At 43.1% G+C, this 41,172-nt stretch carries 41 protein-coding genes, 4 pseudogenes and 1 riboswitch (1 of these 46 cut by a window edge); of the genes and pseudogenes, 37 read left to right on the plus strand and 8 right to left on the minus strand.

Annotation, left to right across the window (positions count from 1 at the left end; translation table 11 throughout):
• From NE638_RS05730 to NE638_RS05745, 4 genes are all read left to right on the plus strand, one after another.
• Window positions 1-122, plus strand: the 3' portion of a protein-coding gene (locus NE638_RS05730; protein WP_243148535.1) for a TraX family protein. The gene continues 604 nt to the left of window position 1, outside the view; 122 of the gene's 726 nt are visible here — the last part of the coding sequence; its start codon lies beyond the left edge, outside the window; its stop codon occupies window positions 120-122.
• A gap of 233 nt (window positions 123-355) precedes the next feature.
• Entirely contained in the window at window positions 356-1,594 is a 1,239-nt protein-coding gene (locus NE638_RS05735; protein ID WP_092068756.1) for an ammonium transporter, read from the plus strand.
• Between the two features lie 54 nt (window positions 1,595-1,648).
• Window positions 1,649-2,008: a P-II family nitrogen regulator gene (locus NE638_RS05740; RefSeq protein WP_092068522.1), complete on the plus strand. Its 360-nt coding sequence runs from the start codon at window positions 1,649-1,651 to the stop codon at window positions 2,006-2,008.
• 205 nt (window positions 2,009-2,213) lie between these two features.
• Window positions 2,214-3,008 (plus strand): GTP pyrophosphokinase, encoded by a 795-nt coding sequence (locus tag NE638_RS05745; protein WP_243164966.1) that lies wholly within the window; start codon window positions 2,214-2,216, stop codon window positions 3,006-3,008.
• Window positions 3,009-3,296: 288 nt separating this feature from the next.
• Here the strand turns inward: NE638_RS05745 and sdaAA are convergent, their stop codons facing one another.
• From sdaAA to NE638_RS05760, 3 genes are read right to left on the minus strand one after another with little or no spacing between them, the layout of a single operon-like run.
• On the minus strand, window positions 3,297-4,166 hold the full coding sequence (gene sdaAA / locus NE638_RS05750) for an L-serine ammonia-lyase, iron-sulfur-dependent, subunit alpha (protein WP_015527274.1): 870 nt from the start codon (window positions 4,164-4,166) through the stop codon (window positions 3,297-3,299).
• A gap of 20 nt (window positions 4,167-4,186) precedes the next feature.
• A complete protein-coding gene (gene sdaAB, locus NE638_RS05755; protein WP_015527273.1) occupies window positions 4,187-4,855 on the minus strand; it encodes an L-serine ammonia-lyase, iron-sulfur-dependent subunit beta in 669 nt (222 codons plus the stop codon).
• Between the two features lie 5 nt (window positions 4,856-4,860).
• Window positions 4,861-6,081 carry a dicarboxylate/amino acid:cation symporter gene (locus tag NE638_RS05760; protein WP_173745902.1) on the minus strand — a complete coding sequence of 407 codons (1,221 nt, stop codon included), beginning with the start codon at window positions 6,079-6,081 and terminating at the stop codon, window positions 4,861-4,863.
• Window positions 6,082-6,236: 155 nt separating this feature from the next.
• On the opposite strand from NE638_RS05760, the gene NE638_RS05765 reads away from it, so the two are divergent.
• The 4 genes from NE638_RS05765 (at window position 6,237) to NE638_RS05780 (ending at window position 10,371) form a co-directional block, all read left to right on the plus strand.
• On the plus strand, window positions 6,237-7,109 hold the full coding sequence (locus NE638_RS05765) for a LysR family transcriptional regulator (RefSeq protein ID WP_118070935.1): 873 nt from the start codon (window positions 6,237-6,239) through the stop codon (window positions 7,107-7,109).
• 64 nt (window positions 7,110-7,173) lie between these two features.
• A complete protein-coding gene (locus NE638_RS05770) occupies window positions 7,174-7,641 on the plus strand; it encodes a DUF2284 domain-containing protein (protein ID WP_059086047.1) in 468 nt (155 codons plus the stop codon).
• 140 nt (window positions 7,642-7,781) lie between these two features.
• The gene (locus tag NE638_RS05775; protein WP_173745903.1) at window positions 7,782-8,906 is read left to right on the plus strand and encodes a DUF362 domain-containing protein; all 1,125 of its coding nucleotides are present in this window, start codon (window positions 7,782-7,784) and stop codon (window positions 8,904-8,906) included.
• A 202-nt stretch (window positions 8,907-9,108) separates the two neighbouring features.
• On the plus strand, window positions 9,109-10,371 hold the full coding sequence (locus tag NE638_RS05780) for an MFS transporter (protein WP_173745904.1): 1,263 nt from the start codon (window positions 9,109-9,111) through the stop codon (window positions 10,369-10,371).
• A gap of 17 nt (window positions 10,372-10,388) precedes the next feature.
• Here NE638_RS05780 and NE638_RS05785 read toward each other — a convergent pair whose 3' ends face one another.
• Complete coding sequence (locus NE638_RS05785) at window positions 10,389-11,555, minus strand: sensor histidine kinase (protein ID WP_173745905.1); 1,167 nt, start codon at window positions 11,553-11,555, stop codon at window positions 10,389-10,391.
• Window positions 11,552-12,229, minus strand: coding sequence for a response regulator transcription factor (locus NE638_RS05790; RefSeq protein WP_015527267.1), 678 nt, complete (start codon window positions 12,227-12,229; stop codon window positions 11,552-11,554). Before NE638_RS05790 ends, NE638_RS05785 begins: the two co-directional genes overlap by 4 nt.
• A 205-nt stretch (window positions 12,230-12,434) precedes the next feature.
• Here NE638_RS05790 and NE638_RS05795 point away from each other — a divergent pair, with 205 nt between their 5' ends.
• From NE638_RS05795 to NE638_RS05805, 3 genes are read left to right on the plus strand one after another with little or no spacing between them, the layout of a single operon-like run.
• Window positions 12,435-13,583 (plus strand): TlpA family protein disulfide reductase, encoded by a 1,149-nt coding sequence (locus NE638_RS05795; protein WP_015527266.1) that lies wholly within the window; start codon window positions 12,435-12,437, stop codon window positions 13,581-13,583.
• Window positions 13,584-13,610: 27 nt separating this feature from the next.
• The gene (locus NE638_RS05800) at window positions 13,611-13,763 is read left to right on the plus strand and encodes a CD1871A family CXXC motif-containing protein (protein ID WP_015527265.1); all 153 of its coding nucleotides are present in this window, start codon (window positions 13,611-13,613) and stop codon (window positions 13,761-13,763) included.
• A gap of 7 nt (window positions 13,764-13,770) precedes the next feature.
• On the plus strand, window positions 13,771-14,619 hold the full coding sequence (locus tag NE638_RS05805) for a 4Fe-4S binding protein (protein ID WP_118753032.1): 849 nt from the start codon (window positions 13,771-13,773) through the stop codon (window positions 14,617-14,619).
• 63 nt (window positions 14,620-14,682) lie between these two features.
• On the opposite strand, the gene NE638_RS05810 is transcribed toward NE638_RS05805, so the two are convergent.
• Window positions 14,683-15,411 carry a helix-turn-helix domain-containing protein gene (locus NE638_RS05810; RefSeq protein ID WP_021652982.1) on the minus strand — a complete coding sequence of 243 codons (729 nt, stop codon included), beginning with the start codon at window positions 15,409-15,411 and terminating at the stop codon, window positions 14,683-14,685.
• Between the two features lie 221 nt (window positions 15,412-15,632).
• Between NE638_RS05810 and NE638_RS05815 the strand changes: the two are divergent.
• The 8 genes and pseudogenes from NE638_RS05815 to NE638_RS05850 all read left to right on the plus strand — a co-directional run bounded on the left by NE638_RS05815 (window position 15,633) and on the right by NE638_RS05850 (window position 24,017).
• Window positions 15,633-17,032 (plus strand): annotated as a pseudogene (locus NE638_RS05815) (sodium-dependent transporter).
• A gap of 240 nt (window positions 17,033-17,272) precedes the next feature.
• Window positions 17,273-17,354: riboswitch (ZMP/ZTP riboswitch) on the plus strand.
• Between the two features lie 73 nt (window positions 17,355-17,427).
• Window positions 17,428-19,113: a formate--tetrahydrofolate ligase gene (locus NE638_RS05820; protein WP_092068491.1), complete on the plus strand. Its 1,686-nt coding sequence runs from the start codon at window positions 17,428-17,430 to the stop codon at window positions 19,111-19,113.
• A gap of 601 nt (window positions 19,114-19,714) precedes the next feature.
• Window positions 19,715-20,248 (plus strand): methylated-DNA--[protein]-cysteine S-methyltransferase, encoded by a 534-nt coding sequence (locus NE638_RS05825; RefSeq protein ID WP_173745906.1) that lies wholly within the window; start codon window positions 19,715-19,717, stop codon window positions 20,246-20,248.
• A gap of 107 nt (window positions 20,249-20,355) precedes the next feature.
• Window positions 20,356-20,664 carry an MGMT family protein gene (locus NE638_RS05830; RefSeq protein ID WP_173745907.1) on the plus strand — a complete coding sequence of 103 codons (309 nt, stop codon included), beginning with the start codon at window positions 20,356-20,358 and terminating at the stop codon, window positions 20,662-20,664.
• Between the two features lie 145 nt (window positions 20,665-20,809).
• Window positions 20,810-20,959 (plus strand): hypothetical protein, encoded by a 150-nt coding sequence (locus NE638_RS05835; protein ID WP_173745908.1) that lies wholly within the window; start codon window positions 20,810-20,812, stop codon window positions 20,957-20,959.
• Window positions 20,960-21,210: 251 nt separating this feature from the next.
• Entirely contained in the window at window positions 21,211-21,663 is a 453-nt protein-coding gene (locus NE638_RS05840) for a MarR family winged helix-turn-helix transcriptional regulator (RefSeq protein WP_092068482.1), read from the plus strand.
• Window positions 21,653-23,005 (plus strand): MATE family efflux transporter, encoded by a 1,353-nt coding sequence (locus NE638_RS05845; RefSeq protein WP_173745909.1) that lies wholly within the window; start codon window positions 21,653-21,655, stop codon window positions 23,003-23,005. Before NE638_RS05840 ends, NE638_RS05845 begins: the two co-directional genes overlap by 11 nt.
• 136 nt (window positions 23,006-23,141) lie before the next feature.
• The gene (locus NE638_RS05850) at window positions 23,142-24,017 is read left to right on the plus strand and encodes a putative ABC transporter permease (RefSeq protein WP_243239047.1); all 876 of its coding nucleotides are present in this window, start codon (window positions 23,142-23,144) and stop codon (window positions 24,015-24,017) included.
• 81 nt (window positions 24,018-24,098) lie between these two features.
• Here NE638_RS05850 and NE638_RS05855 read toward each other — a convergent pair whose 3' ends face one another.
• A complete protein-coding gene (locus NE638_RS05855) occupies window positions 24,099-24,644 on the minus strand; it encodes a biotin transporter BioY (protein WP_015527251.1) in 546 nt (181 codons plus the stop codon).
• Window positions 24,645-24,745: 101 nt separating this feature from the next.
• Window positions 24,746-25,717 (minus strand): biotin synthase BioB, encoded by a 972-nt coding sequence (bioB, locus tag NE638_RS05860; protein WP_110102912.1) that lies wholly within the window; start codon window positions 25,715-25,717, stop codon window positions 24,746-24,748.
• Between the two features lie 308 nt (window positions 25,718-26,025).
• Here bioB and NE638_RS05865 point away from each other — a divergent pair, with 308 nt between their 5' ends.
• The 18 genes and pseudogenes from NE638_RS05865 to NE638_RS05945 all read left to right on the plus strand — a co-directional run.
• Complete coding sequence (locus tag NE638_RS05865) at window positions 26,026-27,363, plus strand: TrkH family potassium uptake protein (RefSeq protein WP_173745910.1); 1,338 nt, start codon at window positions 26,026-26,028, stop codon at window positions 27,361-27,363.
• A 19-nt stretch (window positions 27,364-27,382) separates the two neighbouring features.
• Window positions 27,383-28,030: a potassium channel family protein gene (locus NE638_RS05870; protein ID WP_015527248.1), complete on the plus strand. Its 648-nt coding sequence runs from the start codon at window positions 27,383-27,385 to the stop codon at window positions 28,028-28,030.
• A gap of 85 nt (window positions 28,031-28,115) precedes the next feature.
• Entirely contained in the window at window positions 28,116-29,699 is a 1,584-nt protein-coding gene (locus tag NE638_RS05875; protein ID WP_059086038.1) for an ATP-binding protein, read from the plus strand.
• A complete protein-coding gene (locus NE638_RS05880; protein ID WP_059086037.1) occupies window positions 29,692-30,444 on the plus strand; it encodes a response regulator in 753 nt (250 codons plus the stop codon). Before NE638_RS05875 ends, NE638_RS05880 begins: the two co-directional genes overlap by 8 nt.
• Window positions 30,445-30,507: 63 nt before the next feature.
• A complete protein-coding gene (locus NE638_RS05885; protein ID WP_059086036.1) occupies window positions 30,508-31,821 on the plus strand; it encodes a sedoheptulokinase in 1,314 nt (437 codons plus the stop codon).
• Between the two features lie 210 nt (window positions 31,822-32,031).
• The gene (locus NE638_RS05890) at window positions 32,032-33,399 is read left to right on the plus strand and encodes an MATE family efflux transporter (protein ID WP_173745911.1); all 1,368 of its coding nucleotides are present in this window, start codon (window positions 32,032-32,034) and stop codon (window positions 33,397-33,399) included.
• A 13-nt stretch (window positions 33,400-33,412) separates the two neighbouring features.
• Window positions 33,413-34,000, plus strand: coding sequence for a cytidylate kinase-like family protein (locus NE638_RS05895; protein WP_015527242.1), 588 nt, complete (start codon window positions 33,413-33,415; stop codon window positions 33,998-34,000).
• A gap of 85 nt (window positions 34,001-34,085) precedes the next feature.
• Window positions 34,086-34,190, plus strand: a pseudogene (locus tag NE638_RS18395) (TnpV protein); the annotation flags it as partial.
• Window positions 34,169-34,294 (plus strand): annotated as a pseudogene (locus tag NE638_RS18400) (ORF6N domain-containing protein); the annotation flags it as partial. The pseudogenes NE638_RS18395 and NE638_RS18400, both read left to right, overlap by 22 nt.
• A gap of 349 nt (window positions 34,295-34,643) precedes the next feature.
• Window positions 34,644-34,811: pseudogene (locus tag NE638_RS05905) on the plus strand (ketopantoate reductase family protein); the annotation flags it as partial.
• A gap of 65 nt (window positions 34,812-34,876) precedes the next feature.
• Window positions 34,877-35,656 carry a hypothetical protein gene (locus tag NE638_RS05910; RefSeq protein ID WP_147602938.1) on the plus strand — a complete coding sequence of 260 codons (780 nt, stop codon included), beginning with the start codon at window positions 34,877-34,879 and terminating at the stop codon, window positions 35,654-35,656.
• The gene (locus NE638_RS05915) at window positions 35,656-36,462 is read left to right on the plus strand and encodes a class I SAM-dependent methyltransferase (protein WP_147602939.1); all 807 of its coding nucleotides are present in this window, start codon (window positions 35,656-35,658) and stop codon (window positions 36,460-36,462) included. Before NE638_RS05910 ends, NE638_RS05915 begins: the two co-directional genes overlap by 1 nt.
• Before the next feature lie 13 nt (window positions 36,463-36,475).
• Window positions 36,476-37,411, plus strand: a complete 936-nt coding sequence (locus NE638_RS05920) for an acyl-CoA thioester hydrolase/BAAT C-terminal domain-containing protein (RefSeq protein ID WP_161209044.1) — start codon at window positions 36,476-36,478, stop codon at window positions 37,409-37,411.
• Window positions 37,412-37,433: 22 nt separating this feature from the next.
• Window positions 37,434-37,814 (plus strand): hypothetical protein, encoded by a 381-nt coding sequence (locus NE638_RS05925; protein WP_227588603.1) that lies wholly within the window; start codon window positions 37,434-37,436, stop codon window positions 37,812-37,814.
• A 101-nt stretch (window positions 37,815-37,915) separates the two neighbouring features.
• On the plus strand, window positions 37,916-38,218 hold the full coding sequence (locus NE638_RS05930) for a hypothetical protein (RefSeq protein ID WP_227588604.1): 303 nt from the start codon (window positions 37,916-37,918) through the stop codon (window positions 38,216-38,218).
• A gap of 2 nt (window positions 38,219-38,220) precedes the next feature.
• The gene (locus NE638_RS05935; protein WP_059086030.1) at window positions 38,221-38,922 is read left to right on the plus strand and encodes a hypothetical protein; all 702 of its coding nucleotides are present in this window, start codon (window positions 38,221-38,223) and stop codon (window positions 38,920-38,922) included.
• 354 nt (window positions 38,923-39,276) lie between these two features.
• Complete coding sequence (locus tag NE638_RS05940; protein ID WP_021739680.1) at window positions 39,277-39,906, plus strand: TetR/AcrR family transcriptional regulator; 630 nt, start codon at window positions 39,277-39,279, stop codon at window positions 39,904-39,906.
• 176 nt (window positions 39,907-40,082) lie between these two features.
• On the plus strand, window positions 40,083-41,172 hold a 1,090-nt coding region (locus NE638_RS05945; RefSeq protein ID WP_173745912.1), incomplete at its 3' end, for an ABC transporter transmembrane domain-containing protein.

Raw genomic sequence — 41,172 nt, forward strand, 5'->3', positions numbered from 1 at the left:
TCCTGTGCTTCTATAATGGCAAAAAATCCGAAAAAGCACCGAAGTTTTCCAAGTGGTTTTTCTATATTTTTTATCCGGCACATCTGCTGATCCTGAGCATAATCCGTGTTATAGTACAGTAAGAGATAAAATAAAATCTCTCCAATATTTATAAACGGATAGATTGCCGAAAATAAATTTCATATCCACATAAAACATAGTAATTCTGTAAGAAAACAGAAAAATAGCGAAAAAACTCTTGAAAACCCACAAATTATCTGCTATGCTAACTGACATGACAAAGGCGTCTGGAAATTGAGTTTCCAGGCGCTTTTTGCGTTGCAGAAATAAATGAGGGAATCGAGGAGGAATGATTATGAATGCAGGAGATACCGGCTTTATGCTGATCTGTACAGCCTTTGTGTTCTTTATGACACCTGGGCTTGCGTTTTTCTACGGAGGACTGGTCCGCAGGAAAAATGTGGTAAATACCATGATGGCCTGTGGGGCGATCATGGGACTGTCCGTAGTTATGTGGACATTGTTTGGATATTCTCTGGCATTTGGAGGAAATCATGGCGGGATCATCGGAGATTTTCGCTGGTTTGCGCTGAATGGCGTAGGCTGGGAGCCGGGACCTTATGCGGATACGATCCCGCATCTGGTATTTGTGGCGTTCCAGATGATGTTTGCGATGATCACACCAGCACTGATCACTGGTGCCGTGGTTGGAAGAATGCGTTTTAAGGCGCTGTTTTTCTTTATTGCGATCTGGTCTTTGATCGTGTATTATCCAATGGCACATATGGTCTGGGGAGACGGTGGATTTCTGGCAGCCATTGGCTCTGTGGACTTTGCAGGAGGAAATGTGGTACATATCAGTTCCGGTGTCAGTGCACTGGTTCTTGCCATTTATCTTGGACAGAGACGAGGCTATGCAAAAGCAACCTATCGCACACACAATATCCCATTTGTATTTCTCGGAGCAGCTATGCTGTGGTTCGGATGGTTCGGTTTTAATGCAGGAAGTGCGCTGAAGGCAGACGGCCTTGCGGCACATGCCTTTATGACTAGCAGTATTTCTTCTGCCTGCGCACTGCTGACCTGGATGCTGATCGAGGTGATCCGCGAGGGAAAACCGACACTGGTTGGTGCATCCACAGGTCTTGTTATCGGACTGGTAGCCATTACACCGGGAGCTGGTTTCGTACCGGTATGGGCATCCTTTATCATTGGGATCCTGGTAAGCCCGATCTGTTACTTTACTGTGATCCTTCTGAAACAGAAGCTGAAGATCGACGATGCCCTGGATGCTTTTGGCTGCCATGGTATCGGTGGTATCTGGGGAGGAATCGCAACAGGTCTCTTCGGAAAAACTTCCATTAACTCGGTTGCAAAATGGGATGGCCTTGTGTTTGGAGATCACCGTCTGTTCCTGGCGCAGGTATTGAGTATTGTGATCACCATTGCGGTTGCTATTGTGGGAACGCTGATCTGTATCGGGATCGTGCGGATCTTTACACCGCTTCGTGTAGATCCGAAGGAAGAGATGGTTGGTCTGGATGCGTCCCAGCATGGAGAGAATGCATATCCGTCATTTAATGGATTTGACTGATAAGAGTCCATTTCCTGTTAATGTGAATGATGGTGTTAAAGAGGAGATTATAGTATGTTGATTAAAATAGAAGCAATCGTAAGAGAAGAAAAAATGGAAGATGTCAAAGCAGCGTTAAATGAGATCCAGGTTAACGGTTTTACAGTAACCCAGATCATGGGCTGCGGAACACAGCGCGGCTATACAGAATATGTCCGTGGTTCCAAGATCGATGTATTTCTGAAACCGAAGATCAAGTTTGAGATTGTAGTATCATCAGAAGACTGGGAGATTAAAGTTATTGATGCCATTCAGAAAGCAGCATTCACCGGTGATCCGGGCGATGGTAAGATATTCAGCTACGAGATCCGTAACGCTGTTCGTATCCGTACAGGTGAGACCGGATACGATGCGCTGCAGTCGGAATTTCTGTAAATTGTTTTATTAATATGTAAATTATGTGTGAAAGAGTCCTTCGGGAAGTCGCAGAGATATCAGGAGATATAATCTTGAGATTTTTCGGAGGACTTTTTTACCACAGATTTAACAATAGTCTTACGTTGATTTGATGAAAAACAGCATGTGGCCGGTATAATATATAAGATGTACACGAAAACTAAAAATAATAGATAAGGCAGACATGACAAAAAAGAAATCAAAGAAAAAAATAAGAAAAAAACAGAAATCTATTAAAGATGGATTCGAACAGGACCAAGAAGAGCAGGAGAAGGAGAATCCAAAAATGGATGCTCCGGCTCAGAAGTCAGAGCAGAGCAGAGTTCCGGATTCAATAGAACCAGAAAATCAGAAACTGACAGCAGAAAAAACAGCAGCCATCGCATGCTACATCAAGGATCCGGACTACCGCCTCCGCTGTAAGGCGGCCATCGATATCCTTATGGCAAAACTGAAGATGATCAATGCAGAGCTTTCCGGGCAGAAAAAACGTACTGTGATCAGTCAGACTACCAGTCGGATCAAAAGTGCGGAAAGTATTTACGCAAAACTTCTGAAAAAAGGCCTGGAACCGGATTTCGAGACAGCCAGAAAAAATCTGAAAGATCTCATCGGCATCCGTGTAGTCTGTCCGTTTGAGGATGAGCTTTACCAGGTTGCAGAATCCCTGGAAATGCAGAAGGATATCGAGATCGTCCGGATAAAGGATTACATTAAAAATCCAAAGAAAAACGGCTACAAAAGTCTTCATCTGATCGTGAAAGTACCTATCTACTCTGCGGAAGGTGAACAGAAAGAACTGGTGGAAATACAGCTTCGGACCATTGCGATGGATTACTGGTCTGTGTTAGAATATGAATTGTATTATAAAAAAAGAGACAATGCGGAAATTGAAACAGAATTAAAAAAATATGCAGAAGAAATTGCTAATCTGGATCACAGAATGCTGGGATTACGAAATAAAATCGAAAAAATCTGAGCAATCAGCGAATGCGAGATCAGAATGCCTGTTTTATGACAAACCTGTAAAATTACTGCATCAGAAAAGGAGAATATCCCGGTGCTGGAGAAATAAAAGATATTTACACATGAAATTATAAATTAGGATTTATAAAAAATAAAACGGAGAATTCCCGAAAGAAAAATTTAAGGAATTCTCCGTTTTATTATCTGACTGAGCAAACTATGAAGTTATTATTCAATATAGAGCTGTGCAACAAATGGGGCATAAGATATCCAACTGCTTTTTCTCTGCCATAGTTGCATTTCAACTGCAAAGATGACACTTTTCACAGGCGGACGGTGTGGCTGCACAACCGCCGAGAGCAGTTTCACGAAGCTCTGCAGGAAGCTTTTTGCCCACAGTATACATGGCATCGATCATCTCATCCAGCGGGATGAACTGGGGGATACCGGCCAGTGACATTTCGGCTGCGATTAGGGCATTGGAAACACCGGCTGCGTTACGGTTCTGGCAGGGATATTCTACCAGGCCGCCTACAGGGTCGCACACAAGTCCAAGCATGTTCATAAGAACCGTGGAAGCAGCATAAGTACACTGAAGAGGTGTACCGCCAAGAAGCTCCACAGCAGCGGAAGCAGCCATTGCAGAAGCGATTCCGACCTCAGCCTGACATCCGCCAACAGCACCGGCAACTGTTGCATTACGCATGGCAAGATAGCCGATCGCGCCTGCATTAAATAGTGCCTGGCGGATTTTTTTGTCGGAAAAGCCGTAGACCTCCTGAAGAGCAAGCATCATTCCAGGAACGATCCCGGCACTGCCGGCAGTAGGAGAGGCAACGATAAGTCCCATGGAAGCGTTGGTCTCAAGGGTTGCCATAGCGTAGGTGATCCCCTTTCCGAGAACATTTCCGCACAGGCTTTTTCCCAGGTCATGAAATTCGCAGAGCTTTCGGGCTTCACCGCCGATCAGTCCGCCCATAGATATCACCGGATCTTTGATGGGGGAAAAAGCAGCATCCTTCATGATCTCCAGAACACGGTCCATGCGCTGGTCCACGATTTCAGCAGTGGTTTCACCGAGAAGGATCTCACGCTGGCGCATTACTTCGGAAATCGGAAGCTTTTTTTCCTGGCAGAGAGCAAGAAGTTCCTTGGCATTTTTGAAATCCATAAAACACATCCTCCTTTTCCCTACATCTGAACAACCATGACATCATGGATGTTGGTGTTCCGGTGAATGCTTTCTACGATATCTTCCGGGAGATGACCGTCGGATTCCACGATCGTATAGGCTGTGGTTCCTTTGGATTCACGGAAGAGGCGCATGAAGGCAATGTTAATGTTACGTTCACTTAAGCATCTGGTGATGTAGGCCACAACACCGGGAGTATCCTGATGGATCACGATGATGGCACTGTATTCGCCGGTGAAATCCACTTTCACGTGGTTGATCTCCACAATGCGGACCTTGCCGCCGCCCAGCGATTCCCCCCGGACTGTCATTTCCTGTCCCTGTTCATTGACCATATGGATATCTACAGTGTTGGGATGGACATCGGTTTCCGCTTCATTTGGAGTAAAGGAAAAGTCGATCCCCTGTTCCCTGGCAATATCAAAAGAATTCCGTATACGCATGTCATCTGTGGAAAAGCCCATGATCCCGCCAAGGAGGGCACGGTCTGTACCGTGTCCCTTGTATGTTCTGGCGAAGGAACCATAAAGGATGAATTCCACTTTTTTCAGGGGCGGCGTGATCATCTTCTGGGCAAGGAAAGCAATGCGTGCAGCCCCTGCGGTATGCGAACTGGAAGGACCGATCATGTTGGGACCCATAACGTCAAATACACTGATAAAAGACATTTTACTTAAATCTCCTGTGGTGTTTTTGCAATAAATTTCTTATAAATAGTGTCAACGATCACGCCGATGGCGTTGTCACCGGATACATTGCAGGCTGTTCCAAAGGAATCCTGTGTGATATAAAGGGCAACCATGATCGCACAGATGGCACCGTCCGGATCACCGGCTTCCGCTCCGAATACCATGTAAAGGAATGGAAGGGCAGTCATGATGGAACCACCGGGAGCACCGGGAGATGCAACCATGGCAACACCGAGAGTCATGATGAACGGAACGATGATCCCAAGACTGATGGGCAGCTGGTTCATAAGGCAGACTGCAGTAGCACAGGCTGTGATGGTGATCATGGAACCGGCCATGTGGATGTTTGCACAGAGCGGTACTACGAAGTTGCGGATCTGCTCGCACACGCCGTCCTTTTTGGCACATTCCAGATTGACCGGGATGGTAGCTGCGGAAGACTGGGTTCCCAGAGCAGTTGTGTATCCCGGGATCTGATTTTTGATCAGAGTGAAAGGATTCTTTTTGCTGACAGTACCTGCGATCACAAACTGGATCGTAATGCAGATCAGGTGCATGATGATAACAACAAGGAATACCTTCCAGAGGATGCTTAAGATGGCAAAGGTTTTTCCGGAAATAGTCATATCTGTGAAGGTTCCGCAGATGTAAAGCGGAAGCAGCGGGATGATAATGGCATGAAGGACCTTGTCAATGATCTTGGAAAAGTCACTCATTCCGTTATAAAGGCTGTTTCCCATTTCTTTTCCACGCATGGAAGAGAGGCATAGTCCCATGACAAAGGCAAGGGCAACAGCAGAAAGAGTATCCATGACTGGCTCCAGTGTGATGGAGAAAAATGGTGTCAGGGATGCGTCTGCGGTAGCTGCGATCTGATCCAGTGCACCTTCACTCATAAAGTGCGGGAACAGGCTGGATGATACCAGATAGGATGCGGAACCTGCGATCAGAGTGGAGCCATAAGCCAGAGCCACTGTGATCAGGAGAAGCTTCCCTGCACCCTGTGAAAGATCCGCAATACCCATGGTCACATAGGCAAGGATCATCAGCGGGATGACGAATTTCAGAAAGGTACTGAAAAATCCGGAAAGGGTTACAACAAAGCGACAGAAGCCTTCCGGAAGGAACTGGCCGAACAGGATACCTACGATGATGGCAATGATCAGCTTCGGCACAAGTCCGATCTTGATTTTTTTCTTTTCCATTTGGATTCTTTCCTCCTAAGTATGAATTTATTCATTTTGCACAAAAATACGATTGACGTCCTCGTGATTGTATTGTAACATTGACATAAAAATAAGGCAAATTCACAGATTTCATCATCACGATGAAAAAATTTCATAGTAAAAGGGAGAAAATCATGGAAATCCGTCAGTTGGAGACGTTTGTACATGTAGCACAGCTTCAGAGCTTTTCCAGGGCAGCAGAGGTTCTGGGATACACCCAGTCAGCGATCACTGTCCAGATCCGTCTTCTGGAAAATGAGCTGGAAACAAGACTTTTTGACAGAACCGGAAAGCGTGTGGTGCTTACTCCGTCCGGAAAAGAGTTTATGGGGCATGCAAGCCGGATCTTATATGACGTAAATAAAGCAAAAAAGTCAATGAATGACGATGCGGAACTGAAAAATCCATTGCATATCGGGACTATTGAATCTCTCTGCACAGCAAAGCTTCCGGCTGTTCTAAGCAAATTTCGTGAGTTTCACCCGAAGGTAAATATGCAGGTGACTATTGATACACCGGAGCAGCTGATACGGATGATGGAGCATAACGGGCTGGATCTTATTTATATACTGGATACCCCAAGGTGGGACCAGAACTGGGTGAAGGTCATGGAGAAGGCGGAGCCGGTAGTATTTGTGGCCTCTGCAGATTCGGAGTTTGCGGGAAAGACGCTGAAGATGGAGGATATTCTGGAAGAGCCTTTTTTTCTCACGGAAAAGAATGCCAATTATCGGCAGGCCCTGGAGCAGCAGCTGGCGCTTAAGAAGCAGGCCCTGTCACCGGTACTGGAGATCAGCGATACCGCTTTTATCATCCGCATGCTGGAAAAGAACCACGGACTTTCCTTTCTTCCCTATCTGGCTGTGGAGCGGGATATCCGGAAAGGAAGAATTGCCCTTTTACATGTGGAAGATGTGGAGATATCCATGTACCGGCAGATCTTTTACCATAAAAATAAGTTTAAGACGAGAGAGATGGAGGAGTTTATCCGTCTGGCGGCAGAGTGAAAGTCAGAGCTTGTAAAAACAAATAAAATGTGGCACTATAAAAGAAAAACACAGGAGAGAAAAAATGAATCTTATTGAAGAAGCAAAAGCTCTTGGTTTTTCCGACGCAGCGGTCATAAGTACCGATCAGCTTGTATTTGTGCCGGAATACCGGGTTTTCTGCGAGGACAATCTTTGCGGGAATTATGATAAAAACCCGGCATGTCCACCACAGAGCGGCACTGTAGAGGAGATGAAAGAGCATGCGCTGAAATACGAAAAAACGCTGATACTCCAGACAATGCAGGATGGCCTTATGGACTACAAAAAGGCAAAACTTGCTCATAACAAACTGACAGAACAGCTGGCAGGGAAGATGAAAGAAGAGGGAATAACTGATCTTCTGATCATGAGTGCGGGGCCTTATAAACATAATTCCTGCATGTCCGCTTACTGTGTGGATGCACAGAAAATGGCAGACGCTGCAGGAATGCTATGCTGGACCAGCGACGGAATGATCCGTTATTTTTCCCAGGTTCTTTTCCGTGGGTAAGATGAAGGATTTTGTAAAGGAATATGGGAGAAATAGATGGAATTTTACGAATGCGAGTATCCGTTGACAGAAACAGAAAAAACGTGTAGAGTTTAAATAAATGTAATTACATAAAAAGAATCAGCAGGAGAAAAACCAGAATGGAAAAATCAACAGTTTATTTCACTGATTTTCGTTGTCCGGTGGGAACCAGCCAGCTGGACAAACTGAAAAAACTCTGCGTTGCCGCAGGAATCAAAGATATCGATATGGATGGAAAATTCGTAGCCATCAAGATGCATTTCGGAGAGCTTGGAAATATGGCATTCCTTCGTCCGAACTATGCAAAGGTAGTCGCAGATCTTTGTAAGGAGCAGGGCGGAATGCCGTTCCTGACAGATTGTAATACTCTTTATCCGGGAAGCAGAAAGAATGCACTGGAGCATCTGGACTGTGCAAATCTTAACGGATTTAACACGATCACAACCGGATGCCAGATCATCATCGGTGACGGAGTTCGAGGAACCGATGAAGTAGAAGTTCCGGTAGTAAACGGAGAATACTGCAAAACTGCCCTGATCGGACATGCTATCATGGACGCAGATATTTTTATCAGTCTCAGCCATTTCAAGGGACATGAGACAACCGGCTTTGGCGGTGCTCTGAAGAATATCGGTATGGGATGCGGAAGCCGTGCCGGAAAAATGCAGCAGCATGCCAGCGGAAAGCCGGCCATCCATGAAGATGTCTGTCGTGGCTGCCGCCGTTGTGCGAAAGAGTGCGGAAGTGATGCGATTACATATATAAACAAGAAAGCAGTTATCGATTACGGTAAATGCAAAGGCTGTGGCCGCTGTATCGGGGCCTGCAGCTATGATGCCGTATACAATCCGAATAGCAGTGCAAACGAGCTTCTTGACCGCAAGATGGCAGAGTATGCACAGGCTGTCTGTCACGGACGTCCCCATTTCCATATTGCGCTGGTACAGGATATCAGCCCTAACTGTGACTGCCATGGTGAAAATGATGCGCCGATCCTTCCGGATATCGGAATGTTCGCAAGCTTTGACCCGGTTGCACTGGATCAGGCCTGTGCAGATGCCTGCCTGAATGCAACACCGATCGCCAACAGCCAGCTTGGAGAGCATCTGGCAGAGCCGGGATGGCACTGTCACCATGACCACTTTAAGGATTCCAATCCGAATATTGAGTGGAAGGCAACTCTGGATCAGGCAGAAAAGATCGGCCTGGGAATCAGGGAATATGAGCTGAAGATAATCAAATAAGCAACAGAAATCATAGAAAATCACGAAAGCACGCCTGTTACATGGCGTGCTTTTTGCGTAAATAAAGAAATATAAAATGAAAAAACGTAATAAGCGGAGCTAATGTGCAGGAAAACGTGCAGATCGTGTGTACAGAAACAGGCTGCATTCTGTGAGCAGAGAATACAGAGCAGGCCTGAAATCTTTTTCAGAGGAGGAAATTATGAAAGGAATACAGAAAAAACAGCGTCTGCTGACTATGATATTCGGAGCTTTCGCGATCTTTTTTACCGGATATCCCCATGTATGGTCTATTTACCAGCCCTATGTGATGGAGCAGGCAGGCTGGAGTCAGGGACAGGCATCCATGTGCTTTTATCTGGCACTGAGCACCTTTGTATTCGGAAATATCGTAGGCGGAAGGATGCAGAACCGCTTTAAGGAAAAGACGATTGTATGGATCGGAGGCGGGACCTTTGCGGCAGGAATCCTGGCATCCGCATTTCTGATCGTTTCCACACCGCTTCCTATGTATCTCTCCTATGGAGTGATGCAGGGATTTGGTCAGGGAATGATCTATACGGTGATTCTGGCAACGGTACAGAGATGGTTCCCGGACCGTACCGGATTTGCTTCCGGCGTTGTGGTAACTGCCAACGGACTTTGCGGATTTTTCCTGGCGCCGCTGAGTCGAAAGCTGCTGGAGGCAGAGGGCGTGCAGAAAACCTTTCTGATCATTGGGGCAGCCATCGCAGTTTCCTGGATCCTGTGCGGCATCTTTTTTCAGGCACCCGATAAGAGTCTGGTGAACGCAGGTGGCTCTGCGGCAAAGTCCGGAACATCGGAGATGAAGCAGTATACATCCGGAGAGATGATGCGTACAATAAATTTTTATCTTCTTCTTGCGACCATGTTCTTTGGACTGATTTCTTATTTTATGGTTTCACCGGTATCCCAGACCTACCAGATCGACCTTGGGATTCCGTCTGCAGTGGCAGTCAGCGCCGTTATGCTTGGATCCATTGTCAATGCGGGAGCAAGACTGGTGCTTCCGACACTTGCAGATAAAGTGGGAAGGATCGTCTGCATCAAAGGAGTGCTGATCGTGGCAGTGATCGCTATGGGAGTTCTCGCTGTATCAAGATCCCTGGCAGTAACGGTTGCTGTTGTTCTGATGTACGGCTGCTACGGCGGCATCATGGGAAGCTTCCCGTCTCTGACAAGCTCTATTTTCGGAATGAAGCACACCGGGGAGAATTACGGATTTGTCATGTTCGGCATTGTATTTGCAACCTTTGGCGCACCGGCGATCTCCGGTCTGGTGAGCAGTAATGGCTATGAGCTGAACGCCCAGGTTGGAATCCCTGCGAAATTATCGGACACCGGGGTTACGGATGAGTATTTTGCGCAGATGACAGAGGATGCCATGAAAAGCGGAAACATTGCGGTAAATCCTCAGAAAACCGTTCATGAGCATATAAAGTAAATGTAATACAAACATGTTCAGACTGGCAGAATAATTGCAATCATGCTGCCTTTTTTGCTGCTTTCCAGTACTTTTACCTGTCCGTTATGCTGTCTGACAATTTCACTGACAAGTGCAAGCCCCAGGCCGGCACCTCCCATAGCACGGCTTCTTGATTTGTCTACACGGAAGAACGGGGTGAAGATTTTTTCCTGATATTCAGGAGGAATGCCGATTCCGGTGTCGGAGACTTCAAGAAAGACGTAATTGACAGAGGTGGATGTATCTGTTATTTCTTCGGAAGGATGGATATTTACGGTTACTTTTCCACCGGAGTGATTGTATTTGATCGCATTTTCCACAAGATTGTACACAGCGCGATACAGCAGCAGATAGCTTCCGGTAATAATGCAGTCCCCTTCCTGTTGGATCAGTTCAACATCCTTCTGTTCCGCTACAGAAGCCAGGTCGCAGAAAACCTCATCCGTCAGTGCTGCCAGAGAGATCCTTTCGGAACGTTCAACAGTCTGTACACCGGTCATATCCAGGAGGATTTCAGCCAGATGGGAAAGTCGCCCGGTCTGTTCCTGGAGCATGGCAAAAATCTCCTGATAATCCTTTAAAGCAGGTGCTTCCCTGCGGGCAAAAACCTCCAGATTTGTCTGGATAACGGCAAGAGGAGTCCTAAGCTCATGGGCTGCATTGGCAGAAAACTGCTTCTGGGCAGTAAATGCCTCATCCAGGCGTGCGAGCATTTTGTTAAATGAAATTGTCAGGCGGGAAATTTCGTCATTGGTAGCAGGAACTTCAAGAGCCTCTGAAAGGTTCTGGACCTCTATTTGGTTTACCTCCTGGCTGAGTCTGCGAAGTGGAAGTAATGCCTGACGGCTGATAAAATAAGTGCAGATGCTGCTGAGAAGGATGATGATCCCTGTTACCATGAGTCCTTTGGTGAGAAAAAGTTTTTTGGTCAGCTGCAGCTGATCGGAAAGCTCCGGAAATAAGACGGAGGGATTCATATTAAAGGTGATGGGAGTAGAATCTGTGTTATCGATCCGTATCATGTAATCTCCCAGATCCTCCATTCCGGCAACTGCAGACTGGCTGATAAAAAAATACATCAGAATGCAGGTGACTGTCATAAGCAGTGCGGTGATCAGTGTCAGACGCCATTGAAGAGAAAGCTTTCCGGTTATTTTTTTCATTGTATATCCTCCGTTAAAATGTAACCCTGGCCGATCTTATTCTGTATTGGATCAAAGCCGAGAGCCGTGCGCAGCTTTTTTCGAAGAGAAGAAATGTGGACACGAATGGAATTGCTGAGACTGTTGACGCTTCCGTCCCAGATATGCTCGATCATTTCTTCTGGGCTTATGATACGGTTCTGATGAAGAAGGAAATATTCCAGAAGAGAACTTTCCTTTCGGGTCAGAGAAAGAGGAAGTCCATCGATACTGGCCTTTCTTGTACGGGTATCAAAGCTGATACGTCCGCATTGCAGACATACATCCTGCTGGATAAATTTCCTTCGTGTCAGACTTCGGATCCGTGCCTCCAGCTCTTCAAAATGAAAAGGCTTTGTGAGATAGTCATTGGCACCGAGATCAAGCCCTTCAACCTTGTCCTGGATCTGTCCTCTGGCAGAGAGGATCAAAACGGGAGTGGAAGTATCGGATTCCCGAAACTGGCGCAGGATTTCCAGACCATCAACGCCTGGAAGGTTCAGATCAAGAAGGATGAGATCATAATTTTCCACCAGACATAATTCCAGTCCTTCATCCCCGTCAAAACATGTGTCCGCTTCATAGCCATCCATGCGAAGTCCCTCCGCAATAGACTGGCAGAGCTGCTTTTCATCTTCGATTATCAATATATGCATAATAAATTCTCCTAAAAAACAGTTGATTTTGCTTTGTTATCTATCATATCATGTATAGCATAAAATTCCTGTAAATTTTTTTATTTCTTAACAGAGATTTTATACAGGGGATGATATAGTAAGGCTACAGAGAGCAAGATTTACATATAAAATATACGTCGGTTCCGGATATGGGCCGGTGATATCAGAAGGGAGAATATAAACAATGAAATTAAGAACACAGAAAATAACAGCACTTATGGCAGCAGCGGTATTAGGAATATCTGCATTTGGAAGCGTACCGGTAACGGCGGCAGAAAGCACGGAAACAGCAGATATCGGAGAGGCAATGGCGGTGGATGGAGAGGCAGTTTCATCAGATCTGGTAGCAGGTACATTTAAGCCTTCCGACGTAACCTGCAAGGCACAGGATTCTTATGAATATCCGTTTCTGGGACTGAAGCTTTCACTTTCGAAGGAGCTGTTAAATCAGATCAAGGATCAGAGCATTGCAATGCTTACTACGGAAGATTTTGAGAATCAGACCAATGCAGTGACATATGCCTATGTAAGCTGGAGCAAAATGACAGAGGAACAGAAAAATGCCGAAATACAGAAGATGGGAACCGGATATGACGACTGGGTGGCAGGTCTGGACAGAATTGGTACAATTGGCGTTTATGACGAAGCTTCACAGAAAAAACTGGATGAGATCACAGGCTGTACAGAGCATAAAGAGCTTGGAAGCAGCAGTGACGGGAAATACAAATATTATCTGAGCACCAACAAAGATGCAGATGAAAAGCTGACAAAGGAGCTGGAAAAGATCAAAACCGACATTACGGAAATGACACCGTATCAGAATATTTCCGTGTTTGAACAGCCACAGGATACCAGCGTCAACCCGGAGGATGTAAAATCTGTAGGAAAATTTGAAACAACAGGAATAGATGGAAAAACATATACAGAAAAAGTATTCAGTGACTATGACCTGACGCTGGTAAATATTTTTACAACCTGGTGCTCACCATGTGTAAAAGAGATTCCGGAACTTCAGGAGCTTTATAAAGAAATGAAAGAGAAAGGCGTCGGAGTAGCAGGCGTGGTGCTTGATACTACAGATGAAAAGGGAAATCAGGACGAGGAGGCAGTAAAAAAAGCAGGCATTCTTCAGGAAAAAACAAAAGCAGAGTATCCGTTCCTGATACCGGATACTACTATGATGAATGGCCGTCTGCAGGGGATTTCCGCATTTCCTGAAACATTTTTTGTTGACAAAGATGGAAACATTGTAGGTGATACCTATACAGGAAGCCATACACTGGACGAATGGAAGGAAATCGTGGAAAAAGAGCTTAAAAACGTTTCAAAGTAAAAGATGATCATTACGGAGAGTGAAAAAATGATTCGGAAAATAACAGCATCCAGGTGGATCGGACCTGCTCTGGCGGTTTTGGGGATTTTACTGATGATACTGGGAATCTGCAGGGGCGAGGTGTCTGTAGTTTTTACAAAAGCGATCAACATCTGTATGGAGTGTATTGGCATTGGATAATAAGAAGATGAAAATAAATGAATGGCCGCGGCATGGGATCCAGGCATTGTGGGCGGCCCTTACAAACAGTCACATATCAGGGTTTGTGACTGGAAAGATCTATACCGGAAAACTGAAAAATGTCTGTGTTCCGGGGCTGAACTGTTATTCCTGCCCCGGGGCAAGAGGGGCCTGCCCTATTGGTTCCCTTCAGGCTGTGATCGGAAGCTGGAACTTCAAGATGGCATATTATGTAGCTGGATTTCTGATCTTTGTAGGAGCGTTGCTTGGAAGACTGGTGTGCGGATTTCTCTGCCCCTTTGGACTGATCCAGGATCTGTTGAACAAGATTCCTTTTCCAAAGAAGATCCGGACATTTCGGGGAGATAAGCTTCTGCGAAAACTGAAATATGTGATCTTTCTTGTATTTGTGATCATACTTCCCATGTTTGTAGTAGATATCATGGGCCAGGGAGCACCATATTTCTGCAAGCTGATCTGCCCGGCAGGAACACTGGAAGGAGGTATCCCTCTGGTGCTGCTGAACAAATCCATGCGAAGTGCAGTAGGCTGGCTGTACATGTGGAAAAATACAATCCTGGTGATCACTATTATCTTATCAATTATGATATACCGGCCATTCTGTAAGTATATCTGCCCGTTGGGAGCTTTTTATTCGGTATTTAATAAAGTTTCCGTTTTTCGTTACAGAGTAGATAAAGAAAAATGTGTTCACTGCGGAAAATGCAGAAATATATGCCAGATGGAGGTCGATCCGACGGAAAATCCCAACAGTGCAGAGTGCATCCGATGTGGAAGATGTAAAAAGATATGTCCGACACAGGCAATCCGGTGTGGGTTTGCAGGCAAACCCTGATACAGAAAAATACGAAAACGGTACAGCTTATAAAATATAAGGTGTACCGTTTTTTGCAGAAAACTACTTTTCCATATTATCTATCAGTAACATATTCAGCTGTTCCCAGCGCTTCAGATCTTTTTTTGTAAAAAGCAGCTGGTGGCGGAACGCTTCGGTAAGCTCCTGTGGTTTTAAAGTGATCACACATTTGAATGCGCAGGGCATCAGATCCGCACTGGAAATCCCACACAAAAGTCCTGTTGTAAAATCTCGAAGCTCCAGAGGATTAAAAATGTACAGGAGATCTTCTTCCAGTGGGTTATACTGATTTACAAAGGAAAAACGGATCAGCATATCACTGTAAAGAACTTTTCCGGTGTAAAAAATCTCACTGCTTCTTCCGTTGGCAGAAACAGAACAGATCGTTAAGGTTGCTTCGTATTTTCCAGATTCGCCTTTTTTTTCATAAATATCGATGACGCCATCCTTTGTACGCTGATAGCGTCCATCGTAAAAGTAAAAATATAGCCGCTGTGCCTGAAAAAATGGGCTTTTTTGTCCTTTTCCCGGTGCATTGGACGGTTTACTGGCTGTTTCAGGAAGACCAGTGGTAAGCTGGGACATAGATACCTGGAGAATCTGGCTGATCTCATATAAAGTTTCGATATCAACGGAGATATCTCCATTTTCATATTTGCATACGGTAGCTCGACTTTTATGGATGGCATCTGCCAAATCCTGCAGAGTCATCTTTCCGGCTTTTCGGTATTTTCTTATTTGTTCACCTACATAACAGGTAAAATTACTCATTTTGTTTCCTCATACTATCTATTTTTCTTATTAATTTTTATTGTATACGATTATATCGGAAAAACCGGTATTTTGTAAAGTAGTAAGAAACTTTTTTGAAATAAAATTTCGTAAAAAGAAACTTCTGCCATTTGCACTTATCTTTATTTAAGGTAAGATATGGCTGTTAGGCTGAAGGTTTCAGCCTATATCAAATATATATTTGAAGAGGGGAAATTGAAATGAAAGAAAAAGGAAGTAGCTTTTCCGGCTCAATAGGCTTTGTCCTGGCGGCAGCCGGAAGTGCAGTAGGAGTTGGAAATATCTGGAGATTTCCATATCTCTGTGCCAAAGATGGCGGAGGACTTTTCCTGCTGGTTTATCTGGTACTGGTACTGACTTTTGGATTTGTACTGTTGACAACGGATGTAGCACTTGGGAGAAAGACAAAGAAAAATGCATTGAGGGCTTTTGAATCTCTTGATCCAAAGTGGAAATTTTTAGGACATTTAACGTTTATGGTTCCGGCATTGATCATGACCTATTATTCTGTTATCGGTGGATGGATCGTAAAATATTTTTTTACTTATATTATTTCTGATGGGAAAGATGCGGCTTCAGATGTATACTTTACATCATTTATTACATCAGATATTGCACCCGTTGTATTTATGCTGATCTTTCTGGCACTGACTGCCTGGATCGTATTTCGTGGTGTGGAAAAGGGAATCGAAAAGTTTTCCAGGATCATTATGCCGGGGCTGATTCTTCTGATTGTGATCATTGCGATTTTTTCACTGACACTGTCCCATACTGATACGGATGGAACTGTCCGCACCGGTATGCAGGGGCTGGCTGTTTATCTCAAACCGGATTTTCATGGACTGACGGTAAAACGTTTCCTGGAGATCCTTCTGGATGCGATGAGCCAGTTATTCTTTTCCTTAAGTGTATCTATGGGAATCATGATCACTTATGGTTCTTATGTGAAAAATGAAGTTAATTTAAATAAAGCAACAAATCAGATTGAGATCTTTGATACCGGCGTTGCATTTCTTGCAGGAATGATGATCATACCGGCTGTTTTTGTATTTCTCGGAAAGGATGGAATGGCTTCCGGCCCAAGTCTGATATTTATCTCACTGCCAAAGGTTTTTGATGCCATGGGAGTATTTGGCCGTCCGGTGGCAATTGCATTTTTCCTGATGATGGGATTTGCGGCACTGACTTCCTGCGTGTCTGTCATGGAGACACTGGTTGCAAACTGCATGGAACTCTATCACAAACCCCGTAAAAAATGTGTGGTGCTGTCGGAATCTATTCTCTTGTTACAGCAGTGCTGATCTGCCTTGGTTATAACAAACTGTATTTTGAACTTAAACTGCCAAATGGTTCCGTTGGACAGCTGCTGGATGTGATGGATTATATCAGCAACAGTTTTCTGATGCCGTTTATCTCACTTTTGACAAGTATTCTGATCGGCTGGGTGATCGGCCCTGACTGGATCATAGGAGAAGTGGAACGAAATGGGGAACACTTCAAACGGGCAGGGTTATATCGCTTTATGATCCGTTATGTAGTGCCGGTTGTAATGCTGATATTATTCCTGGTATCTACAGGATTTGCAGATTTGATTTCATAAGTGTGGTAATATGTTTATGGCGTCTGGACAGTCGCATTAACGGATGACCAGTACAAGATACGATTAAATAACAGAGGATTTGATGAAAAAAGATATGTACGAATGTTGGAGAGAAAACTAATACATAGAACGGAAATGATTCAGAAAATTAGACTTAACTCACTTTAAAAGTGAAAAAATAATTTGATAATTTCTTGACAAGTACTAATAAATATGTTAGTATTCAATCATCAAATTAATAAAGTCTTCGGTGACTGACGGAGTTGTGGGATAACCACGAGGGAGCCGGAGATTCGATGAGTCGACCGTCTGGGCAGTATTTGAAAAACTTCAGATACTGCTCTTTTTTATGGGATAAAAGATGCAGACGGTTGCAGCGGAGAAAGGAGAACATTATGGGATTTAAAAGTGACATCGAGATTGCACAGGAGTGCACAATGGAGCCAATTACCAAGATTGCAGAGAAAGCAGGTATTGATGACAAATATCTGGAGCAGTATGGTAAATACAAAGCAAAGATCGACTATAATCTTCTGAAAGAAACAGACAAAAAAGACGGAAAGCTGATCCTGGTAACAGCCATCAACCCGACACCGGCAGGTGAGGGAAAAACTACGACAACCGTAGGTCTTGCAGATGGAATGCAGAGACTTGGAAAAAATGTTATGGTAGCTCTTCGTGAGCCATCCCTGGGACCGGTATTTGGTGTCAAAGGTGGTGCGGCAGGCGGCGGCTATGCACAGGTAGTTCCGATGGAGGATATCAACCTTCATTTTACCGGTGATTTCCATGCAATCGGTGCGGCAAACAACCTTCTTGCAGCAATGATCGACAACCATATTTTCCAGGGTAATGAACTGAACATCGACCCGAGAAAGATCACCTGGAGACGATGCGTGGACATGAACGACCGTCAGCTTCGTAATGTAGTAGACGGACTTGGCGGAAGAACAAACGGTATGCCGCGTGAAGACGGATATGACATCACTGTAGCATCTGAGATTATGGCAGTTCTCTGTCTGGCAAGTGATATCAAAGATCTGAAAGAGAGACTTTCCAGAATCATCATCGGATATACTTACGGTAAGGTTGCTGAGCAGAAACCGGTAACAGCAGGAGACCTCCACGCAGAGGGTGCTATGACAGCACTTCTGAAGGATGCCCTGAAACCAAACCTTGTTCAGACACTGGAGCATGTTCCGGCGATCGTTCATGGCGGACCATTCGCAAATATCGCTCACGGATGTAACTCCGTAACCGCTACAAAGATGGCTATGAAGCTTGCTGATTATGCCATCACAGAGGCTGGATTCGGTGCTGATCTTGGAGCTGAGAAATTCCTGGATATCAAGTGCCGTATGGCAGGTCTTACACCAAGTGCCGTTGTTATCGTAGCAACCGTACGTGCTCTGAAATATAATGGTGGCGTTGCAAAAGCAGATCTTAACAATGAGAACCTTGAGGCTCTTGAAAAGGGTATCCCGAACCTTCTGAAGCATGTAAGCAATATCAAAAATGTATACAAGCTTCCATGTGTGGTAGCTATTAACGCATTCCCGACCGATACCAAGGCAGAGCTTGATTTTGTGGAAGCAAAATGCAAGGAGCTTGGCGTAAACGTAGCACTTTCCGAGGTATGGGCAAAAGGTGGCGAAGGCGGAATCAAGCTTGCTGAGGAAGTGATCCGTCTTGTTGAAGAGCCGAATGATTTCACATATGCTTATGAACTGGAAGGCTCCATCGAGGACAAACTGAACCAGATCGTACAGAAGGTTTATGGTGGAAAGAAAGTGGTTCTTACAGCAAATGCCCAGAAGCAGGCGAAACAGCTGGAGGCACTTGGATTTGGCAACTGCCCGATCTGTGTGGCTAAGACCCAGTACAGCTTAACAGACGACCAGACAAAGCTTGGTGCTCCGACAGATTTCGAGGTAACAGTAAGAAATCTTAAGATTTCCGCAGGTGCAGGATTTATTGTTGCACTGACAGGTGAGATCATGACCATGCCAGGTCTTCCGAAAGTACCGGCAGCAACCAAGATCGACGTAGACGAGAGCGGTAAGATCACAGGACTGTTCTAATATAAAGATTTTTTGAGGGGAATTCAGATAGAAAGCGGTAGAGCCTGCAAAAATAGAGGTTCTGCCGCTTTTTCTTATATTGTTGTCTATTGCTCATGGCGGCGGTCCAGCCATTTACAGATGTAGTGGCCAACAATGTTCCCGGCCAGAAGGGTAAAGAACAAAGCAACATATTTCTGCATGGTGTTCACCTCTTTCATTCAGGATTGTATCTGCATTATATCATATTTCGAATGAAAATAATTGACTTTTTGCGGTGAATGGACTATGATGTGTGTAGCTAAAGAAAGTAATTATGCTTATCATGGGCAAAGCAAAACCCCCGGAAGTGGTCGAGACTTCCGGGGGTTTTTGTTTCGTTTATGTAAGGTGGTTTAATCCTTTCAGCTGGAGGTTCGGCAGCAACAGCATTATAGCATGTTCAGAACAAAAATGGTATAATATTATAAATTGTCAAGAATGTCAGCAATCTCCTGCTGCTTGTTGGGATAAAACTCACAATGTAGAGGAAAGTGCAGAGGGGACGCGCATGTGACATTTGCGTTAATTAAGAGGAATCCTATAGAAAAAATTGTAGAGATAAATGAATGTGGGGGGAAATATGGTATACACATGCAAATATAAATCGCTAATCGGAGATATTTTACTTGCCGCAGATGAAATCGGACTTACCGGTTTGTGGTTTGAAGGACAGAAATATTTTGCAAATACACTTCCCAAAGACCATATCCAACAGGAGACGGAAATTCTCACAGAAGCAAAAAAATGGCTGGATGTATATTTCTCCGGTGAAGAACCGAACTTTACTCCACTACTTCATCCGAACGGTTCAACATTCAGAAAGGCAGTGTGGCAAATTTTACTGGAGATTCCCTACGGACAGACGATCACATATGGAGAAATTGCGCGCAGAATTGCAGTGATGAAAAACACTTCCCATATGTCCGCCCAGGCAGTAGGCGGTGCGGTTGGACATAATGAAATTTCCATTATCATTCCCTGCCATCGAGTTGTAGGAACAAATGGAAGCTTGACGGGCTATGCCGGAGGAATTGACAAAAAAATTTCACTTCTTAAGCTGGAACATACAGATATGAGCCGTTTGTTTATTCCAAAGAAAGGAACTGCACTGTAAAACTCAGGCTGAGAGGACGGTCTGGTGCAGGCGTCCACGAAAAGACAGATATTTTATTTATGAAAGCATGCTATGAAAATTGCCAGCAGGATTGCGGAGGAAAGATCATGGGAAAAATACTGGACGAGGATATGATTTACGAGATACTGTCCGTAGTGGAAGAAATACCGGAAGGAAAAGTGGCCTCCTACGGGCAGATCGCACGGCTGATCGGGCGGGATAAAAATTCACGTCTTGTAGGAAAAGTCTTAGGTATGGCAGAATTTTACGGGAAGTATCCCTGCCACAGAGTTGTGAACCATGCAGGGCGTACTGCACCAGGCTGGAGAGAGCAGAAGATGCTTCTGGAAGACGAGGGTGTGGAGTTTAAGGCAAATGGATGTGTAGATATGAAGCAGTATCAGTGGGAGGAGTAGTGTTTTATGAATTGTAGAAATATGATGCAGATCCCGGAGCTTACAGAAGTTCTGAAGCTGAAAGCAGGGGAAAACGGTCTGGAGTAGTCTGTACGATGGGGCTATTTTGCAGACTGCCTGCAGTGCATCGAAAGTGAATACAGGATTGAATAACTATATCCATGGAGGAGAATTCGTAGTTCTGACAAATCCCAGTGTCACCGACGACAGCCGGAAACTCGTGCTGGAGGAAAAGGACAGAAACGCCGCAGAGCAGCTGTCTTCCTCTATTCTGGATGCAGAACATTTAAGCTGAGAGCGTGTGATGGCACAGGCCAGATATCTGAACCTTGCACCGCTTACCATGACCGATGAGCAGATGGAGAAAGGACTTGAGATCTTTGAAGCTTCTCTGAAAGAGGCATTAGAAGCATAGATTAATAGAAAGTTACTCTGTAATAGAAAGCTACTCTGTAACAGAAAAATAAAACATGCTTGACAAACCATAAATTCCTCATATAATTATCAATGGTAATTAACTAAGATAATTATATGAGGAGTTTTTTTATGACAAATGAAAAGATCAAGCGGATGTTTGATGCGTTTTATCAGGCAAAGCGGATCCGGGATATGCTTCCGCCACTGCCCCAGGGGGTGATGCCATCCTACATACAGTATCTGGATGTGATCCATTCTCTGCAGAGAGAAAAAAAGGATATCCGGCTCTCTGATATCAGTGATGCCATGAACCTTCCGCGTCCGGGTGTTACCAGAACAGTGAAAGAAATGGAGGCAAAGGGATATCTTCAGAAGCTTATGTCTCCGGATGACGGGCGCGTTACTTACATTTCCATAACAGAAAAAGGAGAGAGGCTTTCCAGGAAGTATGATCAGGATTATTTCAGCAGTCTGGCGCCCTATCTTTCAGAGATTTCCGAAGAAGAAGCAGACAATATGATCCGGACCATCGGGAAATTTTATCAGATCATGTGTGACAGGAGGGAACATTATGACAAATGATAAGGCAGATTTTACCCAGGGAAATATCCTGAAAAAGCTGGTTGCATTTATGATGCCGGTACTCGGTGCGCTGATCCTGCAGGCTGCCTATGGTGCGGTCGATCTTCTTGTAGTTGGAAGATTCGGTTCCACATCCGGACTGTCAGCGGTTTCCACCGGAAGTCAGGTACTGAATCTGGTTACCTTTGTAGTGATCCAGTTTGCTATGGGTATCACAGTTCTGATCGCACGTTATCTTGGAGAAAAAAGACCGGAGCAGATCAGCTCCGTTATCGGTGGGGCTGCGATCGTCTTTACCATGATCTCTATCGTGCTGTTTATTGTTATGGTAGGCTTTGCACATCCGATCTCCATGCTGATGCAGGCACCGGAAGAAGCGGTAGCACTGACTGCATCTTATGTACGGATCTGTGGCAGCGGAATTTTCTTTATTGTCGCGTATAACCTACTGTCTGCTATTTTCCGCGGCCTTGGTGACAGTAAATCTCCGCTGCTGTTTGTGCTGGTGGCATGTATTGTAAATGTGATCGGAGACCTGGTACTGGTAGCCGGCTTACATATGGATGCAGCAGGAGCAGCTATTGCTACGGTTTCTGCTCAGGCCTTAAGTGTTGTATTTGCAGTAGTTCTGCTGATAAAGAAGAAGCTTCCGTTTACCATTACAAAAAAAGATTTCCGGCTGAATCCTCAGTGCAGACGTTTTCTTAAGATCGGACTGCCGCTGGCACTTCAGGAATTCCTGACCCAGATTTCATTCCTGGCCTTGTGCGCATTTGTCAATCGCCTGGGTCTGGAAGCATCCTCCGGTTACGGAGTTGCATGTAAGATCGTAAACTTTGCCATGCTGGTTCCAAGCTCCCTAATGCAGTCCATGGCCTCCTTTGTTTCACAGAACGTAGGAGCAGGAAAGCCGAAACGTGCGAGAAAATCCATGCTTACGGGAATTGGAGTTGGCCTGTCTGTGGGATGCCTGGTATTTATCCTGATCCTGCTGAAGGGTGATGTACTGGCAGGATTCTTCTCCACAGATGCCGGCGTTATCCAAAAGGGCTTTGATTATCTGAAGGGGTTTGCTCCGGAGACACTGGTAACGGCTGTTCTGTTCAGTATGATAGGCTATTTCAATGGAAACAACCAGACCATCTGGGTTATGGTCCAGGGCCTGGTACAGACGCTTCTGGTACGACTTCCAATGGCGTACTTTATGAGTATCCAGCCGGATGCCAGCCTGACAAAGATCGGTCTTGCAGCACCGGTATCTACCACAGTGGGAATCATTCTGAACATCGGATTCTTTCTGTACTTTACCCGTGTGAAAAAAGAAATTGTTTCGGAAGAATGACCGGATAAAGGGATGTAAATGAGAGGGGTGATATGATATAATCAGAATCACCCCGGCAGAGGTGATGGTACTGACCCCTGAAATAGCTGCCGGAATCTTGACAGCTGTAAAGGAGGAGTACAGGATGATTTGCGGGATGACGTATTTTCAGATATGTCTGTATTTTTTGTTTTATTCTTTTGGAGGATGGGTCGTTGAAGTTATCTTCCATGCAGTAACCTTAGGAAAGGTTATAAACCGGGGATTTCTCAACGGTCCGGTATGCCCGGTGTACGGATTTGGTGTACTTTCCGTGTTTGCATTGCTTAATACGCTTCAGAGCGGCGGACATCAGATGAGTGAGGGAATGATCTTTCTGTTTGGAATCGTTCTTGCAACTGCGGTAGAGCTGGTTGCCGGATGGCTTCTGGATGTATGCTTTCATGCAAGATGGTGGGATTATTCCAATAAGCCGCTGAATTTTCACGGCTATATCTGTCTTGAGTTTTCCCTGATATGGGGACTTGCCATTGTGATGGTCGTAAAGGTTTTTCAGAAGTATGTGGAGCGTCAGGCTTCTCATACACCTTCCACACTGGAATGGGTTGTTATGGCAATTCTGTATGCGGTGTATCTGGCTGATCTTATTGTAACAGTGGCGGTGATCCGCGGACTGAACAAGAAGCTTACCCGACTGGATAAGGTACGTGCGGATCTGCGGATCGTGAGTGATAAGCTCAGTGATACTCTGGCAACAACTACCATTGATACAGCACAGAAGGTGGGAGAGGGAAAGGTTCAGGTTGCTCTTGCTAAGGCAGAGCTCAGAGATGCGACTGTGGCTCAGAGAGAAAAATCTGCCGAAATGCTTCGGATGAAGAAAGCGGAGCTTCAGGCACAGTTTGATGAGCTGTCAAGCTCTATCACAAACCATACGGTATTCGGCCAGGGAAGAATCATTAAGGCTTTCCCGGAGATGAAGCACAGAGATTATTTTGAACTGATCCAGGAACTGAAGAAAAAACTCAGATAAGAAAAATGAAACGCGATAAAGAGGCAGCAGGAAATTTCCAACATTTCCTGCTGCCTTTTTTGGGAGTATCAGAGTTTCAGCTTATCGGATTCGTTTCTTTATCATTGGTCCGATGATCATGGCGATGATCATTTTTATGAGATCTGCCGGGATAAACGGAATTACACAGATTCCAAGAGCTGCTTTGAAAGTGGAATCTGCAACGATGCAGAACCATACAGTTCCGAAAAGATAGCATACAATTGTTCCTGCGATCATACCAACGAGCTGGATCAGAGGCTTATGGCAGTTGTCAATTACCAGTCCGGCAATAACAGCCATAACGATAAAGCCGATGATGTATCCGCCTGTAGGACCGGCCAGCTTTGCAGGGCCGCCGGTAAATCCGGAAAATACCGGAAGACCTACAAGTCCAAGCAGAAGATAGATCAGATAGCTGATGGTTCCTTTTTTCCATCCGAGAAGATACAGGGACAGATAGATGGCAAGATTGGTAAATGAGATCGGAACCGGACCGATCGGAATGGACAGCGGCGCAAGAATACAGGTGACAGCTGCCATAAGAGCGGTCATGGTGATCTCGTAGGTTTTTGTACGTGGTGCAGAGACAGTATTTGTCTGATTCATATTGAAAGAGCCTCCTTTGAAAAAGGTAATATATTTACTGGTTTGGGTAAGCAATGAAATGCTGTAAGTGTGTATGACAGGTCATATGTACAGAAGGATGCTTACGCAGATTCAATTTCATAGGTGAATCCTGCATCCGTAATGGTTTTGAGAGTGTCTTCGATTCCCTGGCCACCTTCTGTAAGATAACCGGAAGCAAAAATAGAGTCTACAACACTGAGCAGTTTTTTTTCTTCGCCTTTAAAATAAACTTCTCTTCCGGCAGCACATCGGATATCTGCTTTAGGTACAAGAAGTCTTGCCAGGCAGAGAACCTTCATACAGTATTCGGTTGTCAGCTGGGAAATATCTGCATTTCCGAGAGGAGTTCCCTTGATCGGAAGAAGAAAGTTGATCGGCAGTGCTTCCGGCTGGATCTCACGTAATTCCAGAAGCATGTCAACAACGTCTTCCTTGCTTTCACCCATGCCAATGATACCGCCGCTACAGATCTCGAAACCAAGTCCCTGAAGCATATGGATGTTCCGGACACGCTGGTCAAAGGTATGTGTACTGCAGATATTATGATAAAAGGAACGGCTGCTGTTCAGATTATGGTTGATCCGGTCAAGACCAGCCTCTTTGAGCATTTTTGCCTGGTGCTCTGTGAGAAAGCCTATGGAGCAGCAGAGATGAGTTCCGTGTTCTTTCATTTTGCGGATCCTCCGGGCCAGCTCCTCGATCTCTTTATCTGTAAATTTCATACCACTCAGTCCGATACAATGTCTGGATAAATGATAATCATTTACGAAATCATTGTCCTGATATAATTTGTCTTCATCTACCCATTTGTATTTATCAATATCGGCAGTGGAACGACATGACTGGGCACAGTAGGCACAATCCTGGGAACAGTTACCGCTGCGGGCATTGGTAAGGATGTGGATGCTTACCCGGTTTCCCTTATATTTGTAACGTAAACTGCTGGCACGGTCAATCAGTGCCTCAAGTTCTTCGTCCGGAGTATCTAAAATTGCAATGGCTTCATCTCTGGAAAGCGATGGAGCTTCTTTTTCGCATGATGCAGTGTTCATGTCAATACCTTCCTTTTGAGTTTTTTTGTACGGGTATCACTTTATCACATAGAAATATTGAATGTCAACTGCAAATATAAAATGAGTTTACAATTAAAAAACTGTAGTATTAAGGTAATGCTTAGGATCATCGAAGCAGGGAATTTCCTTGATTCGGTTAAAATAATTCTCAATTCAATATCATATCTTTATAAAATCTTAATACGGAAGCAGAGACTTTTATACTATCTTTGAAAGTAGTTATATATAATAAAATGCATTACGAGGATAGCACTGTTAAAAGTATTGATAAGGAGTTCTGATCATTTATGCCGGAAAAATCATATAAGAAAAAACATATGACATCTTTTCAGCTGATTATCATGGGGGTTGCAGGAGTGATCCTTTTGGGAACCGTTCTGCTGATGCTTCCATTTTCTTCTGCGGAGAAGGTGATCACACCATTTCATGAGGCACTTTTTACAGCCACTTCGGCGGTATGTGTTACAGGTCTTGTGGTAAAGGACACTGGAAGCTACTGGTCCCTGGCAGGCCAGACGATCATTCTTGCACTCATACAAACAGGTGGGCTTGGAGTAGTGACTGTGGCTGCGTCTGTTTCCCTTCTTTCCGGAAAGAAAATATCCCTCATGCAAAGAAGCACCATGCAGGATGCAATTTCAGCACCTAAAGTTGGAGGAATCGTCAGACTGACAAGGTTTATTTTGAGGGGAACATTTTTGATCGAAGCTGCAGGGACGGTGTTGCTGCTGCCGGTTTTTATGGGAGATTATGGAAAAAAGGGAATCTGGATGTCAGTTTTTCATTCAATCTCTGCTTTTTGTAATGCCGGCTTTGATATTCTGGGGACAGATTCCAGTATGTTTCCATCGCTGACCGGGTATTCAGGAAATATACTTATAAATCTGGTAATTATGCTGTTGATCATTACAGGAGGAATCGGTTTTCTCACATGGGATGATATTTATACAAATAAACTGAACTTTAAACGCTACCGCATGCAAAGCAAGATCATTCTCATGACTACCGCATGTCTGATCTTATTTCCGGCAGTCTTTTTCTATATCTGTGATCTGACAAAATTACCCATGGGAAAACGCCTGTTAGCAGCAACGTTTCAATCGGTAACGACAAGAACTGCCGGATTTAATACTATAAACATTTCAGAGATGAGTGAGGCATCAAAAGCAGTTATGATATTGTTAATGCTAATTGGTGGTTCACCGGGATCTACAGCAGGTGGAATGAAAACAACAACTTTTTCAGTACTTATTTTAAATGCAATTGCGACATTTCGAAGTCAGGAAAATGCAGGAGCTTTTGGGCGAAGACTTGAATATCATGTGATAAAAAATGCAGCGACAATAGCCATGTTATATTTTGCCTTGTTCTTTGGCGGCGGAATAGCGATCAGTGTGTACGAAGGCCTTCCGCTTTTAGATTGTCTGTACGAAGCTGCTTCAGCTGTTGGTACGGTAGGTCTGACTCTGGGAATCACACCGGAACTTCATGTTTTTTCACAAGTCGTGCTGATCATACTGATGTATCTGGGACGTGTAGGTGGTCTGACCCTGATCTATGCGGTATTTTCCGGAAGAAATAAGGGAAATGCAAAGCTCCCTCTGGAAAAAATCACAGTTGGATAAGAAGGAGAAAAATAATATTATGAAAAATGTATTGCTTATTGGACTTGGAAGGTTTGGAAGACATATTGCCATGCAGCTCAATCAGCTGGGACATGAAGTTATGGCAGTTGACTGGAAGGAAGAAAGAGTGGACAAAGTACTGTCATTTGTGACGAATGCTCAGATTGGTGACAGCACCAATGCTGAATTTTTACAGTCCCTTGGAATTGGAAACTATGACATTTGTTTTGTGACCATTGGAGAGAGCTTTCAAAATTCTCTTGAAACAACATCCCTTCTAAAAGAACTGGGTGCAAAATTGGTGATATCCAGAGCTGAACGTGATGTTCAGGAAAAATTTCTTTTACGCAATGGTGCCGATAAGGTAGTTTATCCGGAAAAGCAGGTGGCAAAATGGGCCTCCTTCCGTTATACAGATGATCATATACTGGATTATATGGAGGTGGATGCTTCCCATGCAATTTTTGAAGTGGAAGTGCCGGAAGAATGGGTTGGAAAAACAGTGGGTGGACTTGACATCAGAAAACGCTACAATATTAATATTCTGGCAGTAAAAAATGAAGAGGAATTCAGTATTGCAATTTCACCGGAAACATATTTTGCAGAAAATGATAAATTACTGGTATTAGGAGAATACAGAGCTCTTCAGAAGTGCTTCCGCATATAGCTCATTGCCATGAAGAAAAAATTTTGACCACAGAACAGCTGCGTGATATAATTCCAGAAAACAGCAGTAGAAGGAGAATGACAGAATGAGCTTGAAAATGAAGGATACAGTAAAAAACAGAACCTATCCGAAACGGCCATTTGCATGGTATGTGGAAAAACCGTCTGCAAAAGATTACTTGCTGACGGTTTTTATATTTGCAGTATGCACTTTGATCGGCCTGCTGTTTCAGAAACTGGATCTTACAGATACAAATATTGTAACGATATACATTTTGGGCGTATTGATCACTTCGATCGTGACAGATGGTTATCTTTGCAGTGTAGCCGGCTCCTTTTTAAGTGTATTCTTATTTTGCTTTTTCCTGATGGAGCCAAGGATGTCTTTTGAGACATACGCGGTGGGATATCCGGTGACATTTTTCATAATGCTTATTTCGTCTGTACTTACAGGAACCCTTGCGGCAAAGCTGAAAATGCATGCAAAGCTGTCTTCACAGATTGCCTTTCGCACACAGGTTCTGTTTGATACGGATCGTCTGCTGCAAAAGGCAAAAAGTGAGACAGAAATCCTCGGAGTTACCTGTACACAGCTGATACGCCTGTTAAACCGCAGCATCACGGCATATGTTGTGGAAAATGGAACTTTATCAGAAGGAAAGCTTTTTTCCGGGGAAAAAGAGAGCACAGAGGATTTTCTGACACAGGAAGAACAACAGGCAGCCAGATGGACTTATGAAAACAGACAGCGTGCCGGCGCATCCACACAGTATTTCTCACAGGCAAAATGCTTATATCTGGCAATTCGAAGCGGGAATAATGTTTATGGCGTAATCGGGATCCCTCTGCAGAAAGAAACACTGGACTCTTATGAATACAGCATCCTGCTGTCTGTAATAAATGAATGTGCACTTGCAATGGAGAATGTACAAAATGCCATAGAAAAAGAAAAAAATGCGGTTTTAGCAAAAAATGAGCAGCTGCGTGGCGATCTTCTTCGGGCAATCTCCCATGACCTGCGTACTCCGCTTTGTTCTATTTCCGGAAATGCAGATATGCTTCTCAGTAACAGTGATCGTCTGGATGAAGCTACAAGGTATCAGATCTACACGGACATTCATGAGGATTCAGAGTGGCTGATCGGAGTTGTGGAAAATCTGCTTTCCATTACCAGGCTCAATGATGGAAGATTGAAGTTTAAATTTACGGATCAGCTTTTGGATGAGGTAATAGCAGAGTCACTCCGACATATCGGCCGGAAGCATGATGCGTATAAGATCGTGGCGGACTGTGAAGAACTTGTTCTTACACGTATGGACGTGCATCTTATTATACAGGTTCTGGTAAATTTGATCGATAATGCGATAAAATATACGCCGTCAGGCTCTGTCATCAGCATTCGGGGGTTCAAAAAAGCCGGGAAAGCACAGGTAAGCGTGGAAGATAACGGCCCCGGGATCCCGGATGAAATGAAGCCACATATTTTTGAGATGTTTTATACAGGGAAAACAACCGTTGCAGACAGCCAACGGAGTCTGGGGCTTGGCCTGGCACTTTGCCGCTCTATCATAGAAGCTCACGATGGAACACTGGTTCTTTCAGATCATGCTCCGCATGGATGTAATTTTACTTTTACTTTACCATTAAGCGAGGTGACATTAAATGAATAAGACATTAATTCTGGTGGTTGAGGATGACAGACCCATACGGAACCTGATCGTTACCACATTAAAAACACATGACTATAAATATCTGGCTGCAGAAAATGGAGCTTCAGCCATTTTGGAGGCTTCATCACACAATCCGGATATCGTTCTTCTGGATCTGGGCCTTCCTGATATGGAAGGAGTAGAGGTAATAAAGAAAATCCGTACCTGGTCGAATATGCCTATCATCGTGATCAGTGCCAGAAGTGAAGATATGGATAAAATAGAGGCACTGGATGCGGGTGCAGATGATTATATCACAAAACCATTTTCAGTAGAAGAATTACTTGCGCGTATCCGTGTCAGCCAAAGACGGCTTGCCATAACGCAGTCAGGAAAACAGCCGGAAACATCTGTTTTTGAAAATGGTGGATTAAAGATAGATTACACGGCTGGCTGCACATTCCTGAAGGACAGAGAACTGCATCTGACGCCCATTGAGTATAAGCTGCTCTGCCTTTTATCCCGTAATGTTGGAAAAGTATTGACACATACATATATTACTCAGCAGATCTGGGGACGCTGCTCGGAAAACGATGTTGCTTCTCTCAGGGTTTTTATGGCAACACTGCGGAAAAAACTGGAGCCTGAAAAAAACGGTGTACAATATATCCAGACGCACATAGGAATTGGATATCGCATGCTCAGAATCGAGAAACCTGAGCAGGAAACCAAAAAAGATAGCATTAATCCTCAAACGATAATATAATCATCTCATATGATGACAGTTTTTTTCTATAGTAAAGATCACAGAAAAGGACGGAAACAGACGATGAAGATCATGGGGATTGATATCGGCACAACAACAGTCAGTGTCGTAATGACAGATACAGAAATGGGAAAGCTGCTTGCAAAGGAAACAGTGGAGCATAATTCTTTTCTGCAGAGCAGTAAGCCGGAACAGAAGCTGCAGGATCCGGAACGGATCTATGAGATCGTCCGGGAGCTTCTTATAAAGCAGCAGAAGGAGAATGGTTTGCCAGATGGAATAGGGTTTACAGGGCAGATGCATGGAATGCTGTATGTGGATGCTTCCGGCAAGGCAGTGAGTCCTCTCTATACCTGGCAGGATGGAAGCGGAGAGATTCCGCTGGAAAACGGAAAAACCTGTGCAGAGCTTTTGCAGGGAGTAGGTGCGGCGGCGTCCGGATATGGTGTAGTGACACATTTTTATCTTCAGAAGAAAGATCAGATCCCGAAGGATGCTGTAAGGATGACGACGATCAGTGATTATATTGCTATGCGGCTGTGTGAAAATACTGTCCCTGTTATCGGACTTGACATGGCGGCAAGCTGGGGCTGCTTTGACCTGCGAAAACAGGAGTTTCTGTATGAAGCCCTGGAGCAGGCCGGCGTAGATACTTCTTATCTGCCGGAAGTAAGAAAGGGACATTTTTTTATCGGAGAAACAAGAGCCGGTGTGCCGGTAATGGGATCAATCGGTGACAATCAGGCGAGTCTGTTTGGTTCCGTCCGGGATCTTAAAGATACCGTACTCCTGAATGTGGGAACCGGCAGCCAGGTTTCCTTAGTGACAGAGAAGTTTATAGAATGCAGCGGCAGTGTGGAGCTTCGCCCCTGTACCGAAAACAGCTATATCCTCGTGGGAGCTTCCCTGTGTGGTGGTCGTGCGTATGCGATGCTGGAACAGTTTTACAGAGAAACTGCAGAAACTGAAGAAAGACTGTATTCCCGGATGCAGGAGCAGGCAGAAAAATTTATTGAAACATACGGAAAAGAAGCTGCATGGAAAGTAGATACAGCTTTTTCAGGGACAAGAAGTGATCCGTCTCACACGGGCATGATCGCAGGAATCGGTGTAGAGAATTTTCATCCTGGTGCACTGACGGTCGGTGTGATCTGTGGGATCCTTAACGAACTGCATGAGCAGTATGAGCAGATGTGTCAGCTCACCGGAAAAAAGGCCACACGCCTGACTGGCTCCGGAAACGGAATTCGCCGAAACCCGCTGATGAGAAGACTGGCAGAAGAAATGTTCAAAATGCCGATGGAGCTTCCTGAATATGAAGAAGAGGCTGCATATGGAGCTGCACTTACTGCGGGAAAGTTGGTTGCGGCAATGTAAGAAAAATTTTGTTTGACTTTTTGAAAAAGAGGCAATATAATTACAAGAAACGAGTAGCAAGTAAGCGTAAATCCAGTTTACCGGCTACTCGTTTTCATTTTGAAAAAATGAATATCGCCATGAAAAAGTGTGTAGCGTGTCAGCGTAAGTCCAGCTTATATGACAAGGTGCGCACTTTTTTTGTGCTAAAAAGAAAGGAGTTAGAACAAAATGGCGGAAAGCAACAAGATGAAGGAGATGCCGGTAAATAAGCTGATGGTCCAAATGGGAATCCCGATGATCCTATCTATGGCATTGCAGGCAGTCTATAACATTGTAGACAGTGCATTTGTGGGAAATATGAAAGCAGGCAGTGAGACAGCACTAAATGCTTTGACACTGGTATTTCCGGTGCAGATGCTTATGGTGGCAGTGGGGATTGGAACCGGTGTAGGAACCAATGCACTTCTTGCAAGGACACTTGGACAGGGCGACAGTAAAAAAGCTGCAAAGGTAGCAGGAAACAGTCTGTTTCTGGGAGTGATCATTTATGTGGTCTGCTTATTGTTTGGTATCTTTGGGGTGAAAGCATATATTTCATCGCAGACAGTAGATACAGAAGTACGTGAGATGGGAATCAGCTATCTGAGGATATGCTGCGTAATTTCTTTTGGTATTATTTTCTTTTCTCTATTTGAAAAGTTACTTCAGGCAACAGGCCGTTCTCTTTATTCCACGATTGGTCAGGTGGTTGGAGCGGTTGTAAATATCATCCTTGATCCGATCATGATCTACGGTATTGGTCCTTGTCCGGAAATGGGAGTGAAAGGCGCAGCCTACGCAACTGTAATTGGACAGGTAGCGTCAGCAGTATTACTGTTCATTTTTCACATCAAATTAAATAAGGAATTCGAGCATGGGGCGAAATATATGAAGCCAGATGGCGAAATTATCAAGGAGATCTATGCAATCGGACTTCCGGCAATCATTGCTCAGGCGCTGATGTCCATTATGGTTTATGTAATGAACCTGATCCTGAAGTTCGATCCGTCAGCACAGACGGCCTATGGTCTGTTCTATAAGGTACAGCAGTTTGTTTTGTTTCTTGCTTTTGGTCTGCGAGATGCAATCACCCCAATCATTGCATTTGCTTATGGAATGAGAAGTAAGAAGAGAATTCAGGATGGAATCAAATATGGTCTGATCTATACAATTGTGTTAATGATTCTGGGAATTGCAATCACAGAGATTTTCCCTGGGGCATTTGCAACGCTGTTTAATGCGGGACAGTCGAGAGAATATTTTATCGGAGCAATGAGAGTGATTTCTATAAGTTTCCTGTTCGCAGGAATCAATGTTGCTTATCAGGGCATTTATCAGGCACTGGATGGTGGTGTGGAATCGCTGGTTATTTCGCTTTTGAGACAGCTTATTATTATCTTGCCGCTGGCTGGAATCTTTTCTATGTTTGTCAGAAATGATCAGATGGGAGTTTCACTGATCTGGTGGGCATTTCCGATCACGGAAATAGTTTCCTGTTTTGCAGGATATGTATTTTTAAAGAGAATCAGAAAAAATAAAGTAGATGTTTTGAATTAAGGAGGAACTGGAAATGGCAAAAAGAATCATTACGATCAGTAGAGAATTTGGAAGCGGCGGACGCTTTATCGGAGAAGAATTAGCGAAGAAATTGGGACTCGCTTATTATGATAAAAACATTATCAATGAGATCGCAGAAAAGTCTGGTTTATCTCCGGAATATATTCAGGAAAGTGCGGAACTGTCTCCGAAAAAAGGTTTGTTTGCATATGCATTTGCCGGACGTGATATCACAGGAAAATCAGTAGAAGACATGGTGTATGAGGCACAGAGAAAGGTTATTTTAGAACTGGCTGATAAGGAATCTTGTGTGATTATCGGAAGAAATGCAGATTATATTCTGAAAGATAGGGATGATGTACTGAATGTATTTATCCATGGGAATATGCCGGAAAAAACACAGCGTATTATGGGTTTATATAATGTAGGAGAGAAGGAAGCTGTCAAAATGATGGCAGATACAGATAAAAGGCGTATGACGAATTATAATTTTTACACCGATCAGAAATGGGGAAAGGCCAGTAATTATACGTTGTGTCTGAATAGTTCACAGCTTGGATATGGCAGATGTGAGAAGCTTGTTATGGAATGTAGTAAATAATGAAATCCTCATGGTGAAAGTGGATTAAAGAAAATGTGATGAGAGCATTCATGAGTAAGTAGCGAAAGCGGATTGCGAATGTCCTATTTATATAACGTACACGAATGTAAATGGATATCTGATCCTGAATCTCACCTATAAATCCGGTGAGCAGATGGAGCAACTTGGCAAGTATATTATGTTGGTGCGTCTTTGAAGGACGCAGGTAAAAAATGTTTTGGAATTAATCTGATTGAAGATGCAGGTATTGTAAGAGATATTTTACAGAGAGTGGAATTAGAAACAGAAGAATAGAAAAGTAAGTTATGCAGAAAGGCGTGAGTCATAAGAATATGGCTTGCGTCTTTTTCTGTCTGGAAAGGAAGTGGGGGAGCATGTAAATTATTATTTTAATGACCAGATGAGGGTATAAATTGCATTCCAAGTGCAGTGAATATAATGCGCATGAACATGAAATTTTAAATATTATGAAGACAAAATTTGGTTGATTAACCAGGTAAAAGTGATATACTGAATGCATAAGAAAAGAAACCGTGTGGAATTACAGTTTTGTTTTCACACGGTTTTTTAGAAAATGAGAGTTAGATATTACTAACATGAACACTGGCAGTTTTTTTGAAAATGAAAAAGAGGACGGATTTCTATGAGAATATTGATTTATGGTGCAGGTGTGATTGGATCCTTGTATGCGGTCTTATTTGCAGAAACTGGTTATGATACGAGTATTTATGCCAGAGGTAAAAGACTTGAGTTTTTAAAGAAAAATGGACTGCTTTATAAGAAAAACCAGAACATAAGGCGGGCAAGCACCAGATGAAATGAGGGAGCTGCATAAGTAATTTTATGCTTATATGAAAAAACTAAAGGAGGCCAGATATGAAATTTTATGAAAGTGGAGACAGTAGTAAACCAGTGATATTTTTATTTCCTGGTACCTGTTGCCTGTATAGTAGCTTTGATCATATACTGGATAGATTACATTTTTATTTTTACACGGTAACAGTTTCTTATGATGGATTTGATCCAAATGAGAAAACAGAATTTTATTCAATGGAAGATGAATGCGAAAAGATTGAGCAGGAAATCAAGAAAAAGTATGATGGAAGAATTAAAGCAGCGTATGGGTGTTCCCTTGGAGGAAGTTTTGTATCCCTTTTGATTCAGCGAAAAAGAATTCATATAGATCATGGCATCATTGGGAGCAGTGATATGGATGAAGCTGGTCAGTTTATGGCGAAAATTCAGTCATCTGTAGTTGTGCCGATTATGTATAAAATGGTGCATACTGGTAAATTGCCTAAATTTATGCAAAAGAAAATAAATGAAGCAGATAAATCAAAGAAAGAAATGATTGATGGATTTTTAAATATGTTCGGCATTGAGCAGGGAGGAAATCCATGGATTACGAAACAGAGTGTTTATAATCAGTTTTATTCTGATCTGGTTACGAAAGTCCAGCATGGAATTGATGTGCCGGGAACTACGATACACGTGTTTTACGCAACAAAGATGGGCAGAAAATATGAAAAGAGATATTGTACTTATTTTAAAAATCCGGATATTCGGAGACATAACATGCAGCATGAAGAACTGTTTTGCTGTCATAGTGCAGAGTGGGTGGAAGAAGTAAGAAAGGCAGTGGAAGGCGACAGATAATGAAAGAAAAAGTGAATGTGACAGGTGTGCCGGAAACGATGGTACAGACTCTGTATGCAAGAGCAAAAGAAACAAGAAAGAAAAATGCTAAAATAAACGACGAAATTGCAGAAGAACTTGTGAAAAATCTTGATTATGACTTTTCTAAAGCGGATAAAGATAAAGCCATGAACTATGGCGTGATTGCAAGAACAATTGTATTAGACCGGATGGTTGAGCAATATTTGGAGAAAAATACAAATACAATTGTTATAAATATTGCATGTGGACTGGATACCAGATGTTATCGAATGAAAGGGAAATATCTGCATTGGTACAATATAGATTTGCCGGAGACTATGAAGATAAGGCGGCAATTTCTTCCAGAAACAGGTCCGATATATCAGATTGCAAAGTCTGCAATGGATGATTCCTATGTAGATGATATAGATTATCACTGTGAGAATGTTCTGGTAATAATCGAAGGGCTTACAATGTATTTGTGTGAAAAAGATATCAGAAAGATGTTTTTTATTATTGAAAAATCATTTCAGGAAGTAACCGTAATGGTCGAAACCATGTCACCTTTTGTTGTAAACCATGTGAAAGAAAAATCCATAGAGGGAAGCAATGCAAAATTCACATGGGGAGTTAAGAACGGAACAGAACTGCAAAGAATTGTGCCGGGATTTTCTGTTCAACAGGAAGTCAGTCTGGTTGAAGGAATGAAAAAGCTTATGCCGATTTATCATGTGATAGGAAAGATTCAAATCGTTCGGAATATCTCAAACAAAATAATAGTTTTGGAGAAACGTGGCCGATATTAAAGAGATGATACAAATGAAGAAAAGACATTTTGATGTGGAAACAGATGGATTTTATGGTGCATACTGGAAATGCAAAACAGGATCAGACTGTGCAATGATTGCCATGATCGGGGATGATCCAGAGGATTATCTGGCGCGTACATCCGTGAAATGGCTACATAAACTCGGTGTGAATGTGATGACAATGTCACCTGGAAAAAAAGATTATGGACATCATAATTATCCATTGGAACGTATAGAGAAAGCAATCAATTGGTTAAAAGCACATGGTGATCAGAAGATAGGAATTGTCGGGGCATCTACTACAGGAACACTGGCATTGACTGCCGCTTCTTATTTTGAGGATATTACATTAACGATAGGTCTGACACCGAGTGATTTTATCTGGCAGGGGTTTATGCAGGGCAAAAAAGATGGCTGTAAGGAATGGCCGATTGAAGGAGAATCTCTTTTTTCTTACAAAGGAGAACCCCTTCCGTATATGCCATTTTGCTACAAACATCCGGATTACTGGCATGTGATTAAGAAAGAAACAAAACGGACCGGTGATATGATTAATTCAAGAAAACTGTTTGATGACTCGGAAAAGGCTCACCCAATCACAGAAGACGAGATGATCAAGATTGAAAAAATCCATGGAACGTTATTGCTGATTGGTGCGGAAGATGATGTGTTGTGGGATACTGCAAAATATATCCGCCGTATGAAGCAGCGTATGAAAGAACATTCACACACATGCAGATTGGATTATGTCATTTATGAGCATGGAACCCATTTCGTTTTTCCGGAGAGCATGCTAAAGACAATGCTCCCGGTTGGATCCGGACTCTTTGTGAAACTGGCATTTCAGGCAGCAAGAAAACATCCGAAAGAATGTCGCAGAGCACGTCTGGATATTGACTGGCGGGTAAGAAATGCTGTTGCAAAATGGAAGAGAGTAGATAGATAAAAAATAGACAAAAGGTGGAAGTGTGGTATTTAAAACAACAGGAAATAAATCAAATTCAGTCATTCTGTTTTTCCATGCAATGGGAGTAACTGGGGAAAGCAGTATGCCGGTTGCAGAGAAAATGGCAGAAAAATATTATTGCATTATGCCAACATCGACTGTGTATTGCTCCGGACAGAGGTATCAAAGCAAAAGAGATGAGATACAACAGATTGTACGATTTTTGGGGAACCATGGAATCAAAGAAATAGAACTTATAGTTGCATCTTCGATTGGAGCAGATCTCGCCATGGCATTCCTGACAGAGATAAAAATACCGGTAAAGCATGTTTTTTTGATGGCGAGCAGTTTGCACAGATTGGAAAGGCAACACGCAGAATCATGGTTCCGTTCTTATATATAGCAATGAAAAGTTTATATTGGTCAAAAGGAAAGACACTAAAGAGAATCATGTGGTGTGACGATGATAAAATTAAACCTTATTTTATAGAGGCAGGAAAGAACTTGACGTATGGAAATCTGAGAAGACAGCTGACAGACAGTTTGGAAGATAAGCCATTTTCAGAATTGTCAGAAGAATTGCAGAAACATACATTCTGGGAATTTGGAAGTATAGAAGAACATTTTAAATACAGAAATGCAGTGATGCAGACTTATATATACGGTAACTTTCCGGTTTTTGAGGGATTCAACCATATGCAGTATCAAATTCAAAATCCGGAGGGATTTGCCAGAATGCTCGAAACAATTATTGAGACTGACCGATTACCGGAATTGGCATTTGCGATGTGGTACAGAGGAAAATAGTTATGAAAAATGCTTATGAGCTTGCTGAAAATATATTGAAGTCCAAACCCGATAAGAATATAGAATTAAAATCATCAGATTCTTTTGCCAGTATTGAGTTATATGGTACATCAGCTTGCAAAAAGGTACAGGATACGGAATTCTGTGAATGTTTTCATTTGGAAAATGAGAGCGGTACAGGAATGATTACATTGTATCATGTGTTTCCAGGAATTGATCTGGTTTATAATGATATACATATGGAGTATTGCAACAAGGAGCAAAAGCCGGCTTCCAGTGTGATGGAAATAAACTATTGCATGGAAGGCCGTTGCGAATGCGTGTTTGAACAAAATGAATATGGTTATATAGCGGCAGGAGACTTGTCATTTTGTTCTTTGAAAAAAACTGGGCATGTGTCAGAGTTTCCAACATCGCGTTATCATGGAATTACCATTACGCTTGATTTTTCCATGATTACAGACGAAATGAAAAGGATACTGCAATTATTGTCTGTAAATCTGGAAAAGATTAGTAACATTTCAAAAACACATAGTTTTACTATTATACGGGCAAATCAGTCAATAGAACATATCTTTTTGGAATTGTATAAAATTCCTGAAGAAATCAGATATGGTTATATTCGTGTGAAAATTCTGGAACTATTATTAGTATTAACTGGATTTGATTTAAAGAAAAATAATTCTGAGCATGTTTCTGCATAGCACCAGATACAAATGATACAACCTATCATATTGAATTGCGCTACGGCAGTGATTTGGAGGCACTTGGAAAATATGATGAAGGAGACTATGCATACTGGCTTGGCTCAGGTATTTCAACAGACTATGATCAGACAATGGTTGAGAACTGTATAGAACTTTTCTGCAAAGAAAATCTGTCTGAATAGAACAGACTTGTAAAACTGCAGAAAGCATCTGCGGAGTGGAAACTGAATACACGAGAAAAATAAAAAATTGAAACACCAAGACTTGACAAATTCCTGTAATGAGTTAAAATATAACAGTGTTATATAGCACTGCTATATTTTGGGAAGAAGTTTAGAGGATACGAAAAGAATGTCGACGAAAGCAGAAGATACACAGAAAAACATATTAGATACAGCCAGAAAACATTTTCTGAAAGATGGTTTGACAGGAGCATCTTTAAGAAATATTGTAAAAGATGCAGGGCTTACTACTGGCGCATTTTACAAATATTATCCGACGAAAGAGGCACTTTTTGATGCACTGACGGATCCTTATATGGAACATATTTATCAGATTTATGACCAGATCGTTGAGGAGTTTGAAAAGCTTTCTGCCAGTGATCAGACAAGGAATATGTCGGATACATCCAGTGATGGGATGGAACAGATGGTTGATTATATCTATGATCATTATGATAATTTCAGATTATTGTTGAAATGCGGAGACAGTGGAAAATTTGAACTATTCATACACAATATGGTAGAGCGGGAAATGAAGTCCAGCCTGAATTATATGGAAAAGATGAAAGAGAACGGTGTGAAAATACCGATTGTAGAGGAAAGCCTTATGCATATGATCTATACGGGATTTTTTTCATCAGTATTTCAGATCATTGAGCATGATATAGATAGAGAGACTGCAAAGAAAAATGTGCATCAGCTGAAAGAATTCAATACAGGTGGCTGGGAACGATTGTGGAATATTGAGTTTCCGGTATAACGGATGCAAGAATCCTGAACAGGTTATGTGTGTTACAGGTTCTGGATTTCTGAATAAGAATCCGACAGGATAATAATATCAGGTGGCTGATGCCAATAGGCCGCCTATTTTATTATACATAGGTTAGACTAAACTAACAAAAATAACAATAAAACGAAAGTAAGGAGTGAACAAATGTGAAAGAAAAAAAGAAGTCGGCAGTCAGCTGGATCCTGACATGGGCCGGACAAAAAAGAATTGCCTATGTATGGAGTGTGTTACTTGCAATAGGAAATGTGATTTTTAAGATTTTGCCGTATTTTATTATTGCAGATGTAGTAAAGCTGTTTTTAAATGGTGAAAAGGAGTTTAAAACATATCTTGCAAAAGCGGTTCTGATCGCATTGTCGTTTATCATTGCAGAATTGCTTCATTCACTCTCGACAGCATTGTCGCATAAAGCGACGTTTGCAGTACTCGCAAATATAAGAAAATTCTGCTGTGACAAACTGGCACGGGTACCTCTTGGTTATGTAAAGGATACATCCTCCGGCACATTTAAGAATATCATGGTGGAAAGAATCGACAGTATCGAGACAACACTGGCGCATATTGTCCCGGAATTCACGTCAAATCTGCTGGCGCCGGTTGTGATTTTAATTTATTTCTTTCTGACAGACTGGAGACTGGCACTCTGGTCTTTGGTTCCAGTTATCGTTGGACTTTTCTCTTATTTTGGAATGATGCTGGATTATAAGCCAAGTTTTGAAAGAACAGTTCAGACAACAAAAGATCTGAATGATGCGGCAGTGGAATATATTGACGGAATTGAAGTAATCAAGGCATTTGGAAAGACAGAAAGTTCTTATGCCAAATTTACAAAGGCGGCTTTTGAATATGCGGATTCCTTTATTTCCTGGATGAAACGGTGCTCGATTTTTCATGGACTGATGATGGTGGTCACACCTTATACGCTTCTTACGGTATTGCCGTTTGGGGCACATTATGTAGCCAATGGAACACTTGCGATTTCAGATTTTGTCATCTGTATTATTTTATCACTTGGAATCGTTGGACCGTTGATTACAGTGGGATCTTACACAGATGATCTTGGAAAAATTGGAGTAATCGTCGGTGAAGTGGCGGGAATTCTGGAACAGCCGGAGCTTGAACGTCCGGAGAAAAGTGAAAGAGCTCCCAAAGATAATTCCGTTACGCTTGAAAAAGTCAGATTTGGTTATCACGACAAAGAGATTCTGCATGGAGTAACTATGGAGCTGAAAGCAG

Origin of the sequence: Blautia sp. MSK.18.38 (assembly GCF_024460535.1) — a bacterium.
Lineage (GTDB): Bacteria > Bacillota > Clostridia > Lachnospirales > Lachnospiraceae > Blautia_A > Blautia_A fusiformis.

Excerpts from the sequence above, each read along its gene's own strand:
- NE638_RS05735 (WP_092068756.1), top strand. The coding sequence starts at position 356 with ATGAATGCAGGAGATACCGGCTTTATGCTGATCTGTACAGCCTTTGTG.
- NE638_RS05740 (WP_092068522.1), top strand. The coding sequence starts at position 1,649 with ATGTTGATTAAAATAGAAGCAATCGTAAGAGAAGAAAAAATGGAAGAT.
- NE638_RS05745 (WP_243164966.1), top strand. The coding sequence starts at position 2,214 with ATGACAAAAAAGAAATCAAAGAAAAAAATAAGAAAAAAACAGAAATCT.
- sdaAA (WP_015527274.1), bottom strand. The coding sequence starts at position 4,166 with ATGGATTTCAAAAATGCCAAGGAACTTCTTGCTCTCTGCCAGGAAAAA.
- sdaAB (WP_015527273.1), bottom strand. The coding sequence starts at position 4,855 with ATGTCTTTTATCAGTGTATTTGACGTTATGGGTCCCAACATGATCGGT.
- NE638_RS05760 (WP_173745902.1), bottom strand. The coding sequence starts at position 6,081 with ATGGAAAAGAAAAAAATCAAGATCGGACTTGTGCCGAAGCTGATCATT.
- NE638_RS05765 (WP_118070935.1), top strand. The coding sequence starts at position 6,237 with ATGGAAATCCGTCAGTTGGAGACGTTTGTACATGTAGCACAGCTTCAG.
- NE638_RS05770 (WP_059086047.1), top strand. The coding sequence starts at position 7,174 with ATGAATCTTATTGAAGAAGCAAAAGCTCTTGGTTTTTCCGACGCAGCG.
- NE638_RS05775 (WP_173745903.1), top strand. The coding sequence starts at position 7,782 with ATGGAAAAATCAACAGTTTATTTCACTGATTTTCGTTGTCCGGTGGGA.
- NE638_RS05780 (WP_173745904.1), top strand. The coding sequence starts at position 9,109 with ATGAAAGGAATACAGAAAAAACAGCGTCTGCTGACTATGATATTCGGA.
- NE638_RS05785 (WP_173745905.1), bottom strand. The coding sequence starts at position 11,555 with ATGAAAAAAATAACCGGAAAGCTTTCTCTTCAATGGCGTCTGACACTG.
- NE638_RS05790 (WP_015527267.1), bottom strand. The coding sequence starts at position 12,229 with ATGCATATATTGATAATCGAAGATGAAAAGCAGCTCTGCCAGTCTATT.
- NE638_RS05795 (WP_015527266.1), top strand. The coding sequence starts at position 12,435 with ATGAAATTAAGAACACAGAAAATAACAGCACTTATGGCAGCAGCGGTA.
- NE638_RS05800 (WP_015527265.1), top strand. The coding sequence starts at position 13,611 with ATGATTCGGAAAATAACAGCATCCAGGTGGATCGGACCTGCTCTGGCG.
- NE638_RS05805 (WP_118753032.1), top strand. The coding sequence starts at position 13,771 with ATGAAAATAAATGAATGGCCGCGGCATGGGATCCAGGCATTGTGGGCG.
- NE638_RS05810 (WP_021652982.1), bottom strand. The coding sequence starts at position 15,411 with ATGAGTAATTTTACCTGTTATGTAGGTGAACAAATAAGAAAATACCGA.
- NE638_RS05820 (WP_092068491.1), top strand. The coding sequence starts at position 17,428 with ATGGGATTTAAAAGTGACATCGAGATTGCACAGGAGTGCACAATGGAG.
- NE638_RS05825 (WP_173745906.1), top strand. The coding sequence starts at position 19,715 with ATGGTATACACATGCAAATATAAATCGCTAATCGGAGATATTTTACTT.
- NE638_RS05830 (WP_173745907.1), top strand. The coding sequence starts at position 20,356 with ATGGGAAAAATACTGGACGAGGATATGATTTACGAGATACTGTCCGTA.
- NE638_RS05840 (WP_092068482.1), top strand. The coding sequence starts at position 21,211 with ATGACAAATGAAAAGATCAAGCGGATGTTTGATGCGTTTTATCAGGCA.
- NE638_RS05845 (WP_173745909.1), top strand. The coding sequence starts at position 21,653 with ATGACAAATGATAAGGCAGATTTTACCCAGGGAAATATCCTGAAAAAG.
- NE638_RS05850 (WP_243239047.1), top strand. The coding sequence starts at position 23,142 with ATGACGTATTTTCAGATATGTCTGTATTTTTTGTTTTATTCTTTTGGA.
- NE638_RS05855 (WP_015527251.1), bottom strand. The coding sequence starts at position 24,644 with ATGAATCAGACAAATACTGTCTCTGCACCACGTACAAAAACCTACGAG.
- bioB (WP_110102912.1), bottom strand. The coding sequence starts at position 25,717 with ATGAACACTGCATCATGCGAAAAAGAAGCTCCATCGCTTTCCAGAGAT.
- NE638_RS05865 (WP_173745910.1), top strand. The coding sequence starts at position 26,026 with ATGCCGGAAAAATCATATAAGAAAAAACATATGACATCTTTTCAGCTG.
- NE638_RS05870 (WP_015527248.1), top strand. The coding sequence starts at position 27,383 with ATGAAAAATGTATTGCTTATTGGACTTGGAAGGTTTGGAAGACATATT.
- NE638_RS05875 (WP_059086038.1), top strand. The coding sequence starts at position 28,116 with ATGAGCTTGAAAATGAAGGATACAGTAAAAAACAGAACCTATCCGAAA.
- NE638_RS05880 (WP_059086037.1), top strand. The coding sequence starts at position 29,692 with ATGAATAAGACATTAATTCTGGTGGTTGAGGATGACAGACCCATACGG.
- NE638_RS05885 (WP_059086036.1), top strand. The coding sequence starts at position 30,508 with ATGAAGATCATGGGGATTGATATCGGCACAACAACAGTCAGTGTCGTA.
- NE638_RS05890 (WP_173745911.1), top strand. The coding sequence starts at position 32,032 with ATGGCGGAAAGCAACAAGATGAAGGAGATGCCGGTAAATAAGCTGATG.
- NE638_RS05895 (WP_015527242.1), top strand. The coding sequence starts at position 33,413 with ATGGCAAAAAGAATCATTACGATCAGTAGAGAATTTGGAAGCGGCGGA.
- NE638_RS05910 (WP_147602938.1), top strand. The coding sequence starts at position 34,877 with ATGAAATTTTATGAAAGTGGAGACAGTAGTAAACCAGTGATATTTTTA.
- NE638_RS05915 (WP_147602939.1), top strand. The coding sequence starts at position 35,656 with ATGAAAGAAAAAGTGAATGTGACAGGTGTGCCGGAAACGATGGTACAG.
- NE638_RS05920 (WP_161209044.1), top strand. The coding sequence starts at position 36,476 with ATGAAGAAAAGACATTTTGATGTGGAAACAGATGGATTTTATGGTGCA.
- NE638_RS05935 (WP_059086030.1), top strand. The coding sequence starts at position 38,221 with ATGAAAAATGCTTATGAGCTTGCTGAAAATATATTGAAGTCCAAACCC.
- NE638_RS05940 (WP_021739680.1), top strand. The coding sequence starts at position 39,277 with ATGTCGACGAAAGCAGAAGATACACAGAAAAACATATTAGATACAGCC.